This is a genomic window from Burkholderiales bacterium, assembly GCA_035543335.1.
In the GTDB taxonomy this organism is placed as follows: Bacteria; Pseudomonadota; Gammaproteobacteria; order Burkholderiales; family JAHFRG01; genus JAHFRG01.
Window position 1 is genome coordinate 1 of record DASZZH010000025.1, and the last position, 53,676, is coordinate 53,676.

Annotated in this window: 68 protein-coding genes (1 of these 68 only partly in view); 62 read left to right on the top strand and 6 right to left on the bottom strand. The window is 58.7% G+C overall.

Annotation, left to right across the window (positions count from 1 at the left end; all coding sequences use genetic code 11):
* The 32 genes from VHE58_05045 to VHE58_05200 all read left to right on the top strand — a co-directional run.
* The coding region (locus VHE58_05045; protein ID HVS26646.1) for an elongation factor Tu at positions 1-141 on the top strand (141 nt) is incomplete at its 5' end.
* Between the two features lie 5 nt (positions 142-146).
* Positions 147-455 carry a 30S ribosomal protein S10 gene (gene rpsJ, locus VHE58_05050; GenBank protein HVS26647.1) on the top strand — a complete coding sequence of 103 codons (309 nt, stop codon included), beginning with the start codon at positions 147-149 and terminating at the stop codon, positions 453-455.
* Between the two features lie 145 nt (positions 456-600).
* Positions 601-1,245 carry a 50S ribosomal protein L3 gene (gene rplC / locus VHE58_05055; protein HVS26648.1) on the top strand — a complete coding sequence of 215 codons (645 nt, stop codon included), beginning with the start codon at positions 601-603 and terminating at the stop codon, positions 1,243-1,245.
* Positions 1,245-1,862: a 50S ribosomal protein L4 gene (gene rplD / locus VHE58_05060; protein HVS26649.1), complete on the top strand. Its 618-nt coding sequence runs from the start codon at positions 1,245-1,247 to the stop codon at positions 1,860-1,862. Before rplC ends, rplD begins: the two co-directional genes overlap by 1 nt.
* Positions 1,859-2,185 (top strand): 50S ribosomal protein L23, encoded by a 327-nt coding sequence (rplW, locus tag VHE58_05065; GenBank protein ID HVS26650.1) that lies wholly within the window; start codon positions 1,859-1,861, stop codon positions 2,183-2,185. Before rplD ends, rplW begins: the two co-directional genes overlap by 4 nt.
* Position 2,186: 1 nt before the next feature.
* Positions 2,187-3,020: a 50S ribosomal protein L2 gene (gene rplB, locus VHE58_05070; GenBank protein HVS26651.1), complete on the top strand. Its 834-nt coding sequence runs from the start codon at positions 2,187-2,189 to the stop codon at positions 3,018-3,020.
* A 2-nt stretch (positions 3,021-3,022) separates the two neighbouring features.
* Complete coding sequence (rpsS, locus tag VHE58_05075; protein ID HVS26652.1) at positions 3,023-3,322, top strand: 30S ribosomal protein S19; 300 nt, start codon at positions 3,023-3,025, stop codon at positions 3,320-3,322.
* A 9-nt stretch (positions 3,323-3,331) separates the two neighbouring features.
* Positions 3,332-3,667, top strand: a complete 336-nt coding sequence (rplV, locus tag VHE58_05080; protein ID HVS26653.1) for a 50S ribosomal protein L22 — start codon at positions 3,332-3,334, stop codon at positions 3,665-3,667.
* Between the two features lie 9 nt (positions 3,668-3,676).
* The gene (gene rpsC / locus VHE58_05085; protein ID HVS26654.1) at positions 3,677-4,591 is read left to right on the top strand and encodes a 30S ribosomal protein S3; all 915 of its coding nucleotides are present in this window, start codon (positions 3,677-3,679) and stop codon (positions 4,589-4,591) included.
* Position 4,592: 1 nt separating this feature from the next.
* The gene (gene rplP, locus VHE58_05090; protein HVS26655.1) at positions 4,593-5,006 is read left to right on the top strand and encodes a 50S ribosomal protein L16; all 414 of its coding nucleotides are present in this window, start codon (positions 4,593-4,595) and stop codon (positions 5,004-5,006) included.
* A gap of 2 nt (positions 5,007-5,008) precedes the next feature.
* Positions 5,009-5,203, top strand: a complete 195-nt coding sequence (gene rpmC, locus VHE58_05095) for a 50S ribosomal protein L29 (protein HVS26656.1) — start codon at positions 5,009-5,011, stop codon at positions 5,201-5,203.
* The gene (gene rpsQ / locus VHE58_05100; GenBank protein ID HVS26657.1) at positions 5,200-5,463 is read left to right on the top strand and encodes a 30S ribosomal protein S17; all 264 of its coding nucleotides are present in this window, start codon (positions 5,200-5,202) and stop codon (positions 5,461-5,463) included. Before rpmC ends, rpsQ begins: the two co-directional genes overlap by 4 nt.
* Before the next feature lie 146 nt (positions 5,464-5,609).
* Positions 5,610-5,978, top strand: coding sequence for a 50S ribosomal protein L14 (rplN, locus tag VHE58_05105; GenBank protein ID HVS26658.1), 369 nt, complete (start codon positions 5,610-5,612; stop codon positions 5,976-5,978).
* Between the two features lie 9 nt (positions 5,979-5,987).
* Positions 5,988-6,311: a 50S ribosomal protein L24 gene (rplX, locus tag VHE58_05110; protein HVS26659.1), complete on the top strand. Its 324-nt coding sequence runs from the start codon at positions 5,988-5,990 to the stop codon at positions 6,309-6,311.
* A 9-nt stretch (positions 6,312-6,320) separates the two neighbouring features.
* A complete protein-coding gene (gene rplE, locus VHE58_05115) occupies positions 6,321-6,860 on the top strand; it encodes a 50S ribosomal protein L5 (GenBank protein ID HVS26660.1) in 540 nt (179 codons plus the stop codon).
* A gap of 7 nt (positions 6,861-6,867) precedes the next feature.
* Positions 6,868-7,173: a 30S ribosomal protein S14 gene (rpsN, locus tag VHE58_05120; GenBank protein HVS26661.1), complete on the top strand. Its 306-nt coding sequence runs from the start codon at positions 6,868-6,870 to the stop codon at positions 7,171-7,173.
* Between the two features lie 13 nt (positions 7,174-7,186).
* Entirely contained in the window at positions 7,187-7,582 is a 396-nt protein-coding gene (gene rpsH, locus VHE58_05125; GenBank protein HVS26662.1) for a 30S ribosomal protein S8, read from the top strand.
* 13 nt (positions 7,583-7,595) lie between these two features.
* Positions 7,596-8,129, top strand: a complete 534-nt coding sequence (gene rplF / locus VHE58_05130; GenBank protein HVS26663.1) for a 50S ribosomal protein L6 — start codon at positions 7,596-7,598, stop codon at positions 8,127-8,129.
* 12 nt (positions 8,130-8,141) lie between these two features.
* Positions 8,142-8,492, top strand: a complete 351-nt coding sequence (rplR, locus tag VHE58_05135) for a 50S ribosomal protein L18 (protein HVS26664.1) — start codon at positions 8,142-8,144, stop codon at positions 8,490-8,492.
* 11 nt (positions 8,493-8,503) lie between these two features.
* The gene (gene rpsE, locus VHE58_05140; GenBank protein HVS26665.1) at positions 8,504-9,016 is read left to right on the top strand and encodes a 30S ribosomal protein S5; all 513 of its coding nucleotides are present in this window, start codon (positions 8,504-8,506) and stop codon (positions 9,014-9,016) included.
* Between the two features lie 3 nt (positions 9,017-9,019).
* Complete coding sequence (gene rpmD, locus VHE58_05145; GenBank protein ID HVS26666.1) at positions 9,020-9,214, top strand: 50S ribosomal protein L30; 195 nt, start codon at positions 9,020-9,022, stop codon at positions 9,212-9,214.
* Positions 9,215-9,661: a 50S ribosomal protein L15 gene (gene rplO / locus VHE58_05150; GenBank protein ID HVS26667.1), complete on the top strand. Its 447-nt coding sequence runs from the start codon at positions 9,215-9,217 to the stop codon at positions 9,659-9,661.
* A 33-nt stretch (positions 9,662-9,694) separates the two neighbouring features.
* Positions 9,695-11,002, top strand: coding sequence for a preprotein translocase subunit SecY (gene secY, locus VHE58_05155; protein HVS26668.1), 1,308 nt, complete (start codon positions 9,695-9,697; stop codon positions 11,000-11,002).
* 163 nt (positions 11,003-11,165) lie between these two features.
* Positions 11,166-11,384, top strand: coding sequence for a translation initiation factor IF-1 (gene infA / locus VHE58_05160; GenBank protein HVS26669.1), 219 nt, complete (start codon positions 11,166-11,168; stop codon positions 11,382-11,384).
* A gap of 160 nt (positions 11,385-11,544) precedes the next feature.
* Positions 11,545-11,658 (top strand): 50S ribosomal protein L36, encoded by a 114-nt coding sequence (rpmJ, locus tag VHE58_05165; protein HVS26670.1) that lies wholly within the window; start codon positions 11,545-11,547, stop codon positions 11,656-11,658.
* 56 nt (positions 11,659-11,714) lie between these two features.
* On the top strand, positions 11,715-12,101 hold the full coding sequence (gene rpsM / locus VHE58_05170) for a 30S ribosomal protein S13 (protein HVS26671.1): 387 nt from the start codon (positions 11,715-11,717) through the stop codon (positions 12,099-12,101).
* Positions 12,102-12,113: 12 nt separating this feature from the next.
* Complete coding sequence (gene rpsK, locus VHE58_05175; protein ID HVS26672.1) at positions 12,114-12,506, top strand: 30S ribosomal protein S11; 393 nt, start codon at positions 12,114-12,116, stop codon at positions 12,504-12,506.
* Between the two features lie 13 nt (positions 12,507-12,519).
* On the top strand, positions 12,520-13,146 hold the full coding sequence (gene rpsD, locus VHE58_05180) for a 30S ribosomal protein S4 (protein HVS26673.1): 627 nt from the start codon (positions 12,520-12,522) through the stop codon (positions 13,144-13,146).
* 557 nt (positions 13,147-13,703) lie between these two features.
* The gene (gene rpoA, locus VHE58_05185) at positions 13,704-14,684 is read left to right on the top strand and encodes a DNA-directed RNA polymerase subunit alpha (GenBank protein ID HVS26674.1); all 981 of its coding nucleotides are present in this window, start codon (positions 13,704-13,706) and stop codon (positions 14,682-14,684) included.
* 3 nt (positions 14,685-14,687) lie between these two features.
* A complete protein-coding gene (rplQ, locus tag VHE58_05190; protein HVS26675.1) occupies positions 14,688-15,098 on the top strand; it encodes a 50S ribosomal protein L17 in 411 nt (136 codons plus the stop codon).
* A gap of 163 nt (positions 15,099-15,261) precedes the next feature.
* Positions 15,262-15,990: an SAM-dependent chlorinase/fluorinase gene (locus VHE58_05195; protein ID HVS26676.1), complete on the top strand. Its 729-nt coding sequence runs from the start codon at positions 15,262-15,264 to the stop codon at positions 15,988-15,990.
* Between the two features lie 406 nt (positions 15,991-16,396).
* Positions 16,397-16,954, top strand: coding sequence for a DUF488 domain-containing protein (locus VHE58_05200; GenBank protein ID HVS26677.1), 558 nt, complete (start codon positions 16,397-16,399; stop codon positions 16,952-16,954).
* A gap of 37 nt (positions 16,955-16,991) precedes the next feature.
* Here the strand turns inward: VHE58_05200 and VHE58_05205 are convergent, their stop codons facing one another.
* A complete protein-coding gene (locus tag VHE58_05205) occupies positions 16,992-18,272 on the bottom strand; it encodes a glycerate kinase (protein ID HVS26678.1) in 1,281 nt (426 codons plus the stop codon).
* Positions 18,273-18,274: 2 nt separating this feature from the next.
* Positions 18,275-19,135, bottom strand: a complete 861-nt coding sequence (locus VHE58_05210; protein HVS26679.1) for an NADP-dependent methylenetetrahydromethanopterin/methylenetetrahydrofolate dehydrogenase — start codon at positions 19,133-19,135, stop codon at positions 18,275-18,277.
* Positions 19,136-19,206: 71 nt separating this feature from the next.
* On the opposite strand from VHE58_05210, the gene VHE58_05215 reads away from it, so the two are divergent.
* The gene (locus VHE58_05215; GenBank protein ID HVS26680.1) at positions 19,207-19,833 is read left to right on the top strand and encodes a cyclodeaminase/cyclohydrolase family protein; all 627 of its coding nucleotides are present in this window, start codon (positions 19,207-19,209) and stop codon (positions 19,831-19,833) included.
* Between the two features lie 3 nt (positions 19,834-19,836).
* On the opposite strand, the gene uvrA is transcribed toward VHE58_05215, so the two are convergent.
* Positions 19,837-22,662, bottom strand: a complete 2,826-nt coding sequence (gene uvrA / locus VHE58_05220; GenBank protein HVS26681.1) for an excinuclease ABC subunit UvrA — start codon at positions 22,660-22,662, stop codon at positions 19,837-19,839.
* Positions 22,663-22,726: 64 nt separating this feature from the next.
* Between uvrA and VHE58_05225 the strand changes: the two genes are divergently transcribed.
* Both VHE58_05225 and ssb read left to right on the top strand, forming a co-directional pair.
* The gene (locus VHE58_05225) at positions 22,727-24,091 is read left to right on the top strand and encodes an MFS transporter (GenBank protein HVS26682.1); all 1,365 of its coding nucleotides are present in this window, start codon (positions 22,727-22,729) and stop codon (positions 24,089-24,091) included.
* A gap of 11 nt (positions 24,092-24,102) precedes the next feature.
* The gene (gene ssb, locus VHE58_05230; protein ID HVS26683.1) at positions 24,103-24,585 is read left to right on the top strand and encodes a single-stranded DNA-binding protein; all 483 of its coding nucleotides are present in this window, start codon (positions 24,103-24,105) and stop codon (positions 24,583-24,585) included.
* Between the two features lie 183 nt (positions 24,586-24,768).
* Here ssb and VHE58_05235 read toward each other — a convergent pair whose 3' ends face one another.
* Complete coding sequence (locus VHE58_05235; protein ID HVS26684.1) at positions 24,769-25,554, bottom strand: DNA-binding domain-containing protein; 786 nt, start codon at positions 25,552-25,554, stop codon at positions 24,769-24,771.
* Positions 25,555-25,733: 179 nt separating this feature from the next.
* Between VHE58_05235 and VHE58_05240 the strand changes: the two genes are divergently transcribed.
* From VHE58_05240 to VHE58_05255, 4 genes are all read left to right on the top strand, one after another.
* A complete protein-coding gene (locus VHE58_05240; GenBank protein HVS26685.1) occupies positions 25,734-26,489 on the top strand; it encodes an ABC transporter ATP-binding protein in 756 nt (251 codons plus the stop codon).
* Entirely contained in the window at positions 26,486-27,292 is an 807-nt protein-coding gene (locus VHE58_05245) for an ABC transporter permease (GenBank protein ID HVS26686.1), read from the top strand. The genes VHE58_05240 and VHE58_05245 overlap by 4 nt, the downstream gene beginning before the upstream one ends.
* A 181-nt stretch (positions 27,293-27,473) precedes the next feature.
* The gene (locus tag VHE58_05250) at positions 27,474-28,040 is read left to right on the top strand and encodes a redoxin domain-containing protein (protein HVS26687.1); all 567 of its coding nucleotides are present in this window, start codon (positions 27,474-27,476) and stop codon (positions 28,038-28,040) included.
* Between the two features lies 1 nt (position 28,041).
* Entirely contained in the window at positions 28,042-28,515 is a 474-nt protein-coding gene (locus tag VHE58_05255; protein HVS26688.1) for a protein-disulfide reductase DsbD domain-containing protein, read from the top strand.
* A gap of 240 nt (positions 28,516-28,755) precedes the next feature.
* Here the strand turns inward: VHE58_05255 and VHE58_05260 are convergent, their stop codons facing one another.
* On the bottom strand, positions 28,756-29,499 hold the full coding sequence (locus tag VHE58_05260) for a sulfite exporter TauE/SafE family protein (protein HVS26689.1): 744 nt from the start codon (positions 29,497-29,499) through the stop codon (positions 28,756-28,758).
* A gap of 237 nt (positions 29,500-29,736) precedes the next feature.
* On the bottom strand, positions 29,737-30,177 hold the full coding sequence (locus VHE58_05265) for a DUF1761 domain-containing protein (protein HVS26690.1): 441 nt from the start codon (positions 30,175-30,177) through the stop codon (positions 29,737-29,739).
* 379 nt (positions 30,178-30,556) lie between these two features.
* Here VHE58_05265 and VHE58_05270 point away from each other — a divergent pair, with 379 nt between their 5' ends.
* From VHE58_05270 to VHE58_05380, 23 genes are all read left to right on the top strand, one after another.
* Positions 30,557-30,841, top strand: coding sequence for a zinc ribbon domain-containing protein (locus VHE58_05270; protein HVS26691.1), 285 nt, complete (start codon positions 30,557-30,559; stop codon positions 30,839-30,841).
* Positions 30,838-31,443, top strand: coding sequence for a DUF502 domain-containing protein (locus tag VHE58_05275; GenBank protein ID HVS26692.1), 606 nt, complete (start codon positions 30,838-30,840; stop codon positions 31,441-31,443). Before VHE58_05270 ends, VHE58_05275 begins: the two co-directional genes overlap by 4 nt.
* Positions 31,444-31,496: 53 nt before the next feature.
* Positions 31,497-33,284, top strand: coding sequence for an aspartate--tRNA ligase (gene aspS, locus VHE58_05280; protein ID HVS26693.1), 1,788 nt, complete (start codon positions 31,497-31,499; stop codon positions 33,282-33,284).
* Positions 33,285-33,441: 157 nt separating this feature from the next.
* Positions 33,442-33,885: a dihydroneopterin triphosphate diphosphatase gene (gene nudB, locus VHE58_05285; protein HVS26694.1), complete on the top strand. Its 444-nt coding sequence runs from the start codon at positions 33,442-33,444 to the stop codon at positions 33,883-33,885.
* Positions 33,886-34,003: 118 nt separating this feature from the next.
* Entirely contained in the window at positions 34,004-35,101 is a 1,098-nt protein-coding gene (nadA, locus tag VHE58_05290) for a quinolinate synthase NadA (protein ID HVS26695.1), read from the top strand.
* Between the two features lie 116 nt (positions 35,102-35,217).
* Positions 35,218-35,631, top strand: coding sequence for a quinol oxidase (locus VHE58_05295; protein HVS26696.1), 414 nt, complete (start codon positions 35,218-35,220; stop codon positions 35,629-35,631).
* On the top strand, positions 35,628-36,689 hold the full coding sequence (locus tag VHE58_05300; protein HVS26697.1) for a stilbene synthase: 1,062 nt from the start codon (positions 35,628-35,630) through the stop codon (positions 36,687-36,689). Before VHE58_05295 ends, VHE58_05300 begins: the two co-directional genes overlap by 4 nt.
* A 12-nt stretch (positions 36,690-36,701) precedes the next feature.
* Entirely contained in the window at positions 36,702-37,421 is a 720-nt protein-coding gene (locus VHE58_05305; protein ID HVS26698.1) for a methyltransferase domain-containing protein, read from the top strand.
* On the top strand, positions 37,418-38,632 hold the full coding sequence (locus VHE58_05310) for an FAD-dependent monooxygenase (GenBank protein ID HVS26699.1): 1,215 nt from the start codon (positions 37,418-37,420) through the stop codon (positions 38,630-38,632). Before VHE58_05305 ends, VHE58_05310 begins: the two co-directional genes overlap by 4 nt.
* 57 nt (positions 38,633-38,689) lie before the next feature.
* Entirely contained in the window at positions 38,690-39,442 is a 753-nt protein-coding gene (locus tag VHE58_05315) for an endonuclease/exonuclease/phosphatase family protein (protein HVS26700.1), read from the top strand.
* A 47-nt stretch (positions 39,443-39,489) separates the two neighbouring features.
* Positions 39,490-40,662 carry a cardiolipin synthase ClsB gene (gene clsB / locus VHE58_05320; protein ID HVS26701.1) on the top strand — a complete coding sequence of 391 codons (1,173 nt, stop codon included), beginning with the start codon at positions 39,490-39,492 and terminating at the stop codon, positions 40,660-40,662.
* 123 nt (positions 40,663-40,785) lie between these two features.
* Positions 40,786-42,615, top strand: coding sequence for an ABC transporter ATP-binding protein/permease (locus VHE58_05325; protein ID HVS26702.1), 1,830 nt, complete (start codon positions 40,786-40,788; stop codon positions 42,613-42,615).
* Positions 42,616-42,959: 344 nt separating this feature from the next.
* Entirely contained in the window at positions 42,960-43,943 is a 984-nt protein-coding gene (gene pbpG, locus VHE58_05330; GenBank protein ID HVS26703.1) for a D-alanyl-D-alanine endopeptidase, read from the top strand.
* A 6-nt stretch (positions 43,944-43,949) separates the two neighbouring features.
* A complete protein-coding gene (gene egtD / locus VHE58_05335; protein ID HVS26704.1) occupies positions 43,950-44,930 on the top strand; it encodes an L-histidine N(alpha)-methyltransferase in 981 nt (326 codons plus the stop codon).
* 127 nt (positions 44,931-45,057) lie between these two features.
* On the top strand, positions 45,058-45,783 hold the full coding sequence (locus tag VHE58_05340; protein HVS26705.1) for a (Fe-S)-binding protein: 726 nt from the start codon (positions 45,058-45,060) through the stop codon (positions 45,781-45,783).
* A 93-nt stretch (positions 45,784-45,876) separates the two neighbouring features.
* Positions 45,877-47,286, top strand: coding sequence for a LutB/LldF family L-lactate oxidation iron-sulfur protein (locus VHE58_05345; protein HVS26706.1), 1,410 nt, complete (start codon positions 45,877-45,879; stop codon positions 47,284-47,286).
* 139 nt (positions 47,287-47,425) lie between these two features.
* A complete protein-coding gene (locus tag VHE58_05350; GenBank protein HVS26707.1) occupies positions 47,426-48,934 on the top strand; it encodes a CoA-acylating methylmalonate-semialdehyde dehydrogenase in 1,509 nt (502 codons plus the stop codon).
* 114 nt (positions 48,935-49,048) lie between these two features.
* Positions 49,049-49,690, top strand: coding sequence for a lactate utilization protein C (locus tag VHE58_05355; GenBank protein ID HVS26708.1), 642 nt, complete (start codon positions 49,049-49,051; stop codon positions 49,688-49,690).
* 175 nt (positions 49,691-49,865) lie between these two features.
* Positions 49,866-50,078, top strand: coding sequence for a hypothetical protein (locus VHE58_05360; protein HVS26709.1), 213 nt, complete (start codon positions 49,866-49,868; stop codon positions 50,076-50,078).
* Between the two features lie 65 nt (positions 50,079-50,143).
* On the top strand, positions 50,144-51,532 hold the full coding sequence (locus VHE58_05365; GenBank protein ID HVS26710.1) for a citrate transporter: 1,389 nt from the start codon (positions 50,144-50,146) through the stop codon (positions 51,530-51,532).
* 176 nt (positions 51,533-51,708) lie between these two features.
* Positions 51,709-52,869 carry a TRAP transporter substrate-binding protein gene (locus VHE58_05370; GenBank protein HVS26711.1) on the top strand — a complete coding sequence of 387 codons (1,161 nt, stop codon included), beginning with the start codon at positions 51,709-51,711 and terminating at the stop codon, positions 52,867-52,869.
* A gap of 63 nt (positions 52,870-52,932) precedes the next feature.
* Positions 52,933-53,586: a TRAP transporter small permease subunit gene (locus VHE58_05375; GenBank protein HVS26712.1), complete on the top strand. Its 654-nt coding sequence runs from the start codon at positions 52,933-52,935 to the stop codon at positions 53,584-53,586.
* 1 nt (position 53,587) lies between these two features.
* On the top strand, positions 53,588-53,676 hold the start of the coding sequence (locus tag VHE58_05380; GenBank protein HVS26713.1) for a TRAP transporter large permease subunit. The gene runs 1,579 nt beyond the window's last position; only the first 89 of its 1,668 coding nucleotides appear in the window; it begins with the start codon at positions 53,588-53,590; the stop codon falls past the right edge of the window.

Genomic DNA, 53,676 nt, shown 5'->3' on the forward strand with positions numbered 1-53,676 from the left:
GAGATGGTGATGCCGGGGGACAACGTCTCCGTCACGGTGCAGTTGATTGCCCCGATTGCGATGGAGGAGGGCTTGCGCTTTGCCATTCGCGAAGGCGGCCGCACCGTGGGCGCCGGCGTGGTGGCGAAAATTATTGAGTAATGGACATGCAAAGCCAAAAAATCCGCATCCGTTTGAAAGCGTTTGACTACCGGCTGATTGACCAATCGGCGCTAGAAATAGTCGAGACGGCGAAACGCACCGGCGCGGTGGTGCGCGGCCCCGTGCCGCTGCCCACGCGCATCGAGCGCTTTGACATATTGCGCAGCCCGCATGCCAACAAGACCTCGCGCGACCAATTTGAAATCCGCACGCACTTGCGCTTGATGGACATCATCGATCCCACCGACAAGACGGTGGATGCGTTGATGAAGCTGGATCTGCCCGCGGGCGTGGATGTGGAGATTAAATTGTAATTTTGAAGTGAACGAGTGAATAAGTGAACTAGTGAACAAGTGGTGCAGTCAGGGTTTTCCCCGTTCACTCGTTCACCCGTTCACTTATTCACTAGTAGTTAATCGCCGGTCAATTGCAACCGGCACCTTAAAAAAGGTGAAGAAAATGAGTTTAGGACTAGTTGGCCGTAAGGTTGGCATGACCCGGATTTTTACCGATGACGGCGATACCCTGCCGGTGACGGTGCTGGACGTGTCCAACAACCGCATTACCCAAATCAAGACCCCGGGCAGCGACGGTTATGCCGCGGTGCAGGTAACCAGCGGCAAGCGGCGCGCGAGCCGCGTCAACAAAGCCGCGGCCGGGCATTTCGCCAAAGCCGCCGTTGAAGCCGGTCATGTGCTGCGCGAATTCAAAGTCACGCAAGACGAGCTCGCTAATCTGAAGGTTGGCGCCAGCATCGGCGTTGACATTTTCAAAATCGGGCAGAAAGTGGATGTCACCGGCACCAGCCAGGGCAAGGGATTTGCCGGCGTGATCAAGCGCCATCACTTCCGCTCCAACCGGGCGAGCCATGGCAATTCGGTTTCCCACAACAAGCCCGGCTCCACCGGTCAGGCGCAGGACCCGGGCCGCGTGTTTCCCGGCAAGCGCATGGCGGGCCAGCTCGGTAATGTGAAGCGCACCGCGCAAAACCTGGAAGTGCTGCGCATTGATGCCGAGCGGCAACTGCTCCTGGTCAAGGGCGCGCTGCCGGGCGCCAAGGGGGCCGATGTGATTGTGCGTCCCGCAGTGAAAGCGAGGGCCTGATGGAACTCAAACTGATTAACGAAAAAGGCAAGGCGTCCACTATCAAGGCGTCGGACGATTTGTTCGGGCGCGAATACAACGAAGCGCTGGTGCACCAGGTCGTCACCGCCTATCTCGCCAACGCGCGGCAAGGCACGCGGGCGCAGAAAGGGCGCAGCGACGTCAACAAATCGCACAAGAAGCCGTGGCGCCAGAAGGGCACCGGCCGCGCCCGCGCCGGCATGGCTTCCAGCCCGTTGTGGCGCGGCGGCGGCAAGATTTTCCCCAATCTGCCCGACGAGAATTTCACCCAGAAGATTAACAGGAAGATGTACCGAGCCGGCATGTGTTCGATATTTTCGCAACTGGCGCGCGAAGGACGCATCTCGGTGGTGGAAAGTTTCAGCCTGGAAGCACCGAAGACCAAGCTTTTAGTGCAAAAGCTCAAGGGCCTGGGTCTGGAGGACGTGATGATCATCACCGACAATCTGGACGAGAACCTTTATCTCTCATCGCGCAACCTGCCCAACGTCCGCGTGGTCAAGCCCGGGCAGGCGGATCCGGTGAGTCTGATTCGCCACCGCAATGTGCTGTTGACCAAGGCCGCGGTGCAGAAAATCGAGGAGATGCTGGCATGAGCGCATTCAATACCGAACGCCTGACGCAGGTCATTCTCGCACCGCAGGTATCGGAAAAGAGCACCATGGTCGGCGAAAAGCACGAGCAGGTGGTGTTCCGCGTGGCAGCCGACGCCAGCAAACCGGAAATCAAGGCCGCGGTCGAGCAGATGTTCAGCACCAAGGACAAGAAAATCGAAGTGCTCTCGGTACAGGTGGTCAATGTCAAGGGCAAGGACAAGCGCTTCGGCCGGTTTACCGGTCGGCGCAAGAACTGGAAAAAGGCCTATGTCTGCCTCAAGCCGGGGCAGGAAATCAATTTCGCGGCAGCGGAGAATAAATAAAATGGCACTGATCAAGGTTAAACCCACTTCTCCCGGCCGGCGCGCCCTGCTCAAGGTGGTGAGCCCGGAGCTGCACAAAGGCGCGCCCTATGCGCCGCTGCTGGTCAAGCAGACCAGGAAAGCCGGCCGCAACAACCGCGGCCACATCACCACGCGCCATCAGGGCGGCGGGCACAAGCAGCATTACCGCAGCATCGATTTCCGCCGCGACAAGGATGGCATCCCGGCCAAAGTGGAGCACCTGGAATACGATCCGAATCGGAGCGCGCATTTGGCGCTTCTGTGTTACGCCGACGGCGAGCGCCGTTACATCGTTGCGCCCAAGGGTCTCACCGTCGGTGCGCAAGTGGTGAACGGACCGGAGGCGCCGATCAAGACCGGCAATGCGCTGCCACTCAGGAACATCCCGGTCGGCACTACGGTGCACTGCGTGGAAATGCTGCCCGGCAAGGGCGCGCAACTCGCGCGCGCCGCGGGCACTTCGGTGCAATTACTGGCGCGCGAAGGCAGCTACGCACAATTGCGGCTGCGCTCCGGTGAAATCCGCAAGGTGCACATCGAGTGCCGCGCAGCCATCGGCGAAGTCGGCAACGAGGAAAATAATTTGCGTCAGATCGGCAAGGCCGGCGCGCAGCGCTGGCGCGGCATACGTCCGACGGTGCGCGGCGTGGCGATGAACCCGATTGACCATCCGCACGGCGGCGGCGAGGGCCGCACCGCCGCGGCGCAGCCGCCGGTGAGTCCGTGGGGTGTGCAATGCAAGGGATTCAAGACCCGCCGCAACAAGCGCACCGCCGGCATGATCGTGCGCCGCCGCCATAAGGTGAAGGGGTAACCATGGCACGTTCGGTTAAAAAAGGCCCGTTTGTAGACCATCATCTGGTGAAGAGGGTGGAAGCGGCGCAAGCCACCAAGGACAAGCGCCCGATTAAAACCTGGTCGCGGCGCTCAACCATCCTTCCGGATTTCGTGGGGCTCACCTTCGCGGTGCATAACGGCAAGCAGCATATGCCGGTGTATGTGTCGGAAAACATGGTTGGGCACAAACTCGGCGAATTTTCGCATACCCGCATTTTCAAGGGGCACTCCGCCGTCGGCGACAGGAAAACCGCCGCGACGGAAGTAGTCAAGAAGTAGGAGAGCGGCATGAGAACATCTGCAACATTGCGAGGCGTAAGGCTTTCGGCGCAAAAAGGCCGGTTGGTGGCGGACCAGATCCGCGGCGTGTCGGTGGACAAGGCGCTCAACATCCTCAGCTTCAGCCCGAAAAAAGGCGCGGCGATCATCAAGAAAGTGCTCGAGTCCGCCATCGCCAACGCCGAGCATAACGACGGCGCGGACATCGACGAACTCAAAGTGACCACCATTTGTGTGGAACGCGGGGCCAGCTTGAAACGCTTCCAGGCGCGCGCCAAAGGCCGGGGCAATCGCATCATCAAGCCGACCTGCCACATCTATGTGACGGTGGGTGACAAAAAATAAGGACGCACCATGGGACAGAAAATACATCCGACCGGTTTCCGCCTTTCCGTGCAGCGCAACTGGAGTTCGCGCTGGTACGCGAACAGCAAGAATTTCCCGGCGATGCTCAATGAAGACATCAAGGTCCGCGAATTCCTGCGACAGAAGTTGAGCCATGCCGCCGTCGGCAAGGTGCTGATCGAGCGCCCGGCGAAGAACGCGCGCATCACCATCTACAGCGCCCGCCCCGGTGTCGTCATCGGCAAGAAGGGCGAGGATATCGAGTCGCTGAAAGCCCAGCTGCAAAAGCTCATGAACATCCCGGTGCATGTCAATATCGAGGAAATCCGCAAGCCCGAGCTCGACGCGCAACTGATAGCCGATAACATTGCGCAGCAGCTGCAAAAGCGCATCATGTTTCGCCGCGCCATGAAGCGCGCCATCACCAACGCCATGCGCCTGGGCGCGCAGGGCATCAAGATCATGAGCTCGGGGCGCTTGAACGGCATTGAGATCGCGCGCTCCGAATGGTACCGCGAAGGACGGGTGCCGCTGCACACGCTACGCGCCGACATCGATTACGGTTTTGCCGAAGCCAAGACCACTTATGGCGTGATCGGGATCAAAGTCTGGGTGTTTAAGGGCGAGATGCTGGGACACACTGATCAGCCGGTGGCCGCGCTGCCGGTGGAAACGGAAAAGAGAACCAGGCCGTCGAAGACGGAGGATGAAGGCCGACGCGATACACCACGCGAAGCCAAGCCCAAGGCGAAGCCCGCTGAAGAGATCAAGGCGGCTGAACCCGCCAAACTGAAGGCGAAGACGGCCAAGCGCGAAACCAAGCCGAAAACCGAAGTTGAAAGCAAGGTCAAGCCCAAAGCCAAGGCGGCGGCGAGCAAAACCAAGTTGAAGGCCAAGGCTAAAGTGAAGAAGCCAGGAGCATAAGATGCTGCAACCCGCAAGGACCAAATACCGCAAACAGCAGAAGGGCCGAAACAAGGGCATCGCCACGCGCGGCAACAAGGTGAGCTTTGGCGAATACGGCCTCAAGGCTGTGACCCGCGGCCGTCTGACCTCGCGCCAGATCGAGGCGGCGCGCCGCGCCATGACCCACCACATCAAGCGCGGCGGGCGTATTTGGATCCGCATTTTCCCGGACAAGCCGGTTTCGCAGAAACCGGCGGAAGTGCGCATGGGCGGCGGCAAGGGCAACCCGGAGTACTTCGTTTCCGAAATCCGGCCGGGGAAGGTGTTGTATGAAATGGACGGCGTGGACGAGACCACGGCGCGCGAAGCGTTCCGCCTCGCCGCGGCCAAGCTCCCGATTCTGACCACATTTGTGATTCGACAGGTAGGTTAAGGATGAAGTCGAGCGAACTGAGAGCCAAATCGGCGGCGGAGCTCAAGCAGGAGCTTAACCAACTCCTCAAAGCGCAATTCGGCCTGCGCATGCAGAGAGCCACGCAGCAGCTCACCAATTTCAGCCAGTTTCGTAAGGTGCGCCGGGATATTGCGCGGGTGCGCACCGTGCTAACCGAGAAAACGAGGCAGTCATGAGCGAAACAGCGAGCAAACGTACCTTGAGCGGCCGCGTCGTCAGCGACAAAATGAACAAGACCGTGACCGTGCTGGTCGAGCGCACAGTGCGCCACCCCCGGTACGGCAAAATCATCACGCGTTCCAAGAAATACCACGCCCACGACGAGAAGAACGAGTACCACGAGGGCGATGTGGTGATAATCGAGGAATGCAGGCCGATCGCCAAGACCAAGGCGTGGCAGGTGACCAGGCTGATTAGAAAATTGCGCAGCATTTAGCTTGCTTTCGCGCAAGGCGGTAATTATAATTGACAGTTTTCCGATTTTCTCTGCGGCTTACGCGGGGTAATCGGCTTCCTGACGGGATCCAAGACTGACCGTCATGCCGCGCAAGCGGCGGCGGTTTAAGTTGGAAAGATGAAAAAATGATTCAAATGCAGACAGTGCTGGACGTCGCGGACAATACCGGTGCGCGCTCGGTGATGTGCATCAAGGTGCTGGGCGGCTCGAAGCGCCGCTACGCGGGCATCGGCGACATCATCAAGGTGAGTGTCAAGGAAGCGGTGCCGCGCGGCCGGGTGAAAAAGGGCGAGATTTACCATGCGGTGGTGGTGCGCACCGCCAAGGGCGTGCGCCGGCTGGACGGCTCGCTGATTAAATTCGACGGCAACGCCGCGGTGTTGCTGGATCCCAAGCTCGAGCCCATCGGCACACGCATTTTCGGTCCGGTGACGCGGGAACTCCGGACCGAGCGCTTCATGAAGATCGTCTCGCTCGCGCCGGAAGTACTGTAAAGAAAGACCATGCAAAAAATTAAAAAAGGCGACGAAGTGGTGGTGATCACCGGCAAGGACAAGGGCAAGCGCGGCGTCGTGCTGCGCAAGGTGGATGCCGAGCACGTGGTGGTGGAAAGCGTGAACAAAGTGAAGAAGCACCAGCGCCCCAACCCGCTCAAGAACACCACCGGCGGCATTATCGACAAGGAAATGCCGATTCATATTTCCAACGTGATGCTGTTCAACCCCACCACCCGCAAGGGCGACCGGGTCGGCGTCAAGGTGCTGGACGACGGGCGCCGCGTGCGCTACTTCAAGTCCAACGGCGAAATGGTCGACGTCAAGGCTTAACAGGAATCCATGGCGCGTTTGCAAACTTATTACAAGGATACCGTGGTCAAGCAGCTGATGAAACAGTTTGGCTACAAATCGGCGATGCAGGTGCCGCGCATCACCAAAATCACGCTCAACATGGGCGTGGGCGAAGCGGTGGCGGACAAGAAAATCATGGACAACGCGGTGGGCGACATGCAGAAAATCGTGGGGCAAAAACCGGTGGTGACCAAATCGAAAAAGTCCATCGCCGGCTACAAGATCCGCAAGGGTTATCCCATCGGTTGCATGGTGACGCTGCGGAGCACGCGCATGTACGAATTTCTCGACCGCCTGGTTTCCATCACCATCCCGCGTATTCGCGACTTCCGCGGGCTGTCGGCCAAATCGTTTGACGGCCGAGGCAATTACAACATGGGCGTGAAGGAACAGATTATTTTCCCGGAGATCGAGTACGACAAGATCGACGCGCTGCGCGGTCTCAACATTACGATCACCACCACCGCCAAGTCCGACGACGAGGCGCGCGCGCTGCTGGCGGCATTCAAATTCCCGTTCAAGAACTGAGGCCGGTATGGCAAAAACCTCCGTAGTCAACCGTGAACTGAAACGCCGCGCCGTGGTGAAGAAATTCGCCGTCAAGCGCGCGGAACTTCTGGCTCTCATCAGCAACATGCGCTTGAGCGAGGAGGAGCGGCATCAAGCGCGGCTGAAGTTGCAGCAGTTGCCGCGAAACAGCAGCCCGGTAAGATTGCGCAACCGCTGCGCACTCACCGGCCGCCCGCGCGGTTACTACCGCAAGTTTGGCCTGGGGCGCAACAAGCTGCGCGAAATCGCCATGCGCGGCGAGATTCCTGGCATCATCAAGGCCAGTTGGTAGCAGGGAGAGACCGATGAGCATGACCGATCCCATTTCCGACATGCTGACGCGCATCCGCAATGCGCAGCTTTCGGAAAAAGCCACTGTAATCCTCCCCTCGTCCCGGCTGAAGGCGGCCATCGCCCAGGTGCTCAAGGATGAGGGCTACATTGAGGGCTTCGCGGTGCGCGAAGTGGAAGGCAAAGCCACGCTGGAAATCGCGCTGAAGTATTACGCCGGCCGTCCGGTGATTGAGAAAATCGAGCGCGTCAGCCGCCCGGGCCTGCGCATTTACCGAGGCAGCCGTGATATCCCGAATGTGATGAACGGTTTGGGGATTGCTATCATTTCCACCCCTAAGGGGGTGATGACCGACCGCAAGGCACGAGCCAACGGTGTGGGTGGCGAAGTGCTGTGCATCGTCGCGTAACGGAGAGGAAGCCATGTCGCGAATTGCCAAGAATCCAGTCGTCGTGCCGGCCGGCGTCGAAATAACGCTTAGTCCGAGCGAAGTCGCGGTGAAAGGGCCGCTGGGCCAGCTCAAACAGCGCCTCAAGGGCGATGTGCTGATAGAACGCGAGGGCGACCGGCTCAAGTTCAAGGTGGGGAACCAGTCCAAGCACGCCAATGCCATGTCGGGCACGTTGCGTGCGCATCTCGCCAACATGATTCACGGCGTCACCAAAGGTTTCGAGAAAAAGCTCAGTCTGGTCGGCGTGGGTTACCGCGCCCAGGCGCAGGGCGACAAGCTCAATCTGTCGCTTGGCTTTTCCCATCCGGTGGTACATCGGATGCCGAAGGGCATCAAGGTCGAAACACCCTCGCTAACCGATATCGTCATCAAGGGCATCGACAGGCAGCTGGTCGGCCAGGTGACGGCGGAAGTGCGCGGCTACCGCAAGCCGGAGCCGTACAAGGGCAAGGGCGTGCGCTATGCCGACGAAGTGGTGGTGCTCAAGGAAACCAAGAAGAAATAGACGAGATCAAGCATGGACGACAAAAAACAGTCGCGGCTGCGGCGCTCGCGCAAAACCCGGGCCAAGATTCACGAACTGAGGGTGGTGCGCCTCACGGTGCACCGTACCAACAACCATATTTATGCTCAGGTCGTCAACCAAGGCAAAGTGGTGGCGACTGCGTCCACGCTGGAGCCCGAGGTGCGCAAGAAAGTGAAATACGGCGGCAACGTCAAGGCGGCATCGGTGATTGGCAAGCGCATCGCGGAAAAAGCCGGGAAGCAAGGCATTGAGTCGGTGGCCTTCGACCGTTCCGGGTTCAAGTATCACGGCCGGGTGAAAGCTCTGGCCGATGCGGCGCGCGAGAATGGCCTGAAATTCTGACGGAGCAGACCATGGCGAAAATGCAACATCAATCGGTACAGCGGAGCGACGGCCTCAGGGAAAAAATGGTCGCGGTGAACCGCGTGACCAAGGTGGTCAAAGGCGGCCGCATCCTCGGTTTTGCCGCGCTGACGGTAGTCGGCGACGGTGACGGCGGCGTCGGCATGGGCAAGGGCAAGGCGCGCGAAGTGCCGGTCGCGGTGCAAAAAGCGATGGACGAGGCGCGGCGCAAAATGATCAAAATCACCTTGAAGAACGGCACGCTGCAGCATGCGGTGATCGGCAAGCATGGCTCGGCGAAGGTGTACATGCAGCCCGCCATCGAAGGCACGGGGATTATCGCCGGCGGTCCGATGCGCGCGATTTTCGAGGTGATGGGGGTGACCAATGTGCTCGCCAAGTGCCTGGGCTCGACCAATCCCTATAACGTGGTGCGCGCCACCCTCCAGGGTTTGCGGGCGATGAGCACGCCTTCGGAAATCGCCGCCAAGCGCGGCAAGACAGTGGAACAGATTCTGGAGTAAGGCATGGTCAAGAAAAAAGTGGCAGGCAAAATCAAGGTAACCCTGGTGAAAAGCCCCCAAAGCGCCAGGGAATCGCACCAGGCCACGGTGCGCGGGTTGGGTTTGCGCCGCCTGCGCCATACCGTCGAGCTCGAAGACACCCCGGCGGTGCGCGGGATGATTAACAAGGTCGGATACCTCCTCAAGTGCGAGGCATAAATGGAACTTAACGGCATCAAACCCGCGGCAGGCAGCAGGCGCGAACGGCGCCGCGTCGGGCGTGGACCAGGCTCGGGCATGGGCAAAACCGCGGGCCGCGGCCACAAAGGCCAGAGCGCGCGCTCCGGCGGGTTTCACAAGGTGGGCTTTGAAGGCGGGCAGATGCCGCTGCAGCGGCGGCTGCCCAAGCGCGGCTTTGTGTCGCCTTCCCGCAACGACACCGCCGAAGTGCGGCTTTCCGATTTGAACAAATTGAAGACTAAAGATATCGACATCCTGGCGCTCAAAGAAGCGGGAATCGTGCCGATTGCCGCGCTTTCCGCGAAAGTCATGCTCTCCGGCAAGATTACCCATGCGGTGAAATTGAAAGGCGTGTTGGCGAGCAAGGGCGCAAAAGCCGCCATTGAGAAAGCGGGCGGCAGAGTCGAAGCGGTGGAAACGAAATAACGGAACAGAGGACACTTGGCTACTAACGATTCGATGCTCGGCATGTACAGCAAGATGGGGGACTTGAAAAAGCGCCTCCTGTTTCTGCTGGGCGCCCTCGTGGTGTATCGTATCGGCACGCACATTCCGGTGCCCGGCATTGACCCGGTGCATCTGGCCGACTTGTTCCGCTCGCAGCAAGGCGGCATCCTCGGCATGTTTAACGTATTTTCGGGCGGGGCGCTGTCGCGTTTCACCATTCTCGCGCTGGGGATACTGCCGTACATTTCTTCCTCCATCATCATGCAGTTGATGACAGTGGTGTCGCCTACGCTCGAGGCGCTGAAAAAAGAGGGTGAATCGGGGCGGCGCAAAATTACGCAATACACCCGCTACGGCACGGTGCTGCTGGCGCTGTTCCAGGGCATGGGCATTTCGATTGCGCTGGAGCATCAACCGGGCCTGGTGCTGGAGCCGGGATTGATGTTCAGGCTCATCACCATGGTGACGCTGGTGACCGGCACGATGTTCCTAATGTGGCTGGGCGAGCAGATCACCGAGCGCGGCATCGGCAACGGCATTTCGCTGATTATTTTCGCCGGCATCGCGGCGGGCCTGCCGCACGCGGTGGGCGGCACGCTGGAACTCACGCGCACCGGCGCGTTTGCGATTCCATTCGTGCTGGTGTTGTTCGCGGCCGTGATTGCGGTGACGGGGCTGGTGGTGTTTGTGGAACGCGGCCAGCGCAAGATTCTGGTGAATTACGCCAAGCGCCAGGTGGGGCGCAAGATTTACGGCGGGCAAAGCTCGCATTTGCCGCTGAAGCTCAACATGTCGGGGGTGATTCCGCCGATTTTCGCCTCCAGCATTATTTTGTTTCCGGCGACACTGGCGGGCTGGTTTGGCTCCAGCGAGAACATGACGTGGTTGCGCGATATCGGTGCGACCCTGCACCCGGGGCAGCCGGTTTACGTGCTGCTGTATGCGGCGGCGATTATCTTCTTCTGCTTTTTTTATACCGCGCTGGTGTTTAATCCGAAGGAGACCGCCGACAACCTGAAGAAAAGCGGGGCGTTTGTGCCGGGCATCCGGCCGGGCGAGCAGACCTCGCGCTTTATCGAACACATCATGGTGCGCCTGACTTTGGCGGGCGCGACTTACGTGACTTTGGTGTGCCTGCTGCCGGAGTTTCTGATCGTGAAGTGGAACGTGCCGTTTTATTTCGGCGGCACGTCGCTCTTAATTATAGTGGTGGTGACCATGGATTTCATGGCGCAGGTGCAGGCCTACATCATGTCCCATCAGTATGAGAGCCTGCTGAAGAAGGCCAATTTCAAGGGTGGCGGTTTTCCGGCGCGCTGACCTCGGATAAGGAAGGATGATTAAACTCGGGTCACGGATAAACGAGTATTTTGCGGCAAGACAAGGCGCGAGTTTTTTTGCGAGCGACGCATACTCGAAGTATGTAAGCGACGCAAAAAAACGGAGCAACGCGGTATTGGCGCATAAAGACGAAGTTTAGCCCATGGCGAAGGAAGAAACGATACAGATGCAGGGGGAGATCATGGAGAACCTCCCCAACGCCACGTTCCGGGTGAAACTTGAAAACGGCCATGTCGTGCTGGGGCATATTTCCGGCAAGATGCGCATGCATTACATCCGCATCCTGCCGGGCGATAAAGTGACGGTGGAATTGACGCCCTACGATTTGACTAAGGCACGGATTGTATTCCGCGCCAAGTAAGGAGGCTGCTAAACATTGCCTGCCGATACTGCGTTGCTCGGTTTTTTTACGTCGCTTACATACTTCCAATGTATGCGGCGCTAGTAAAAAACCTCGCGCCTTGTCTCGACGCAAAATGCTGGTTTATCAGACCCCTTACTAGACTGTTAAGGAGTGAAAGATGAAAGTACAAGCTTCGGTGAAAAAGATGTGCCGCAAGTGCAAGATCGTCCGGCGCAAGCGCGTGGTGCGCGTGATTTGCTCGGATCCGCGGCATAAGCAGCGTCAGGGGTAGTTGAACAATATGACGATTAACCTTATAATTTCACGCTTTTATTTTTTGAGGACGCCATGGCCCGTATTGGAGGCGTAAACATACCGAATCACCAGCATGCGGAAGTCGCGCTGACCGCGATTTACGGCATCGGCCGTTCGCGGGCGCAGAAAATCTGCGCCGCCGCGGGTATTACTCTTTCCGCCAAGATCAAGGACCTGTCCGATGCCGAGATGGACAAGCTGCGCGAGCAGGTGGGCAAGCACACGGTCGAGGGCGACCTGCGCCGCGAAGTGTCGATGAACATCAAGCGGCTGATTGACCTTGGCTGCTACCGCGGCGTGCGTCACAAGCGGGGGCTCCCGGTGCGCGGCCAGCGCACGCGCACCAACGCGCGCACCCGCAAGGGCCCGCGCAAAGCCGTGCGGCTCGCCAAAGCCCCAACCGAAACCGGCAAAAACTGAGGAAAACGCTAAATGGTAACTAAGACCAACGTCAGGGTGCGCAAGAAGGTGAAGAAAAACGTGGCGGAAGGCATTGCCTACATCCACGCCTCGTTCAACAATACCATCGTCACCATCACCGACCGCCAGGGCAACGCCTTGGCATGGGCGACTTCGGGCGCCGCCGGCTTCAAGGGCTCGCGCAAGAGCACGCCGTTCGCCGCGCAGGTGGCGGCCGAGCAGGCCGGACGCGCCGCACTGGAATGCGGCGTGAAGAACCTCGAAGTGCGCATCAAGGGCCCCGGCCCGGGACGCGAATCCGCCGTACGGGCGCTCAACGCCGTAGGCTTCAAGATCACCAGCATCTCCGACGTGACCCCGGTGCCGCACAACGGCTGCCGGCCGCCGAAGAAGCGCCGCATCTAAATCAGGAAAAATTATGGCCCGAAATCTCGATCCAAAATGCCGCCAGTGCCGCCGCGAAGGCGAGAAGCTGTTTTTGAAGGGCGAAAAATGCTTCACCGACAAGTGCTCGATTGAGCGCAGGAGCTACGCCCCCGGCCAGCACGGCCAGAGAAACATGCGGCTTTCCGGTTACGCCGTGCAATTGCGCGAGAAGCAGAAGCTGCGCCGCATTTACGGTTTGCTCGAACGCCAGTTCCGCAACACCTATCAGGAAGCCGAGCGCCGCAAGGGCGTCACCGGCGAGACGCTGTTGCAGCTTTTGGAGTCGCGGCTGGACACCGCCTCATATCGAATGGGTTTTGGCGCTTCGCGCAGCGAGGCGCGCCAGATCGTGCGCCACAACGGCGTTCGGGTGAACGGCAAGCGCGTCAATATTCCGTCCTTCCAGCTGCGTCCCGGCGATGTGGTCGAGGTGGCCGAGAAAGCGAAGGGGCAGCTGCGCATCAAGGGTTCGCTGGAAGCCGCCGAAGCGCGCGGTTTTCCCCAGTGGCTGGAAGTGGATGTAAAGAGCTTTAAGGGCGTATTCAAGGCCAAGCCGCAGCGTACCGAGCTGCCGTCGACCATCAACGAAAGCTTGGTCGTCGAATTGTATTCGAAGTAGGGAACCTCTAATTAAACCCCGCGTGGCCACGACGACGGCTCGGCGGGATGCCATGCTAAGGAGCGAGGAAGAAATTGTGGTTACTCCCACTATGACGACGAGCGACGCCACAGGGCGCCTGCGAGCGCCCCGGACTCGGACTCGCGCAGCGTGGAGCGGGAAGGGGCGCAAGCTGCCGCAAGAGACCGCGTTAAATGGGGCGCTCATGCTGCCGCTCCCGCACTCCAAGCTTCGCTCACCGTGTCGCGGCAGCCCCGTCCCATCCGGGTTGCGGCCTGATTCGGCGGCGCGCCGGAACGCGGAGCAGGTCCCGCGCGCGAAACGCGTGGATGCGACCGTGCAGGTGCGCAGAAGCGACCGCTTGATCCGGCGCGCACATCCCGCTGCGCTGCGCACGTACCGAGGCGCCACGCTTCGCGATCGCGCTTTGGCGCGCGGCTCGGTCGTAGGCCATACTATACTGGCCCTTCGTCGCGCTTCGCGCCATCATCCGAATCGGGCCAGCAACGCGGCTCACGAGGGATTTAATTAGAGGTTCCAATCAAGAGGGTTTAGCCATGCAAAGCAGCGCTTTTCTCAAGCCGCGTATCATCGACGTGCAAACCGTTTCACCCTTGCATGCCAAAGTGACCATGGAACCGTTCGAGCGCGGTTATGGCCATACCTTGGGCAATGCCCTGCGCCGCATCCTGCTGTCTTCGATGCCGGGTTTTGCGCCGACCGAAGTGACCATCAATAGCGTGCTGCACGAGTACTCCACCCTCGACGGCGTTCAGGAAGACGTGGTGGACCTCCTGCTCAATCTCAAGGGCATCGTGCTGAAACTGCACAACCGCAGTGAAGCCATGCTGACGCTGAAAAAACACGGCGAAGGCTTGGTGACCGCCGGTGACATCGAAGGCGGGCACGATGTGGAAATCGTCAATCCGAACCACGTGATTGCGCATCTCTCGCCGGGCGGCAAGGTCGACATGCAAATCAAGGTGGAAATGGGGCGCGGCTACGTGCCGGGAACCGTGCGGCAATTACCGGAGGAAAAGCGCAAGATCGGCAACATCGTGCTCGATGCCTCGTTCAGCCCGGTGCGCCGCGTGAGCTATTCGGTGGAAAGCGCGCGCGTCGAGCAGCGTACCGACCTCGACAAGCTGATCATCGACATCGAAACCAACGGCGCCATCGATCCCGAAGAGGCGATTCGCTACGCCGCGCGCATTCTGGTAGACCAGCTTTCGGTGTTCGCCGATCTCAAGGGCACCACCTTTGAAATCGAGCAGCCGAAAGCGCCGCAGGTGGATCCGATTCTGCTGCGCCCGGTGGACGATCTGGAGCTTACCGTGCGTTCCGCGAATTGCTTGAAGGCGGAAAACATTTATTACATCGGCGACCTGATTCAGCGCAGCGAAACCGAGTTGCTGAAGACCCCCAATCTCGGTCGCAAGTCGCTCAACGAAATCAAGGAAGTCCTGGCTTCGCGCGGACTCACGCTCGGCATGAAGCTGGAGAACTGGCCGCCGGCGGGGCTGGAAAACAAGGGATAAATCATGCGCCACCGTCAAGGACTGAGAAAGCTCAACCGCACCTCCAGCCACCGGCTGGCGATGCTGCGCAACATGACCAATTCGCTGTTGCGCTTCGAGACCATCAAAACCACTCTGCCCAAGGCCAAGGAACTGCGCCGCGTGGCCGAGCCGCTGATTACGCTGGGCAAGAAGCCGACGCTCGCCAACCGGCGCCTGGCCTACAATCGCCTGCGCGACCGCGAAATCGTGGCCAAGCTTTTCGACGAACTCGGCCCGCGCTACGCCAAACGCAACGGCGGCTATCTACGCATCCTCAAGTACGGCTTTCGCGTGGGCGACAGCGCCCCGATGGCCCTGGTGCAGCTCATGGACCAGCCGGAGCCCGTGGCCGGATCCAAGACCGAGCCCAAGGCCGGGAAAGCCAAATCCTAAGCGCCCTGTGCGGTCTCCATTTGAAAAGCCCGGCCCACCGGGCTTTATTATTTACTTTACCGCGGAGGCGCGGAGACGCAGAGAGAATTCTCGAAGATTCTAAAATTCATTAAAACCTCTGTGCCTCTGCGTCTCTGTGGTGAAGAGGTTTAAAATTATTTTCATGATCATCCTGTTTTCCGATTTCGGCGCGCGCGACCTCTACGTAGGGCAGGTGAAAGGCGTGCTGCATCAGTACGCACCCAATGTGCCGCAGATTGATTTGCTGCACGATGCGCCGGCGTTCAACGTCAAGGCCGGCGCGCACCTGCTGGCGGCCTTGTCGCAGCCCTTTCCGCCGGGAAGCGTGTTTCTCGCCGTGGTCGATCCCGGCGTGGGGACCCCACGCGACGCGGTGGCGATGGAGGCCGACGGCAGATGGTTTGTCGGGCCCGACAACGGCCTGCTTTCCGTGCTGGCGGCGAGAGCGGAAAAACCCCGCTTCTGGCACATCTCCTGGCGGCCGGCCAATCTCTCCAGTGCCTTTCACGGGCGTGACCTCTTTGCGCCGATCGCGGCGCTGGTTGCCGTAGGCAATTTTCCAAACGACAAGGCCGAGGAAATCCGCTCGCTGCAAGTGCGGCTCGGCGCACAGGATCTTCCCGAAATCATTTACATCGATCATTACGGCAACGCCATGAGCGGCCTGCGCGCGAAATCTCTCACGCTTGATGCTCAACTGCTGGTGAACGGGGGCCGTTTGAAGCGCGCCAAGGTGTTTGCAGAGGTTCCGAGCGGGACGCCGCTCTGGTATGAGAACTGTCTTGGACTTGCGGAGATTGCCGTGAACACCGGCAGCGCGGCAGAGCGACTCGATTTGGAAATCGGTGACAAAATTGAATTGGTGGCGTGAGCGTGATTAAACAATAACCCCCTCTCCCTCAGGGAGAGGGCCAGGGTGAGGGTAGGGGTGAGCGGAAAAGCCTAAATTCGCCGGTGGCAGACCGGCGGCTGGTTACTTTTTAAAAAGTAACCAAAAAGAAGGCGCCCCGGACTCGGACTCGCGTAGCGTGGAGCGGGAAGGGGCGCAAGCTGCCGCAAGTAGCACTGTTAAACGGGGCGCTCATGCTGCCGCTCCCGCACCCCAAGCTTCGCTGACCGTGTCGCGGCAGCAAATGCCTCGGGAGGGAGATGTTTTTTTAACGGCTTTTGTCCCATCTCCGCACAAGACTGTGCTTACTGTGATTCGAGGCATCCCGCGCTGCTCGGTGGCTCACAGGGGATAATAAAAGCGAGCATGTTGGGACAATTACGGCAAAATGAGCAAGGAATCGCTTACCACCTGGACCATTGGCCACGGCACCCGCAGCGGCGATGAATTGGTGCAGATGTTGCAGGAAGCGGACGTGCAATGCCTGGTGGACGTTAGAAGCTATCCCGGCTCGCGCCGCAATCCGCAATTTTCCCGCGAACAACTTGCCTCTTTGCTCGCCAATCACGGCATCAAATATAAATGGGAAGGCGAAGGGCTGGGCGGTTTTCGCAAAGCCCGTCCAGATTCAAAACATGTTGCATTGAGAAGCGAAGGCTTTCGCGGTTACGCCGACTACATGGAATCGGCGGAATTCAAGCAAGCCATCGAGTTTTTAATCGAGCAAGCGCAACAAACCAAAATTGCTTACATGTGCGCGGAGCGGTTGCCCTGGCAATGCCATCGCAATCTGATTTCGGATTACCTGGTGATGCGCGGCGTTAAAGTCATTCATCTTGTTGCTCAAGGCAAAACGCAGGAGCACATGCTCAACCCAATCACCCGCATTCAAAATGATATCTTGATCTACGACGGTAAGACGCAGTTGAATCTTGAACCTTTTTAGCGGCGATTGCGCCGAGCATACCGCTCATGCCGGTATTCTACAAAACCAGAATTACGCGGATGTCGTTGACATTGGTGCGGGTGGGGCCGGTCACGACTAAATCTTCCAGGGCTTCGAAAAAGCTGTAACTGTCGTTATTGGCGAGGAGCTTCGCGGCTTTCACACCGCGATCGGCGGCGCGTTTCAGGGTGTCGGGGGTAATCAACGCGCCGGCATTATTTTCCGTCCCGTCCGAGCCGTCGGTGCCGCAGGAGAGCGCGTAAACATTTTCCATGCCGTTTAAATCCATGGTGAGCGAGAGCAGGAATTCGCTATTGCGCCCACCGCGCCCGCTGCCTTTCACCGTCACCGTGGTTTCTCCGCCTGAAATCAGCGCCACCGGCGGTTTCCACGGATGACCGTGCTTAAGGATTTGACGCGCCAGTCCGCCGAAAACTTTCGCGACTTCGCGCGCTTCACCGGTGATGGTATCTCCCAAAACCACCGCCTTTACACCTTGCTTGCGGAAGTATTTGGCCGCCGCGACCAGGGAATTGTGCGCCGTTGTAATCACTCGATTTTCCACTTTGCGGAAAATCGAATTTCCCGGTTTGGGGGTTTCTTCGAGCTTGCCCGCTTTGCCCTTTTGCAGAATGTCCATCACCGCCTTCGGCGCTTTGACCTGGTAGCGGGAAATTATCGCGAGCGCATCGTCGTAAGTCGTGGGATCGGGCGCGCAGGGGCCGGAAGCGATGTGGGTCGGATCATCGCCGGTGACATCGGAAATGACGAGCGCGAGTACCGGCGCTTTGCAGGCCGCGGCCATTCTGCCGCCTTGAATGGCGGACAAATGCTTGCGCACGGTGTTGATTTCCTGAATTGTCGCGCCGCAGAGCAGTAATTCCTTGGTGACTGCTTTAAGGTCGGCCATCTCCAAGCCTGCAACTGGCAGGGACAGCAGGCTGGAGCCGCCGCCGCTGACTAAAGCCAGCAGCAAGTCGTTGGGCGTGAGCTTTTTGACTTCCTCGAAGATTTCCTTGGCCGCCGCTTCGCCGCTGGCGTCGGGAATCGGATGCCCCGCCTCAACGACATTGATGCGTTTAGTTGGCAGACCATGGCCATAACGAGTAATCACCAAGCCGGAAAGAGGTTTGTTTTTCGGCCAGTGCTTTTCCACGGCGGAGGCCATGGAGGCCGCTGCTTTGCCCGCGCCCACCACCAGGGTGCGCCCCTTCGGCGGTTTGGGCAGATGGTGGGGAACAATTTGCAAGGGATCGGCAGCGGCCAGTGCCGCCTTGAAGCTGCCCAGCAAAAGCTTGCGCAGCGGGATTGAGGGCATGGCTATTGCGCCATGGTCTTGGCGATCGCGTAGATTTCCTCGGCGTCGAAAATCTGGTTGTCGCTATCGAACAGTTTGCCGATGCAGGCGCGGTGCACTTGCAGCTTCAGGCCGCCGAAGCCGATCGCGCCGAAGGTTGTTTTGCCATAACGGCTTGCCGCCTTGTCCATCATGTCCACGCCGGCAATCCCCAGCGGCGGCTGGGCGTTGGCGTCCGCCATCAATTCGATGCTGGGATGGTTTTGCCAGTGGCTTTCTTCCAACAATTGTGCGCCTGCCGCGCCGGCGGCAAACACGACGTGAGCGCCCTGCAGCGCCGCGCCGCGTGCTGCATTATCGGCGGCTTCGATCGGGCTGACGCTGACGCCGAAACGCTCCTTGATCTGATGGCAGGCATTTTCCGCCCGTTCGCGTTTTCTTGAAGTGAGACTGACCGACAAGCCTTCCTTGGCCAGCAGCGCCGCCGCGCGCAGTCCCACCGGGCCGGTGCCTGCCAGCACTACCGCGCGTTTTCCCGCTACCGATCCTGAACGGGTCAGCATGGCCACGCCGGCAGCGGCAGTGGTGTTTGAGCCGTTGCTGTCGAGCATCACCGAGACGCGGAAATTGGCGAAGAATTTTTTCTTGACCGCCTGCAGCAGTTCCTGCCCCGCCGCCATGTTGCTGCCGCCGATGAAAATTGCGGTATATTTCTTTTCCTTGGGCGCGCGGGTAAAGATCGTGCCGTCCACCAGCGTGCCGACATTCTGCGGCGTAACGTTGCCGTATCCGGTAACCTGATCGGCGCCGCCGTCGTAGGCGACCACGGTATCGAATGCGCTGGGGTAGGGGTCGGTATCAAGCTGGAACAGGAGTTTTTTCATTGTTGCCCTCTCAGATTGAAGCGGATAGTCTACCATTTCTTTTTTACCGATTATAATGGAAAGGAACAACTGTGATTAAGGACGATTCCATCCATAAATTTCTCGATGAACTTGCGAGCTCGAGCTCGACGCCGGGGGGCGGCGCCGCCGCGGCGGTGATGGGGGCGATGGGCGCGGCGCTGGTGAGCATGGTGTGCAATCTCACCATCGGCAAGAAGAACTACGCCGAAGTCGAAGCGGAAATGAAGACGCTGCTGCGGCAATCGGAAGAGTTGCGGCACAAGCTCATCGGCATGATCAACGATGATGTCGAGGCATTTAACCAGGTCATGGCGGCCTATGGCCTGCCGAAAAACAGCGAAGAGGAAAAGGCGAGACGTGCCGCGGCCATCCAGCGGGCGCTCATGCAGGCAACGCAAGTCCCATTGAATTGCGCCCGGGCCTGCTCCGCAGTGATGCAACTCGCCAGGCGGGCGGCGGAGAAGGGCAATGTCAATGTGGTGAGCGATGCCGGCGTGGCGGTGCTTGCCGCTTACGCCGGATTGAAAAGCGCGGCCTTGAATGTCTATGTCAACACCGCGGCGATCAAAGATGAAGCGTTTAACGCGCAGAAACTGGCGGAGCTCGATAAGGTCCTCGCGGATGCCAGCCGCTTTACCGACGGCGTCTACGAGTTGGTGAAAGGCAAACTCAAATGATTTTCACGCTGCCGCTTGCAGCACGTTTTTCAGATACATGCCGGTGTAACTCTGCCGGTTTTTGGCAATGTCTTCAGGTGCGCCCTCGGCGATGATGCGCCCGCCGCCGTCGCCGCCCTCGGGACCCAGATCGATAATCCAATCCACGGTTTTGATCACGTCGAGGTTGTGCTCGATCACCACCACCGTGTTGCCGTGGTCGCGCAAGCGGTGCAGCACCTTGAGCAGGAGGTCAATATCGTGGAAATGCAAACCAGTGGTCGGCTCATCCAGGATATACAGCGTCCTGCCGGTGTCGCGCTTGGAAAGCTCGAGCGAAAGTTTCACCCGCTGCGCTTCGCCGCCGGAAAGCGTGGTCGCCGACTGACCGAGCTTGATGTAGCCTAATCCCACGTCCAGCAGCGTTTGCAATTTTTTCGCCACCACCGGCACCGGCTCAAAAAATACATAGGCCTGCCCCACTGTCATTTGCAGAATCTCGTGGATATTTTTTCCCTTGTATTGAATCTCCAGCGTTTCGCGGTTGTAGCGCTTGCTGTGGCACACGTCGCACGGTACGTAGATATCCGGCAAAAAATGCATTTCCACTTTCAGCATGCCGTCGCCCTGGCAGGCTTCGCAGCGCCCTCCCTTGACGTTGAATGAAAACCGTCCCGGTCCATAGCCGCGCTCGCGCGCCTGCGGCACGTCGGCGAAAAGCTCGCGGATCGGCGTGAACAGCCCGGTATAGGTCGCGGGATTGGAACGCGGTGTACGGCCGATCGGGCTTTGATCCACGCTGATCGCCTTGTCGAAAAATTCCACGCCTTCGATTGCCGTGTGCGGCGCGGGTTCGGTGGGGCTGCCGTAAAGATGCCGCGCCACCGCGTTGTAAAGCGTGTCGTTGATCAGCGTGGACTTGCCCGAGCCGGACACTCCGGTCACGCACACCATCAAGCCTACCGGCAAATTGAGGTTCACCTGTTTCAGGTTGTTGCCGCTGGCGCCGGTGATGCGCAGTCTGCGTTTCGGATCCGGCTTGTGGCGCAGGCCCGGCAATTTGATGCTGCGTTTGCCGGAAAGATACTGGCCGGTAAGCGATTCGGCATTATTCCGAATCTTGAGCGGCGCGCCTTCAGCGACGACTTTCCCGCCGTGCTCGCCCGCGCCCAGCCCCATGTCCACGATGTGATCGGCGCTCATGATGGCTTCGTGGTCGTGCTCGACCACGATCACGCTGTTGCCGAGGTCGCGCAGGCGCTTCAGCGTGTCGAGCAGGCGCCCGTTGTCGCGCTGGTGCAGGCCGATGGAAGGCTCGTCCAGCACGTACATCACGCCGGTCAGCCCCGAGCCGATTTGGCTCGCCAGCCGGATGCGCTGCGCTTCGCCGCAGGAAAGCGTGTCGGCGGAACGGTCGAGAGCCAGATAATCGAGGCCGACGTTGTTGAGAAATTGTAGGCGGCTCACGATTTCCTTGACGATTTTTTCCGCAATCGTCTGCTTGGCGCCGTTCAGGTTTATTTTTTCGAAGAACTGCACCGTTTGCTTGAGCGGCAGGCTGCTCACTTCGTAAATCGTCTTGCCGGCGACGCGCACGTGCCGCGCTTCACGCCGCAGCCGCGTGCCCTGGCACAGCGGGCAGGGCTGGCTATTGAGATATTTCGATAGTTCCTCGCGCACCACCAACGAATCGGTCTCGCGGTAGCGGCGCTCCAAATTGGGAATGATGCCTTCAAAAGCGTGTTCGCGCTGATAATGGCTGCCGCGCTCGCCGGGATAATTGAAGCGGATTTTTTCCCTACCGCTGCCGTTCAGAACCATCTCCTGGACGGGCAGCAGCAACTGTTCAAACGGCGCGTCAAGATCGAATTTGTAATGCGAGGCGAGGCTAGCCAGCATCTGAAAATAAAACTGGTTGCGCCGATCCCAGCTCTTGATGGCGCCGGACGCGAGACTCAAGTGCGGGAAAGCGACCACGCGCTTGGGATCGAAAAAGCTGATTTGTCCCAGCCCGTCGCAGCGCGGGCAGGCGCCCATGGGATTGTTGAAGGAGAAAAGCCGCGGCTCAAGCTCGGGGAGGGAATAGCTGCACACCGGGCAGGAGAATTTGGCCGAGAACAAATGCTCTTTTCCGTTTTCCATTTCCACCGCCAGCGCGCGCCCGTCGGCATGGCGCAGCGCGGTCTCGAACGATTCGGCGAGCCGTTGCTTGATGTCGGGACGGACTTTCACCCGGTCAACGACGACTTCGATCGTATGCTTTTTGTTTTTATTGAGCTTCGGCAGGCTGTCGATTTCATGCACCTTGCCGTTGATTCTGAGCCGGACGAAGCCTTGTGCGCGCAGCTCGTCGAAAAGCTCCATCTGCTCGCCCTTGCGCCCGACGATCAAGGGCGAAAGTATCATCAGCCTGGTGTCGAGCGGCAGTTGCAGCACATGATCCACCATTTGCGAGACGCTTTGCGCCTGCAGCAGGATGTTGTGGTCGGGGCAGTAAGGATCGCCCACGCGGGCATACAAAAGCCGCAGGTAATCGTGGATTTCAGTCACCGTGCCGACGGTGGAGCGTGGGTTGTGCGAGGCTGCTTTCTGCTCGATAGAAATCGCGGGCGAGAGGCCCTCGATCAAATCCACGTCCGGCTTTTCCATAAGCTGCAGGAATTGACGGGCGTAAGCCGAGAGCGATTCCACATAGCGCCGCTGCCCCTCGGCGTAGAGCGTGTCGAACGCCAGCGAGGACTTGCCGGAGCCGGACAATCCGGTAATCACGATGAGCCGGTTGCGCGGCAGATCGAGGTTGATGTTCTTGAGATTATGCGTGCGTGCGCCGCGGATTTTGATGAAGTCCATGAGCTATTCCAGCATTGGCTAACCTGTTAATATACCCAAGTTTGCAGTTTTTTCCCAACCCCCTATGACTTTCTCCGACAGGATGAGCCCGCTGGAGCTGCGCGCCAGCATGGGCCTGGCCTCCATATTTGGCTTGCGCATGCTAGGTATGTTCGTGATTCTGCCGGTGTTTGCGCTCTATGCCGAACATCTTCCCGAAGGGGACAACCGCACACTGGTCGGTATTGCGCTCGGCGCATATGGGCTGACCCAGGCGATTCTGCAAATCCCGCTCGGCTGGCTTTCCGACCGCGTGGGGCGGAAAGCGGTGATTTACGGCGGATTGATTATGTTCGCCATCGGCAGTTTTGTCGCGGCTGCCGCCCACGACATTTACATGATTATTTTCGGGCGCGTGCTGCAAGGGGCGGGCGCGATTTCCGCCGCGGTGATTGCGATGGCCGCGGATTTGACGCGCGAGCAACACCGCACCAAGGCGATGGCGCTGATCGGCTCCACCATCGGCCTCACTTTTGCCTTGTCGCTGGTGGTCTCGCCTCTGCTCAACCGATGGATAGGCGTACCAGGTATTTTTGCGATGACCGGCGTGCTGGCGCTGCTTGCCATCCTCGTGGTTTTGGTGATGCCCAGTCCGCAACTTGTCTCGAGTGCCGAGCGCGACCGCGGCAAATTCATGACGGTGTTGCGCGATGGGCAGTTGCTGCGCCTGAATTACGGGATTTTCGCGCTGCACGCGGCGCTGATGGCCTTGTTCCTCATCGTGCCGTTTTCGCTGCGGAAAGCCGGACTGGATGTGGACCACCACTGGAAAATCTATCTACCGGTGATGCTCGCTTCTTTTGTGGTGCTGGTGCCGGCGATTGTATTTGCGGAAAAGAAAAGCAAATTAAAGCAGGTTTTTTGCGCGGCGGTGGCACTGATGCTGGCAACCCAGCTCCTGCTGCCGTGGCTGCTGGGCAGTCTGTGGGAAATTTTTGTGGCGCTGTTGGCGTTTTTTGCCGCGTTCAACATCCTCGAAGCGATGCTGCCCTCGCTGATTTCCAAGCTGGCGCCGGTAGGAGCCAAGGGCACGGCCATCGGCGTCTACAGCAGCGTGCAGTTCTTCGGCGCCTTTGTGGGGGCGGCGGTGAGCGGTTATCTTGCACAGCATTACGGCAACCATGCTGTGTTTGGCTTTTGCGTACTGCTGTTTGCGGTCTGGTTCATCGTGGCGCTCGGCATGAAGGTCCCGGGCGCGGTGGAAACCAAGATGTATCCGATACCGGCGATGGATACCCGCCGCGCCAGCGGCTTGTCGCGACAGCTCGCCTCGGTGCCGGGGGTGAAAGAAGTGCTGGTGCTCGCCGCAGAAGGGGTCGCTTATTTACAAGTGGACAGCGGCGGTTTTGACGAACAAAATGTAATCCGATTAATCGCGGGGGAAATTTAGGGGGGATTTAAATGGCTTCAGTGAACAAAGTCATCCTGATTGGAAATCTCGGGCGCGACCCGGAGGTGCGCTACAATCCCGACGGCGGGGCGATGGCCAACATCAGCATCGCCACCACCGATACCTGGAAGGACAAGCAGAGCGGCGAAAAACAGGAGCGCACCGAATGGCACCGCGTGGTCTTCTTCGGCAAGCTCGCCGAAATCGCCGGTGAATATCTCAAGAAAGGCAGCCCGGTCTATGTGGAAGGCCGGTTGCAGACAAGAAAATGGCAAGACAAGGCAGGCCAGGAGCGTTACACCACCGAAATCGTCGCCGACCGCATGCAGATGCTGGGTTCGCGCGGCGGCGGCTCGGAGCCGATGAGCCGCGAATCGCCGCCCAAGGAAACCGCTTCAGGCGGCAAGTCGGAGAAGGATGGCGGGTCAGGGAAGGATGGCGGGTCAGGGAAGGGCAGTGGGTTTGACGATCTGGAGGACGACATTCCGTTCTAGCAGGTTGGTGCAAAACTGCTGCGGAGCCGGTCTACTTTGTTGCTCGTCGCTCGAAAGCTCGCCGTACTCCCTCTGTACTGTCTCGCCTTCTCGCTCCTCGCGTCGCGCATCCCGGCTTCCTCGTGACGTTTTGCATCAACCTGCAAGATCGCGTGAAAATGTGGCCGTTTCCTTCGCGGGTGCCTAGCCCGTGAAGGAAATTTTGGTAATCATCCCTTCGGCGATCCAGGTTTTGAGCAACCCCGCAGCATGCTGCGCGATGTTGAGTTCATCCATCCATTCGCACAGGCCGCCGCAGATTTCGGCGAAGTTGCGGCCTTCGCGCATCGCGTCGATCGCCCACGCTTCATCGACGCTGAGTGAGCGGTAATAGCTTTGCAGGTTGTTGCGCCACAGCACCCAGCCTATGGGGTATTCGTTTTTTTGCGGCTGCGGCGGGTTTTCTTTTTTCTCCACCGCTTTCCAGAACGCCGGCACGTTCCATTCCAGATTCAGCCGCTGCACCGAGGCATGCGGCTTGAACACCAAACCCGGCCAGGCGTCTCCCGGCACTCCGCCCATGTCTTCCACCGTGACCACCGGCTCGTTCGGCGCATCAAAGGCGAGAGCCTGCGCCCATTCGAAAGCCGCCATTTCGCCTAACACCGGATGCCGGCTGTAATGAGGTGTGGTCTTCAGAAATTCCGCCACCTTGCCGCCATACCAGCGCAGGTTGAAGTAGGGGGACGGATGACTGTCGATGTAGGCATAGCCCAGCTTTTCAAACTTTTCATCACCCGCCAGCGCGCGCAGGCCCGGATAATCGGTGTCCAGCGCTTCCAGCAGCCGCAGGCGGTAGGCGCTGGAATAAATGCCCAAACGCGTTTTGGCGCTGGCGCGCTTCGTACCCACGACTTCGCGCTCCATGCGCTTGTCGCGTTGAAAGACATAATTCTGGAATTCCTTCTGCAGGTCGCTCAGCGCTTTCATGCGGTTTGTGTCCGGGAACGAGGGCGGGACATGGAGTCAAGAATAACAGACTCGATGTGATAAAACACCCTGCCGGCCTAGGCGGCAAGCGCCATGCTTGTGAGTTTCTTGACGGCAACCGGCATCAATACTCCATAATGATTTGAGTTAAAATCGAGTGTTTTCAACCCGCCTTACCCATGAGCGAATCCGTCATCGTCGTCGAAGCGCTCACCAAGCGCTTCGGCAAGGTACTGGCCTTGGACTCAGTGAGCTTCTGCGTCGGCCGCGGCACGACCTGTGCGTTGCTGGGCGGCAACGGCGCGGGCAAGACCACCACGCTTTCCATTCTGCTCGGCCTTTTGCTCCCTACCGCCGGCAGAATCGCCGTTCTCGGCGAGGACATTTTGCGCCACCGCTATCGCGTGCTGCCGCGCATGAACTTCACTTCGCCCTATGTTGATTTGCCCAAGCGCTTGACCGTCGCGGAAAACCTCGATGTGTACGCCCGGCTCTACGGCCTGGTTCAGGTGCGCGCGCGCATCCAGCGGCTCGCCGGGGAGCTCGAGCTCGGCGAATTTCTGCACCGGCCTTATGGCACGCTCTCAGCGGGACAGAGGACGCGCGTTGCGCTCGCCAAGTCGCTGCTCAATGAGCCCGAGCTGCTCCTGCTCGATGAGCCCACGGCCTCGCTCGACCCGGACATGGGCGACCGCATGCGCGGCTATCTGATGAGCTATCAACAGCGTGCCGGCGCCACGCTGCTGCTCGCCTCGCACAACATGCCGGAGGTGGAGCGCATGTGCGACGATGTGCTGATCATGCGCGAAGGGAAAATCGTTGATGGGGGCACGCCGCCGGCGCTGCTGGCGCGTTACGGCCGGGCCAATCTGGAAGAAGTGTTTCTGGACGTGGTGCGCCACCGTCGCGCCGAAGAGTTGGGGCAGACGGCATGAGCGCGGTGGCTTTCTCCTCCCGGCGCATCGGCGCCATGGTGCGGCGCCACGTCTATCTCATGCGCAAATCCTGGCCGCGCATCCTCGAGCTCATGTATTACCCGTCGGTGCAAATGATACTGTGGGGTTTCATCGCCAAGTTTCTCACCACCAATAGCTCGTGGGTGGCGCAGGCGCCGGGCTTGCTGATTGCCTCGGTTTTGCTGTGGGACATTTTGTTCAGAAGCCAGCTCGGCGTTTCGCTCTCCTTTTTCGAGGAAATGTATTCGCGCAACCTCGGCCATCTTTTCGTGAGTCCCCTGCGGCCTTACGAGCTGGTGTGTTCGAAGCTCGTCATCAGCCTGCTGCGCACGCTGATTGGCGTGGGCGGCGCGGCGCTTTTGGCGATACCGCTTTACCATTATTCAATTTTCAGCATGGGCCTGCCGCTGATTGCGTTTTTCGCCAACCTCATGGTGATGGGCTGGGCGATCGGCCTTATGGTTTCGGCGCTGGTGCTGCGCTGGGGCCTGGGTGCGGAAAATCTAGCGTGGGCGCTGATTTTCGCCGCCGCGCCGGTGAGCGGGGTGTATTACCCGGTGAGCGTGCTGCCCGGCTGGCTGCAGCCGTTTGCGCTGGCACTGCCCTCAAGCCACGTGTTCGAAGGCATGCGCGCGGTGATGATCGAACACCACTTTCGCACCGATCTCCTGCTCAACTCGCTGCTGCTCAACTTGATCTATCTTGTCGCGGGAGTGGCGATTTTCCTGGCTGCATTCCGCGCGGCGCGCAAGCGTGGGCTGTTGCTGCATATCGGCGAATAAATCGTGTCTGACCCTATTTATCCGCGCTGTTTTCCGCACAGCACTCGACAAGATTCCCGAAGGGTGTAGGCTATTGCTGCTACTCAGCGATGAGAGACAAGGGATGAAAGAAAGGGGGCCAGCCGGGTCTGCCGCGTGACTTCCGTGGGCGATGGCGACCCACTGGACTAGGAGGAGCATCATGAAGACATATCTTCGCGCTCTGCAACTTGGGCTATTGATGATACTGGCTGGCCTGGTTACGCTTTCCCAGGCGGAGCGGTGGAACTATCGAATCGGCGAGGTGGCGCCTGCGTTCAACCTCACCAGCCTGGACGGCAAACCGGTAAGCCTGGCGGATTACAAGGGCAAAATCGTTGTCATGAGTTTCATGACCTCGTGGTGTACGTTTTGCAACGCAGCGGCCCCGTATTTCGAACAGATCCGCAGGCAGTATCAGGACAAAGGGGTACAGACTCTGATCGTCGATGTGCACGAGGAGAAGGGCCCCATCGCCGAGTTCGTGAAAAAGCACAACCTGACGTGCCCGGTGGCCTTGGACCTGGATGGCAAGATTACCGAACGGTATGCACCGCCGCCCACGATTGCCCCGGACCTGAAGCGCGAAGAAACCATGATCGCCTCGTTCATGATCGTCGATAGACAAGGCAAGATTCGGTTCCTCTCGCTCAATGAGGATACGGCGAAATTTGACGCGAAGCTGACCAAGCTGCGGAAGCGCCTGGACGCGCTGCTAGCGGAAAAATAAGATGCATTCGGTTTCCGCCGGGCTTGCGTCGCTGGTTGTGCTGCTCGGCGCAGCCAGCGCTACGGCGGCGGACGTATTGAGTGTCAGGCCGCCTGCAGCGATATTGGCAACGGCCGGCCAGGATGCGGTCGCGGTAATTCAGGTAGCGGTGAAGCATGGCTATCATGTCCAGGCCAACCCGGTTAGAAACCCGAGCCTGATTCCTATTGTGCTCGATGTGAAACCTGATAGGACGGTCGTTCCCGGATCGCCAATCTATCCTTTGGCCAAAACCATGCGGCTCGATGGTTCTGACGAGGATCTAGTGGTGTATGACGGCACGTTTGTGATCCGGCTACCACTCAAGATCGCGCCAGATGCGCAACGGGGCCGGGTGACGCTGAGTGGAACACTGCGCTACCAGGCATGCGACGACAGGCACTGCCTGTTCCCGATTACTCTTCCCGTCAATCTTGTCGTCCAGGTGGGAGGTTAGCAAAAGAATGGGGTCAGTCTGACTCCCTTTTTTCGCAACCTGGCCTACATCGTTGCCGGTACCGCGATTTTTCTCGCGGCTTTCCGCGCGGCGCGCAAGCGCGAGCTTTTGCTGCATATCGGCGAATAAATCGTGTCTAATCCTATTTACCATTCGTTGTCCGTAGCCTAACGCTCCGGTTGAGCGGCCGGTTTGCCCGGCGTCTTGCGCCGGGTAAACCGGTCCGCCTCGAACCGGTTGTTAGGCCGTAAATATCATTTTCAAACCCGCGATTGCCAACACAACTGCCAACAGACGTTGGATCGTTGGATTTCCCAAACGACGACTCCCAAACTCTGAGCCGATATAGCCGCCAACGGCTGCTGCAAGTGCCCACCATGGCAAAGCGGTGGGAAGTTCTGGAGTTCGTGAAAGGAACCCCAGCAAGCCCGCAACGGAGTTGACCAGAATAAACGCCGCAGCAACTGCCGACACCCTTCGGGGCTCCGCCCAGCCTCTTAGTAAGAGAAGCGGACTCAAGAATATGCCGCCCCCGACGCCCGTTAACCCCGACAACAGCCCAATACCGGCACCCGCGACCATTGTAACCGGCAGAGGTTGGGGGTTGATTTCACGGGCAGTGAGTCGCTTCGCTTCGCGAAGCGACCGCCAAGCGGTACCGAGGAGCACCAGCCCGACAAGCGGTTTATAGATAGCGCCCGGGAGTGACAGAAACCCACCCAGAACAGCAAACGGAATCGAGGCGAGCGCAAACGGCCAAAAGAGCGACCACGAAAAGTGCCCAGCGCGATAAAACTTGATGGTTACGATGACTGAAACCAGGATGTTTAAGCTAAGTGCCGTCGGTTTCATTATTCCGGGCGCGAGGCCAAACAACGCCATAGCTGCAAGATACCCCGACGCGCCGGCGTGACCGACGGAGGAATACAGAAGCGCCGCAACAAAGATGAGGGTGGCTAGGGCGACAACACTTCCAACGTCCAAGGAGGCCCCCTTCTTATTTTCGGCCTAACTAGAAATAGATACCAGAAATGGTGTAATTAATTACCCATTTAATGGGGTATGTTTTCATCGTATAACAGGATCAATGCGCTATAAAGACGCAAAAAATATTGTCACCCGCGTCGTGTTCCGCGCGGCGCGGCCGATCAAGGCGACCAACAGGGTGCTCGAAGGGGCGAAGGGCTCCCGGCTGCTATGCCGATGATCCCGCGGTAGCGATCAGCGCCAATGGGCAAGAATCATCGCGATGACTTGAAGGTTCACAAAGTGGTATGCGGCATTCAGCCCAAACAGACTCCAACTCCTGTTCTCCCAGGCGACCGATCCCAACAGCATCGGGACAAAGAAGCCAATCCAGGTGAAAAAACCGCTGAAAAATCCGTAGACGTAGGACGGCGCATCTGCTCCCACACCCCACACCGACGGGCGCCAGACTTCGGCCGAATGCGCCAGGACATAGGCCGTCAGGAACGTCCCGAGCAGCGTCAGCCCCATCCCGCGCATCATGACTTTGGGATCGGGCTTGCAGTCCGTCGGCATCTTCATGAGACTCGCCCATTTTTTCCCGAACAGAGGCCCATGCCAGAGCCATCCGAAAAGGAAACTTGCGACGACGGCGGTGACCACCGCCAAGTAGTTGAGGTGAATGTCTGGATGCATAACTCCTCCTCGGTCATGAACCAATGACCACGATATCACAACCGCCGCGGTTGATGCCAAAGTTCCAGCAGGTCAGCCTGGGAAATGAGGTCTGACTGAGCTGACTGAACTGTCCCGGATTTCATGGACGGTTTAATCAAGATACACCGTTCATGGTCTCGAATTCCATGGGACTCAAGTAACTCAGACTCGCATGCAAGTGCTGCCGGCACCGCGATTTTTCTCGCCGCGTTCCGCGCGGCGCAAGCGCGGGCTTTTGCTGCATATCGGCAAGTGAGTGCCGCCGCTTGAATCGACTCCAGGCCGCCCCCATTTTTAGTCATCGCCTTGTTCCGGGGGCTTGAGCTATAATAGGCATCCTTTTGAATTTGGGGAATTTATGCCGATTTACGAGTATCGCTGCGCCGCTTGCGGGTTCCAGAAGGACTACCTGCAGAAGTTGAGCGACGCCCCCCTGACGCGCTGCCCCGCGTGCGGTGAGAAAAAACTGAGCAAACTCGTCTCCGCTGCCGGATTCCAGCTCAAGGGCAAGGGCTGGTACGCCACCGATTTCAAAGAGGGGTCCAAGCCCAAGCCCAAGCCGGATGACGCGAAAAAACCCGCTGCAGAATCCAAAGGGACTAAACCAGCGGCGCCGGCGGCTGCCCCGCCTGCCAGCAAATGAAAAAATACTTCATCACCGGGCTCCTGATTTGGGTGCCCATCGTCATCACTTTATGGGTGCTGAACTTGCTGGTCAGCACCATGGATCAAAGCCTGCTGCTGCTCCCCGAGCGCTACCAGCCGCGGAACCTGCTCGGCTTTCAGATTCCCGGTTTCGGCGTCATTCTCACCGTGCTGGTGGTGTTCCTTACCGGACTTTTCACCGCCAACATCATCGGGCAGCGCCTGGTGCGGATTTGGGAAGGCCTGCTTTCGCGCATCCCGGTGGTCAAGACGATTTACAGGAGCGTCAAGCAGGTGAGCGATACGCTGTTTTCCAGCCAGGGAGAGGCGTTTCGCAAGGCGCTGCTGGTGCAGTATCCGCGCCAAGGCTCGTGGATCATCGCCTTTCAAACCGGGCAGCCGGGTGGCGATGTCACCAATCATCTTAAAGGCGAATACATAAGTGTTTACGTGCCGACTACGCCCAACCCCACGTCGGGTTTTTTTCTGATGATGCCGAAGAGCGAGGTTATCGAACTCGACATGAGCGTGGATGAGGCGCTTAAATACATCATCTCCATGGGAGTCGCGGCGCCGGATACTCAGAAAGAAACCAACTAAAAACACGGCTTTCAGCCCGACTTCAATTCCGGAATTTCCGACCTTTAATCATGATGCGTACTGAGTATTGCGGCCTCGTCAGCCGGAAACATTTGCAGCAAAGCGTGACCGTGTGCGGCTGGGTGCACCGGCGACGCGACCACGGTGGGGTAATCTTCATCGACCTGCGCGACCGCGAAGGACTGGTGCAGGTAGTGTGCGATCCAGACCGCAAGGAGACTTTTCAGATTGCCGAAAAAATCCGCAACGAATACGTGCTGAAAGTCACCGGGAAGGTGCGCGAGCGTCCGGCGGGCACGACCAATCCCGACCTCATCAGCGGCGAAGTGGAAGTGCTGGCGCACCAGATTGAAATCCTCAACTCCTCGCTCACGCCGCCGTTCCAGCTCGACGACGAAAATCTTTCCGAAACCACGCGGCTCACTTACCGCGTGATTGACCTGCGCCGGCCGCAGATGCAGGCGAATCTGCGGCTGCGCTACAAGGTAGCGATGGCAGTGCGCAAATTCCTCGACGCGCACGGCTTCATCGACATCGAGACGCCGATGCTCACCAAATCCACGCCCGAAGGCGCGCGCGATTATCTGGTGCCGTCGCGCATCTATCCTGGCCAGTTCTTCGCGCTGCCGCAGTCGCCGCAGTTGTTCAAGCAACTGCTGATGATTGCCGGTTTCGACCGCTACTACCAAATCACCAAATGCTTCCGCGACGAGGATCTACGCGCCGACCGCCAGCCGGAATTCACCCAGATCGATATCGAGACTTCGTTTCTGGACGAAGGCGAAATCACCGCGCTCATAGAGGAGATGATTCGCGGCCTGTTCAGGGAAGTGATGCAGGTGGAGCTGCCCAAGCCGTTCCCGCGATTGACCTATCAGGAAGCGACGGCCAAATACGGCACGGACAAGCCGGATTTGCGCGTGAAGTCGGAGTTGACCGAACTTACCGATTTAATGAAAGCGGTGGAATTTAAAGTGTTCCGCTCGGCGGCGGAATTGCCCGATGGGCGGATTGCCGCGTTGCGCGTGCCGAAGGGCAGCGAGCTGACTAGAAAAGAGATTGACGACTACACCGCGTTTGTCGCGATTTACGGCGCGAAAGGGCTCGCCTATATTAAGGTCAACGACGCCGCGAAGCTGAACGAGGAGGGCTTGCAGTCGCCGATAGTCAAATTCCTGCCGCAGCCGGTGTTACGTGCCATCGTCGAGCGCACCGGGGCGCAAAATGGCGACCTGATTTTCTTCGGCGCGGACCAGGCGAAAATCGTCAACGACGCTTTAGGCGCGCTGCGCGTCAAAATCGGGCACGAAAGGGGCCATGCCCAGCAAGGCTGGAAGCCGCTGTGGGTCACGGATTTCCCGATGTTCGAGTGGAACGAAGAAGAAAAGCGCTGGGACGCGCTGCACCATCCCTTTACCTCGCCCAAGAACGGCCATGAGGCATTTCTCGACCAGGAACCGCAGAAAGCCATGGCCAAGGCCTACGATATGGTGCTGAACGGCTGGGAAATCGGCGGTGGCTCGGTGCGGATACACCGCGAAGACGTGCAATCCAAGGTGTTTCGCGCGCTCAACATCGGTGAAGACGAAGCGCGGCAGAAATTCGGATTTCTGCTCGATGCGCTGCAATACGGCGCCCCGCCGCACGGCGGCATCGCGTTTGGTTTGGATCGCATCGTCACCCTGATGGCGGGCGCGGAATCCATTCGCGACGTGATTGCTTTCCCCAAAACCCAGCGCGCGCAATGCTTGCTTACCCAGGCGCCGAGCCCGGTGGACGAGAAGCAGTTGCGGGAATTACATATCCGGCTGCGCGATATCGTCAAGCCGGCAGCGGATTAAAAAATAGGCGACGCAAAGTATTTTCGGGGCATCTCGTGAACATTCTGATGGATTCCCATTTAGGCAACGGATATTCAAGCGCTGCTCAGAGAATTCGCGTGATAAGCGAGGACTGGGCATGTCGCAACATCTTGAGCGTAACGCAAGAGTAGGTTTTATGGCCTACAAGATCCCGGTCTCGGTTCTCGTCGTCGTTTACACTCCAGATCTGCAAGTGCTGCTGCTGGAGCGTGCCGACCATCCCGGCTACTGGCAGTCGGTAACCGGCAGCCTGGGCAAAGACGAGACGCCGGAACAGGCCGCGATACGCGAAGTGAAGGAAGAGACCGGATTGGACGCGATGCGTTATCCCCTTGCCAATTGGGGGATTGAGAACGAATTTGAAATCTTTGCCGAGTGGCGACACCGCTACCCGCCGGGGGTAAAGAAAAACACCGAGCATGTGTTTGGCTTGCTGCTGCCGAAATCGCTGCCAGTGACGGTCGCGCCGCGCGAGCATCTGAGTTTTGCTTGGGTGCCGTATCAGGAAGCGGCGCAAAAGTGCTTTTCCTGGAGCAACCGCGCCGCGATTCTGGAGTTGCCAAGATTTATCTTGCATTAATATAAAGTCCAAGTACTTAATTGTGATGCAACGCCGGGCTGGAATTTTTGTCTTATTGTGATAACGTTAGCAGTATAATTAGCGGAGCGTTGGTACCCGAACTTTATGAGATTTTCCCATGCCAGTCAGCGCGATAGCTTTTGACCGGTTCGGCCGGATGCAGGACGAGGCCTGCGAGGAGCGCATCCTTGCGGCGAAGGCTGCTTTGGGCAAGCGCGCGGTGATTCTGGGCCACCACTACCAGCGCGCCGATGTGTACAGGCATGCCGATTTGACCGGCGATTCGCTGAAGCTCTCGCGTCTGGCGGCGGAAACTTCCGCCGAATACATCGTGTTCTGCGGCGTGCATTTCATGGCGGAAGTGGCGGACATCGTCACCCATCAAGAGCGCACCGTGGTTCTGCCGGACATGAACGCCGGTTGCTCGATGGCGGACATGGCGAACCTCGCCAAGGTCGAGCGGGTCTGGCGCGAGCTTGCCGAAGTTTTCAATCCCGAGCAAACGGTGACGCCGGTAACCTACATCAACTCCGCCGCCGATTTGAAAGCGTTCTGCGGCGAGCATGGCGGAATCGTCTGCACCTCCAGCAACGCCGGAAAAATTCTCGAATGGGGATTCAAGCAGCGTGAAAAAGCGTTGTTCTTTCCCGACCAGCATCTGGGGCGCTGGAGCGGGTACAAAATGGGCATTCCGCTAGAGGAAATGCCGGTCTGGGACCCCGACGAGCCGATAGGCGGCTTGAGCGCCGAACAAATCAGGAAAGCGAAAATCCTGTTGTGGAAAGGCCATTGCTCGGTGCACCAGATGTTCCAGCCGCAGCATGTGCTGAAATTCCGCAACCAGTATCCGGACGGCATCGTGATTTCGCATCCCGAATGCAATTTCGAGGTGTGCAAGCTTTCTGATTACGTGGGCTCGACGGAAACCATTCTCAAAACCGTGAAAGCGGGCAAGCCCAATACGCGCTGGCTGGTGGGCACCGAGCTCAATCTGGTGAGCCGCCTCGCGGAGGAAGTGAAGCCGGAAGGCAAAATCGTGCAGTTCATGGCGCCGACGGTGTGCATGTGCTCGACCATGGCGCGCATCGATCCCCAGCACTTGGCCTGGTCGCTGGAAAACCTGGCCGATGGCAAGGTGGTGAATCAAATCCGCGTGCCGCAGCACGACGCCGACCTGGCGCGGCTTGCCCTTGACCGAATGCTCGAAGTTTCATAGGCGCTTTTCTGTTCTCGCGTCCCCTCCTTTCCTAAAATTTGTTTTGAGGTGAATCTCCGGCCATGCCGTGGTGTCAAACCCAGCCTGCGGTTAGACTATTATCAGGGGGAAATGCCATGCAACGGTTTTTGTCCGGTTTCATCTGCTGTTTTGCCGTCGTTTCCAGCGGGCTGGTTTTTGCCGATACTCAGGAACAAGCCGAGACCGCCACGGTGGACAAGGACGGCGTGCAGCATGTGCGCATACTCGGCGGAAGCTATTTTTTCAAACCCAACCGCATCGTGGTTAAAAAGAACGTGCCGGTGGAGCTCTCGGTCAGCCTCGAGCCCGGCATTGTGCCCCACAGCATAGTGACCAAGTCGCCGAAGGCGGGCATCGCCTTCGATGAATCCCTGAGCAGCTCTCCCAAAATCATCACTTTCACTGCGACCGCCGCGGGGGAATACGCTTTTTATTGCAAAAATAAGCTGCCGTTTCTGCCCAGCCATCGCGAAAAAGGTATGCACGGCGTGATCGAAGTGGTCGAATGATGTTTATCGTCGGCCTGGGCACCGCAACCCCGCCGCAGCGCTACACGCAGTCGCAGTGCTGGGACGCGTTACAGACGAGCGAGCAATTCAAGCAACTTGACCGGCGCGCGCGCGCCATTCTGAAAAAGGTTTTGCTGGGTGATAACGGCATCCGCACCCGGTTTCTCGTACTCAACCCGTTGACTGAGGTTTTCGATTCTACTCCCGATAAACTCCATCAGCGCTTCACCCAGCACGCGCCGATTCTTGCCGCTCAGGCGGCCGAACGCGCCCTGCAACAAGCCGGTAATCAACCGGGGCAAATGGATGCCGTCATCATCAGCACCTGCACCGGTTATTTATGTCCGGGGCTCACCAGCTATGTGGCGGAACGCCTCCGCTTAAGGCCGGACGTGGTGGCGCTGGATTTGGTAGGACAGGGTTGCGGTGCGGCTTTGCCCAACATGCGTACCGCGGAAGCTTTGTTGGCCGCCAAACGCTGTCGGCGGGTGCTGTCAATTTGCGTGGAAATATGCAGTGCGGCTTTTTACCTGGATAACGATCCCGGCGTGCTCATCAGCGCTTGCCTGTTCGGCGATGGCGCCGCCGCCGCGGTGCTCTCCGACGAACCGAATTCCCACGGCCGCCGCATCGAATGGAAAGCCTCCACTACCTTGTGCAATCCGCTGGAGCGCGATGCGTTGCGCTTCGAGCAGAAAAACGGCATGTTGCGCAACATTCTCACGCCGCTGGTGCCGCGTCTCGCCGCAAGGCACGCCGAGGAGGTGCTTGACGAAGTGCTCAACAAATCGAGTATCTCACGCGGCCAGATCAGCGCCTGGATCTGGCACGCCGGCGGCCGCGATGTGCTTGCTGCACTCAGCGAACGGCTCGGTCTCACCGCAACCGATTTGCGCTGGAGCAGCAAGGTGTTAAGCGAGTTTGGCAACCTGAGCAGTCCGTTTGTTTATTTTGTGTTGCAGGCGGCGCTCATGGAAAACGCGCCGAACGGATGGTGGTGGTTGTCCTCCTTTGGCGCCGGCTTCAGTTGCCATGGCGCCTTGCTGGAAGTGGCTTAGAAGGAAGATTCCATGAGCCTGCTGCGTTGCGTGGAGCCCGAGTGGCTGGATGAATTGCCAGCGGATGATCCGCGCGCCATCCGCTCGCGACGTGACCTGCAGCGGGTCAACGTCTGGATGCTGCAGGTGGGCATCATGGAGCGCGCGCTGGCCAAGCACTGTGCGTACGATAAGCCGCACGTGCTGCTCGAGCTTGGCGCCGGCGACGGCAGCTTCATGTTGCGACTCGCGCGGCGGCTTGCGCCACGGTGGGAAAACGTCAAAGTGATTTTGCTCGATCGGCAGAACATCGTCAGCCGTGAAACCCGGGAAGGTTTCAGCACACTGCGATGGGAAGTCGAAACGGTCACAGCGGACGTGTTTGATTTTCTGGCGCAGGCAGGGCATCAAAGTGTGGATGTCATTACGGCAAACCTGTTTCTGCACCACTTTCCGAATCAAAAACTGATTCAATTACTGGCTCAAGCCGCACCAACCACGGGTTTGTTTGTGGCTTGCGAACCGCGGCGCACCATGCCGGCGTTTGTTGGCAGCCGACTGTTGTGGGCGATCGGTTGCAATGAGGTAAGTCGCCATGACGCGGTGGTGAGCGTGCGTGCCGGTTTTAGCGGTCAGGAACTCTCCGCATTGTGGCCGAAGAATGGCGAATGGCGAACGCACGAACACACGGCAAAGCTTTTCACGCATTGTTTTGTGGCGCGGCGTTGTGTCGCGCAAGGAACAACAGCGTGAAACATGATGCGCTCATCATTGGCGCAGGCCCTGCCGGAGGGGCCGCGGCGCTGATGCTTGCCCAAGCCGGCTGGTCGGTGGCTCTGGTGGAAAAATCCAGTTTTCCCAGGCGCAAAGTCTGCGGCGAATTCATTTCGGCTACCAGTCTGCCGTTGCTTCACGAGCTCGGCGTTGCCGGTTCTTTTCTCGAACTTGCCGGGCCGGAAGTGCGGCGGGTCGGTTTGTTCGCCGGAGAAACGGTTCTTACTTCGGCCATGCCGCAACCGCGGGGCTCCCTCGAAAGATGGGGCAGAGCCCTGGGGCGGGAGCATCTCGATATGTTTTTACTCACCGCTGCGACGCAAGCCGGGGCGAGAGTGTGGCAACCGTGGACGGCCACTGAATTGCAGCGTAACAAGAACGGGTATATCTGCAAAATAGCGGCAAAAGGAATCAGTAAAGAACTTCATGCGCGAATTGTAATTGCCGCACATGGTTCATGGGAACGCGGCACATTGTCTGCGCAAAGTCTTGACCGGGCACACAAGCCTTCCGACTTGCTCGCGTTCAAGGCGCACTTTAGGGAATGTGATCTGCCCTCTGATCTGATGCCGCTGCTGATTTTCCCCGGCGGCTATGGCGGGATGGTGCACAGCGACGGCGGGCGCGTGAGCCTTTCCTGTTGCATCCGCCGCGATGAGTTAGGGCGATGCCGGCATCGGTGGAAGAAACACAAAGCGGCAGAAGCGGTTTTGCAGCACATTCAGGCCTCTTGCCTTGGGGTGCGCCAGGCCCTGCGCTGCGCCAGTCTGGATGGCGCGTGGTTGTCTGCCGGACCCATCCGGCCGGGTATTCGCAAGCGCTACTCGAATGGCATTTTTCTGATTGGGAATGCCGCCGGAGAAGCGCATCCCATCGTTGCCGAGGGAATCAGCATGGCGATGCAATCAGCGTGGCTGTTGTGCCAACGCCTTATTGCGAGCCAGGATGACATTGTGGCGGGACGGGCTGTCGCTGAAGTCGGAAGAGACTATGCCACGGCCTGGAGCACAGGCTTTGCCGCGCGCATCCGCGCCGCTGCGGTGTTTGCCCATCTCGCGATGCGGCCAAACGCAGCACTCCTGCTGTTGCCGATGCTGAAGCGGTTTCCCGGGATTTTGACTTTCGGCGCGCAATTAAGCGGCAAGGCCAGGCCGATTATTTCTGTGCTTCACTCGCGAACGGCTCTATAATATTTTAATCACGACCCCTTTACTTCATCTGACCAGGAAAGCGCATAAATACGCGTTATGAGCAAGACGCTGCACGTTGCGACCTACAACATCCACAAGGGGTTTTCGCACTTCAACCGGCGCATGATGGTGCATGAGCTGCGCGAGCGCTTGCGCGCGATGCGCGCCGACGTGGTGTTCCTGCAGGAAGTGCAGGGCAACCACGACTATCATGCCGTGCGCTACGCAAACTGGCCGCGCACGCCGCAATACGAATTTCTCGCCGATTCGGTGTGGAGCGATTTCAGCTACGGCCGGAATGCGATTTACGACGCGGGGCACCACGGCAACGCCATTCTGAGCCGCTTTCCCATTGTGCGCTGGGACAACCAGGACATTTCCGCGCATCCGCTCGAGCGCCGCGGACTCCTGCACTGCGAATTGAAAATCGCCGGCTGGAATGAATATCTGCACTGCATCAACGTGCATCTGGGTTTGTTTGCGCGCTGGCGCAAAAAACAGTTGCAAGCACTGGGCGGACGAATTGAAGAGCTGGTGCCGCCGCATGCGCCGCTGATTATCGCCGGCGATTTCAACGACTGGCGCGGCCGAGCCGGGCGGGTTTTCGCCGAGGCGCTGGATCTGCATGAGGTGTTCGAGCAGATCCGGGGCCGGCCGGCGCGGAGTTTTCCCTCGGTGATTCCCTTGTTCCGGCTGGACCGCATATACGTGCGGGGTTTTCGCGTCGAGCGCGCGCACGTGCATCACGGCCGACCGTGGTCGAAAATTTCCGACCACGCCGCTTTGTCGGCGACCATGAGGCGCGTGTGACGCTTCCGGCGGTTGCGCGCCAAGGCGAATCCGTTTCCTGATTTCACATGCATTCCGTCGCGGGCAACAAGCTGACGCTGCTTCACAACGGCGCCAAATATTTTCCCGAGCTGGAAGCGGCGATTGACAGCGCGGCTTCGGAAATCTTTCTCGAAACCTATATTTTCGAGAATGATGTGACCGGCAGGCGCATCGCGGCGGCCCTCGAACGCGCCGCAAGGCGCGGCGTCATCGTGCATCTGGTGGTTGACGGCTTCGGCTCCCGCACGCTGCCGCAGGAGATGATCGACGCCATGAGTGAAGCGGGAGTGCAGGTGCTGGTGTTCCGACCGGAAGTAATGAGCTTCAGGTTCAGGCGTAACCGGCTGCGGCGCATGCACCGGAAGATTGTGGTGATTGACAGCGAAATCGCTTTCGTCGGCGGCATCAACATCATTGACGACATGCACACGCCCAGACAGATCCCTCCACGCTTCGATTTCGCGGTGAAAATTGAAGGGCCGCTGTTACGGGCCATTCACACCGTGGCGAAGGATTTGTGGGCGGGCGCAGCGCGCACGCATTTCAAGCGCGCCTGGCGCAACACCTTGGGACGGCCGGCGGTGATTCGGCCCCGCGGTGAGCAGCGTGCGGCGCTGGTTACGCGCGACAACGTACGCCACCGGCGCGACATCGAGCAGGCCTATCTCAGGGCCATCAACTCCGCGAAAGAGGAAATCCTCATCGCCAGCCCCTATTTCCTGCCCGGCCGCAATTTGCGCCGCGCGCTGGTGAACGCGGCGCAACAAGGCGTGCGCGTGATTTTGCTGTTGCAGGGGCGGGTCGAATATGTGCTGCTGCATTACGCTTCACTCGCTCTCTACGGCAATTTTCTCGACGCGGGCGTGGAAATTTACGAATACCACAAGAGTTTTATGCACGCCAAAGTGGCGGTGGTGGATGGCGGTTGGGCGACGGTAGGATCCTCCAACATCGATCCCTTCAGCCTGTTGCTCGCGCGCGAAGCCAACGTGGTGGTGCAGGACCGGAAATTTGCCGGGGAATTGAGAAAGAATCTGATGCAGGCGGTGGCCGATGGCGCGACGCAAGTGGTGCATGAGCGCTGGGAACACCAGCCGCTATGGCGGCGTATCCTGATCTGGATCAGCTACGGGGTGGTGCGCTTCATCGCCGGTGTGTTTGGCTATGGCAGGGAGCAGGAGCTGAAGCCGCGCCATTAAGCGGCTTTTGCCGGCAGCGGAAACCATTCGTGCTGCGCCGGATCGGTGACGGTTTCCAGGTCTTTGAATCCGCTCGCCAATCACGGCACAGGGTGATACGCTAAAGCTTTTGAGAAACCAGCTATGCGTATTGCTCATTTCGGCAAGCCATCGCAAAACCGCAACGACTGGAAGACCATCGGGACGCTGCTTCCCTATCTTTTGGAGTTTAAGGGGAGAGTCGTGCTGGCGCTATCACTTCTGATTTGCGCCAAGCTCGCCAACGTTACCGTGCCACTGGTGCTCAAAGGCATCGTCGATTCCTTGAGCGTCAAGGACGCGCTGATTGCGCTGCCGATTGCGCTGCTCGCCGGTTACGGCATTTTGCGCTTTTCGGCGACGCTGTTCGGCGAATTGCGCGACGCGGTATTCGCCAAGGTTACGCAACGGGCGATCCGCCGCGCGGCGCTGAAAGTGTTCAGCCATCTGCATTTGCTCAACTTGCGCTTTCATCTGGAGCGGCAGACCGGCGGCGTGTCGCGCGACATCGAGCGCGGCAGCCGCGGCATTTCCTTCGTTTTGCAGTTCATGCTGTTTAACATCCTGCCGACCTTCGTGGAAATCGGGCTGGTCGCGGTCATTCTGCTCATCCAATACGACGTCTGGTTTGCGGTGGTGACCTTTGTCACGCTCGCGATTTACATCGTGTTCACGCTGGTGGTCACCGAGTGGCGCATGGTGTTCCGCCGCACCATGAACGATTCCGACTCCAAGGCCAACACCCGCGCCATCGACAGCCTGCTGAATTACGAGACGGTGAAATATTTCGGCAACGAGGAGTGGGAGGCGCGGCGCTATGATGAAGGCATGCAGGTGTGGGAAAACGCGGCGGTGAGGAACCAGACCTCGCTCGCCGGGCTCAACGCCGGGCAGTCGGCGATCATCGCCGTCGGCATGACGCTGCTCATGGTGCTTGCCGCGAACGGCGTGGTGAAAGGCGCGATGACGCTGGGCGACCTGGTGCTGGTGAACGCATTCATGCTGCAGCTCTATCTGCCGCTCAACTTCCTGGGCTTCGTCTACCGCGAAATCCGCCATTCGCTGGCGGACATGGAAAGAATGTTCGGCCTTTTGGAAGTTAATCTGGAAATCCAGGATAAGCCGGACGCCGTGCCGCTGATGGTGGGTGACGCCGCCGTGCATTTTGAGTGCGTGAATTTCAGCTACGAAGCGAAGCGGCAGATTTTGTTCGACGTGGATTTCGGAATTGCGCCGGGGAAAACGGTGGCGGTGGTCGGGCACAGTGGTTCCGGCAAGTCCACGCTGGCGCGGCTGCTGTTCCGTTTCTACGATGTGAACGGTGGGCACATCAGCGTAAACGGCCAGGACATCCGCGAGGTCACACAAAAATCCCTGCGTGCGGCCATCGGCATCGTGCCGCAGGACACGGTGCTGTTTAACGACACGATTTTTTACAACATCAATTACGGCCGCCCCGAGGCGGACCGCGAAGAAGTGATCGAGGCGGCGAAATCGGCGCACATTCATGATTTCATCTCGACGCTGCCGGACGGTTACGACAGCATGGTGGGCGAGCGGGGACTCAAGCTTTCCGGCGGCGAGAAGCAGCGCGTGGCGATTGCGCGCGCGATACTCAAGAACCCGCGCATCCTGATTTTCGACGAGGCGACTTCGGCGCTCGATTCCAAATCGGAAAAAGCGATTCAGGCGGAACTCAAGCGCATCGCCGCCAATCGAACCACGCTTACCATCGCCCACCGGCTTTCCACCGTCGTTGATGCCGACCAGATTCTGGTGATGGACCACGGCCGCATCATCGAGCGCGGCACCCATCGCGAGCTTTTGGAAAAGCAGGGTGCCTACGCGCACATGTGGGCGCTGCAGCAGCAGGAGGAAGCCAAGCGCGACAAGGAAGAACAAAGCTCACGCCGGGCGGAAGCGGTGCGCGCCTGAACTAAGCCAGCAAGTACCCCCGTACTGTCAGGTTCAAATTCATAGAAAACATGCTCGACTATGCCCTGCGGGCGCTGCCGATTGCCGACGGCTTCGCCTCCGCGACGGGTTGCCACCGCTGTTTCGCACTTTACCGAAGAAGGGAAACCGCTAGGGATGCAGTCCGAGCCTTACTTTTTAGGCCTTAAATCATGAATTCAATGAGGTCGGTGTCAACCTTAAAATCGGGGTTAAAAATGTGAACTTAGGCCTTGATTTTTGTTGTTTTAGCTGCGATCATGAGCCTAGGCTTTCAGGGAAGCAGGAAGAGCCGTTTCATTTCAATAACTTGAGACATAAAACCAATGCAGAAAAATTTTTCCATTCTTGGCTTGCTGTTGTTGACAACGGGGGCGTTTGCCGCCCAGGACGAGTCTCTACCGCAAGCGGAGCAACCGGCGGTTGAGGCGCTGGTTGAGGCGCAGCTGGCCTTGCCGCCGCTTGACACGGCGAAGCTGGGCGTGATCGAGGCGCCGGTTGAGGCGCAGCCGCCCTTGCCGCCACTCGATACGACAAAGCTGGGCAAGGTGCGTTCGGCGGTCGCCTTGGTGGTCGACCAGGAGCAGGAGCGGCCGCTCTATGCCAAGAACGTCGATACACAAATGCCGATTGCTTCCATTACCAAGCTGATGACGGCGATGGTGGTGCTTGATGCGCAATTGCCGCTGGATGAGCCGGTCACCATAGGCAAAGAGGACGTGGACACCAAGCGCGGAACCCGTTCCAAGCTCAAGGTCGGCGTTACGTTGTCACGCGGGGAATTGCTGCAGCTCGCGCTGATGGCTTCGGAAAACCGCGCTGCAGCCGCGCTGGCGCACAGTTACCCCGGCGGGATGCCGGCGTTTGTGGCGGCCATGAACCAGAAAGCCGCGGCGCTCGACATGGCGCAAACGCATTTCGTCGATCCCACCGGCCTCGACAGCCGCAATGTTTCCACTGCGCAGGATCTGGTCAAGATGGTCAAGGCAAGCTACGGCTACGACCTGATCCGCGAATACACCACCGCAACCTCGCAGGCCGTCGCCGGCGCGCAGCGCAAATCGCGCCCCCTTTCCTTTCACAACTCCAACCGATTGGTCAAAAGCAAAAGCTGGGAGATCGGGCTGTCGAAAACCGGCTACATCCGCGATTCCGGACGCTGCCTGGTGCTGCAGACACGCATCGCCGACCAGTCGCTCATCATCGTGCTGCTCGATTCGTGGGGCAAGTACACCCGGATTGCCGACGCCAACCGCATCAAGCGCTGGATAGAAACCAGCCTCCTGGCCCGCAAACCCCGTTCGAGTTAGGCAGCAATGAGGGGCCCGGTTGCGGGTAAGACCGTCCGGTTTTACCCTCTCCTCCCGGAGCAAAAGAGCTTTCTCGACGAAATTCTCGAAGGGCTTTCCAGGGAGCGAAAGCAGATTCCCCCCAAGTTTTTTTATGATGCGCACGGCTGCGGGCTGTTCGATGCCATCTGCGAGCTTCCCGAATATTATTTGACGCGCGTCGAGACCGCGATGATGCGCGAGTATGCCGCGGAAATGGCGCAATGCCTGGGCCCTGATTGCCTGCTCATCGAATACGGCAGCGGCGCCAGCCGCAAGACGCGCCTGCTGCTCGACCAGCTGCGCCCTCTCGCCTACATGCCGATCGATATTGCCGGTGAGCAGTTGCGCGCTTCGGCACAGACGCTCGCGGGTGCTTATCCGGGCATGCAAGTGCTGGCCGTGTGCGCCGATTATTCACAGGCTATCAAGTTGCCCGTGCGCGATGCGACGGGAATCAAGCGCAAAGCGATTTATTTTCCCGGCTCCACCATCGGTAATTTCACAGAGGAGGAAACCGTGGCGTTTCTGCAACAGGCGCGGGAAGTGGCGGGCCGGGGCGGCGCAATGCTGGTGGGCGTGGATTTGAAAAAATCGAAAGAAGTTTTGCACGCCGCCTACAACGATGCACAAGGCGTGACGGCGAAATTTAACCTCAATATGCTCACGCGCATCAACCGCGAGCTCGGCGCCGATTTCAACTTGAGCAATTTCCGGCATCGTGCGTTTTACAACGAACAGGCAGGGCGCATCGAAATGCATCTTGAGAGTCTGGTTGCCCAGCAAGTAAAGATAGGGAGCCGGCGCTTCGCCTTTCGCGCGGGCGAAACCATTCACACCGAAAATTCCTACAAGTACTCGGTGGCGGAATTTCAAGGTCTGGCTAGGGAGGCGGGATTTGCGCCGCAACGGTTGTGGACCGATGCGCAGCAGCTTTTTGCCGTGCATTACCTGCATGCGGGCGGCTGATACCCGGGTGCCGATGCGCCCATCACGCGCTCGATGATTTTTGCGCGACTTTTGTCAGTAGAAGGCAAGAACGCCGTGCTATGATTAGGCGCATACTTTTCTGAAAATTCCTAATTAAGGGAAAGCGATGCGTGTCGGGCTTTTCGTGACCTGCCTTGTTGATCTGATGCGCCCGCGCATCGGTTTTGCCGCGCTTAGGCTGCTGGAAGCCGCGGGCTGCGAAGTGATAGTCCCTTCAAGCCAAACCTGCTGTGGCCAGCCGGGCTACAATTCCGGCGACCGCGCTTCCGCCAAAGCGCTGGCGCTGAAATTCATCCGAGAATTCGCCGCTTGCGATTATGTGGTCGCGCCCTCCGGTTCCTGCGCAGGAATGGTGCGCGTGCATTATTCCGATCTGTTCGAAGGCGAACCTAAACTGCTCGAGCAGGCGCAAAAACTGGCGCGGCGTACCTTTGAATTGACCGATTTCCTGGTGAATGTGGCGAAGCTGGAAAAACTGCCCGGCGCTTTCAGCGGCAGCGTGACTTATCACGATTGCTGCTCCGGTCTGCGCGAGCTGGGCGTGAAACAACAGCCGCGCACGCTGTTGTCGAGGATGCCGGATGTCAAGCTCAAGGAAATGCAAAACTGCGAAACCTGCTGCGGCTTTGGCGGCACTTTTGCGGTCAAGTTCGGTGAGATTTCCACGCGGCTGGCCGACAACAAGTGCCATGACATCGAGATCAGCGGCGCGGATGCGGTGGTGCTCGGCGATTTGGGCTGCATCCTTAACATCGAAGGCCGGCTGTGCCGCCGCGGCAATCGAAAAACCCGTGTCCTGCACGTGGCCGAGGTATTAGCAGGTGAGGAGTAAGGGGTGAGGGGTGAGGAGCAAAAAATGTTTGGACTAAACCACGCCTTACTCCTTACGCCTCGCTCCTCATTCAAAATTTCAAGGAAATTTTGAATGCAAGTTGCGTCCATGCACTTCAAGGCGCGCGCCGCGGAAAAGCTGCACGACAAGCAGTTGCAGCAGGCGCTGCTGAAAGCGCAGGGCAAATTCGTTCATGCGCGCGCGGCGGCGGTACGCGAGCTGGATAATTTCGAAGCGTTCCGCGACGCAGCAGCGGCAATACGTGACCGTGTGCTCCTTGATCTCGATGTTTATCTCGAGCAATTCGAGCAAACGGCCGCCGCGCGCGGCGCGGAAGTGCACTGGGCCGAGACCACCGAAGAAGCGAACCGCATCGTGTGCGAAATCGCCGCGCGCCATGGGGTGAAAACAGCGGTCAAATCAAAATCCATGGTGAGCGAAGAGTGCGCTCTCAACGAGGCGTTGGAAGCGGCGGGGATCGAAGTGGTGGAAACCGATCTCGGTGAATACATCCTGCAACTGGCGCACGAGCCGCCTTCGCACATCGTGGCGCCGGTAGTGCACAAGACAAAGGACGAGATCTCCGATCTCTTTGAGCAAAAGCACAAGAAATCGCGCAAGACCGGGATTCCGGAATTGTGCCGCGAAGCGCGCGAAGTGCTGCGACCGCATTTTCTTTCCGCCGATATGGGAATTTCCGGCGCCAATTTCCTGATTGCCGAAACCGGTTCCACCTTGATTGTTACCAACGAAGGCAACGGCCGCATGGCGACCACCCTGCCGCGCGTGCACGTGGCGATTACCGGCATCGAGAAAATCGTGCCAACGCTGGAAGATATCGCTACGCTCCTGCGTCTCCTACCGCGCTCGGCGACCGGCCAGGCGATCACCAATTATGTTTCCATCAACACCGGCGTGAGAAGCAAAGATGCGAGCGATGGACCGGAGCATTTCCATATTGTGCTGGTGGACGCGGGGCGCACCAAGCTCCTGGGCGGAGCGCTGCAGGCCATGCTGCGCTGCATACGCTGCGGTGCGTGCATGAATCACTGCCCGGTGTATCAGAACGTCGGCGGCCACGCTTACGGCTGGGTTTATCCCGGCCCGATGGGTTCGGTGCTTACCCCGATTTACGCCGGGCTGGAAAACGCGCTCGACCTGCCCAACGCGTCGACGTTCTGCGGCGAGTGCGCGGTGGTCTGCCCGGTGAAGATTCCGCTGCCCGACCTGATGCGCAAGCTCAGGGAAAAGCAGGTGGAGCGGGGGTTGCGTCCCTGGCCGGAACGGCTCGCGCTGAAAGTCTGGGCATGGGTCGCGCAGCGGCCTGGAATTTACACCGCCATGACCGGCATCGCGGCACGCGTATTGAAATGGATGAGCGGCGAAGAAAAAGTTCTGCATTACCTGCCGGCGGGGAGCGGCTGGACCAATGGGCGTGATTTTCCCGCGCCGGAAGGCAAAACATTCCGCGAGCTTTATCAGGCGGGCAAACGCGGAGAATGACGCATGGTTTTCCCGGGCAAGGCGTATAACGAAACCTGAGCCGGTGACACTCTGACCACAGCGCAAACCGCTGTTCCAATTGGAGTATAATTCCTACATCAAACATCTCCGCTCGCCGTCTTTCTTCCTGGAGTCGGGCATGACCAATCTAAATGTGAATGTGACTGAAGTGAAGCTGTGGATCAACGGCGCTTATCATTCCAGCGGCAGCGAGCGGTGGGGCGAAGTGACCAATCCCGCCACCGGGGACGTCATCCGCAAGGCGCCGCTTTGCAGTGCTGCCGATATTGATGCCGCGGTGCGCGCTGCAAAACAGGCGTTTCCCGCCTGGCGCGAAACCCCGCCGCTCAAGCGCGCGCGCATCATGATGCGTTATTTGCAGCTTTTGGAAAAAAACCGCGAAGAACTGGCGCGGCTGGCAAGCGAAGAGCACGGCAAGACGTTGTCGGACGCCGCCGGCTCGGTGCAGCGCGGCATTGAAGTCGTGGAATTCGCCTGTGGCATTCCGCATTTGCTCAAGGGCGAGCATTCAGAAAATGTAGGCACCGGCGTGGATTGCTATACGCTCAAACAGCCGCTCGGCGTGTGCGCGGGAATCACGCCGTTCAATTTCCCGGTGATGGTGCCACTGTGGATGTTCCCGGTGGCGATTGCCTGCGGCAACACTTTTGTGCTTAAACCTTCTGAAAAAGTGCCTTCGGCGAGCCTGCGCATGGCGGAACTGTTCAAGGAAGCGGGGCTTCCCGACGGCGTGTTCAACGTGGTGCACGGCGACAAGGAAGCGGTGGATGCGATTTTGCATCATCCGGAAATCAAGGCGGTTTCCTTTGTGGGTTCGACGCCGGTCGCCAAATACATTTATGAAACTTGCGCGAAGAACGGCAAGCGGGTGCAGGCGCTGGGCGGTGCGAAAAACCACGCGGTGGTGCTGCCGGACGCCGATCTGGAATTTACCGCGGACGCCTTGATCGGCGCGGCTTACGGTTCGGCGGGCGAGCGCTGCATGGCGATTTCCGCCGTGGTGGCGGTGGGCGAAGCCGCTGATCCGTTAATTGCGAAATTGCGCGACAAGGCCGCGAAACTCAAGGTCGGGCCGGGAAATATCAAGGAGGTGGAAATGGGCCCGCTGGTGACGCGCGCCCACCGCGACAAGGTGAAAGCTTATGTCGACGCCGGCGAAAAAGAAGGCGCGAAGCTGGTGCTGGACGGGCGCGGGCTCAAGGTTTCCGGCCATGAAAACGGTTTTTATCTGGGGCCCACGCTGTTTGATCATGTCACGCCGCGGATGACGATTTACCGCGATGAAATTTTCGGCCCGGTGCTGATCGTGCTGCGCGCTCGGGATTATGATGAGGCGGTTCAACTGGTCAACCGCAACCCGTATGCCAATGGCACCGCGGTGTTCACGCGCTCGGGCGCACTGGCGCGGCGCTTCCAGCATGAAATCGAAGTGGGCATGGTCGGCATCAACGTGCCGATCCCGGTGCCGATGGCGTTCTTTTCCTTCGGCGGCTGGAAAAATTCGCTGTTCGGCGATTTGCATGTGCATGGGCCCGAAGGCGTCAAGTTTTACACCCGCACCAAAGCGGTTACAGGGCGCTGGCCGGAGCAGGCCGAAAAACCCAAGCTCGATATGCCTACCCACTGATGAGCGCGCGTGACAATGAGCGTAACGAAATTGCGGCGGAGACTAACGTTTCGCGCGGAGCGCGACGTTACGTCGGAGCCAAAACATCCTGGTCGAAGAATCGGTAAGTGAGCAATGGCCGCACGTGAAAACGTATTGAGTCGTATCCGCACCGCGCTCGGCAAGAACGAAAGAAAAGCCGCGCGCGAAGCAATGCGAGCCTATATTGCGCGGCACGCGCCGGGCCCCAGACCGCAAGCGGAGTGGAATCTCATCGCACGCTTTCGCGAGCGGGCGTTGAGCCTCGCCAGCAGCGTGGATGAAATTGCTGCGTTCGAGCAATTGCCCGCGGCGGCTGCACGTTATTTGCGCGAACACAATTTGCCCTTGCAAGCCGTGTGCTGGCCGGAATTTGCGCAGCTCGATTGGACTGCGCAGGGCATGAATGTAACCGCGCGGCCTGCGAACGGAAATGATCTGGTAGGCATCACCGGCGCGTTCTGCGCGATTGCGGAGACCGGAACACTGGTCACGCTTTCGGGAAAAGGCTCGCCCTCTGTGACCAGCCTTTTGCCGGAAACCCACATCGCGGTGGTGGACACCGCGCGCATCGTGAAGGGGATGGAGGAAGCCTGGGCTTTGCTGCGCAGCGAACTTTCAACGATGCCGCGCGCAGTCAATTTCATTTCGGGGCCTTCAAGGACCGCCGATATTGAACAGACGGTAACTCTCGGCGCGCATGGTCCTTATCGAGTGCACATTATCCTCGTCAATTGATTTTTTTGCGTGGCACAGCCGGCGAAATTTCGGTTGCCCTGAAAAACCGCCGATGGTTATAATCATTCCCGTCTTCGAGCAGCAGTCCCGGACTCCGCGACGGCGCAGAGACGCAGCGCGGGCAGCCATCCTCCATGCTTTTACCGCGCCCGCTTTCAATTGAATCTCAACACCCATGTCCGAACTCAGCTTTCTTCCGAACCTGCCCAGCCATTTCACGCCGCCCATCCTGTTCGGCGTGCTGCTGCTGGTCGGCTTTTTCGGTGGCGAAGTGGCGCGCCGCAACGATTCATTCTGGTTGCGCGAACAACTCAAAAAATCCGGTTCACTCAACGATGTGGCGCGCCTGCAAAGCAACCTGTGGATGGGGAAACCGGAACGGGCATGAAGCCCGACGTGCGTTTTCGCCGCCCCCGCAATCAATGCTAGAATCGCGCGTCCATGGGAGGGGGCATGTTATTTTCTGAAAAAGCAAAAACGCGCCCGGCGCAACGCCAATATTCGCCGCTGTTTGCGGCATCTCTTATCCTGGTGAGCAATCTCGCTTGCGCGACGGAAGCCAGCGGCATGGTGACGAAAGACGGGCCGGCTTTGTTCGGTATTCCGGTGGATTTCATTCTCTTCGGCCTGACGCTGTTGGGCGTGGCTCTATTCCATCGCCACACGCTTTACGTGGCGCTCACCGGTCTCGCAGTTATCCTCGGTTATAAGTTCCTGCTCGTCGGGTTCAAGTCCGGGCCCGGCTTTGCCGGTTTCGTCTCTCACATGGGGCATGAGTGGGTGATTCTTACCAATCTGTTCCTGCTGCTGGTCGGATTCGCGCTGCTTTCGAGGCATTTCGAAGAGAGTCAGGTGCCGGCAGTGCTGCCCAAATTCCTACCGGACGACTGGAAGGGTGGGTTCATGTTGCTGGTGATGATCTTCGTGTTGTCGAGTTTTCTTGACAACATCGCGGCAGCAATCATCGGCGGCACGATTGCGGCGACCGTCTTCAAGCACAAGGTTCATATCGGCTACCTTGCGGCGATTGTCGCCGCTTCGAACGCCGGCGGATCGGGCAGCGTGGTCGGCGACACCACCACCACGATGATGTGGATCGACGGAGTAAACCCACTCGATGTGCTTGAAGCTTATGTAGGGGCATCCGTGGCGATGGTGATATTCGGCATTCCGGCAGCGCTGCAGCAGCAGCGCTATTCGCCGATCAGAAAAGACCCGCCGCGCGGAGTGCGGATTGATTGGGGGCGGGTTGCCATCGTTGCGCTGATCCTGATTGCCGCGATCGTCGCTAATGTTGCGGTCAACCTCGAGTTTACCGCTGTCTCCGACCGTTTTCCTTTTATCGGCACAGCAGTGTGGCTGGCGATCTTGATGGCGGTTCCGCTTCGCAAACCCGACTGGAAGGTGGTGCCAAATGCGGTCAAGGGCAGCATTTTTCTGCTGTCGCTTATTTTGTGTGCGTCGCTCATGCCCGTGGAAAAACTTCCTGCCGCTTCCTGGCGTTCGGCGCTGGGCCTGGGTTTTGTTTCTGCGGTGTTTGACAACATTCCGCTCACTGCCCTGGCGCTAAAACAGGGGGGGTACGACTGGGGTTATCTTGCTTACGCGGTGGGTTTCGGCGGTTCGATGATTTGGTTCGGTTCCTCGGCAGGCGTGGCGCTGTCAAACATGTACCCGGAAGCCAAGTCGGTCGGGTCGTGGCTCAGGCATGGTTGGCATGTGGCGCTGGCATATATGCTGGGTTTCGCGGCCTTGCTGCTGGTTCTCGGCTGGCATCCGGATGCCAAGCGCGTAAAGTCGGTCGGCTTTGCACCGGTTATTGCGGTACTGGCCAGGGTTTAAACTCGGTCCAGAGTCTCCGCTTTATCCGTGTTGATTTTGCTCAGATACGGGTATACGATGGCGAAGCTGGGTCATGATGCTGAAGGGAAATTTACATTAACCTCCTGCGCATCAACGCAAATCAAAAAACGGGCGTTCTGCCCAAAATCTTATGAGTATCTAATAAGGAGGAGTTTATGATCAAGAAGCAGAGAGCGGTTTCCGCCGCCAAGTCTGAAACAGTCGTATCACGCCGCAAATTCCTAAAAGGCGCAGCAGCTGTTGGCACCGGTGCCGCAGCCATCGGCTTCCCGATGATTGCCAAGGCGCAAGCGCCGATTACCCTGCGCTTCCAGAGTACCTGGCCGACCAAAGACATCTTCCATGAATATGCCTTGGACTACGCCAAGAAAGTGAACGAAATGACCGGCGGCCGACTGAAGATCGAAGTGCTGCCGGCAGGAGCGGTGGTCAAGGCGTTCGACATGATTGAAGCCGTGCACAAGGGGATTCTGGACGGCGGGCATGGGGTTGCCGCCTACTGGTACGGCAGGCATCCTGCATATTCCCTGTTCGGCACAAGTCCAGGGTTCGGCATGGACGCCAATATGCTGCTCGCTTGGGTCTACTACGGTGGCGGGCTTGAGCTCTACAACGAGCTGCAGCACAAGATCATGAACTTCGACCTGGTGGGCTTCCTCTATGGTCCGATGCCTACCCAGCCTTTCGGCTGGTTCAAAAAAGAGATTAAATCCGTGGACGACATGAAGACTATCAAATTCCGCACCGTGGGACTGGCGGTGGACAACTACAAGGAGTTTACCGCCTCGGTGGTGGCGCTGCCAGGAGGGGAAATCGTGTCGGCCTTGGACCGGGGGCTGATTGACGCCGCCGAATTCAACAACGCCTCCTCAGACAGGGCGCTGGGTTTTCAGGATGTCGCCAAACACTGCTACCTGCAAAGCTACCATCAGCCACTCGAGTGCTTCGAAATACTGTTCAACAAGAAAAAGTACGACGCGCTGCCCACCGATATCAAGTCTATCATCAAGTATGCTGTCGAGGCTGCGCACGCCGACATGTCGTGGAAAGCGCTTGACCGCTATTCTCAGGACTACATCGAGTTGCAGACTAAGGACAAAGTGAACTTCCACATCACTCCCAAAGATATCTTGGAAGCGCAGCTCAAAGCTTGGGATGTGGTGATCAAAAGAAAATCGGACGAAAATCCGTTCTTTGCAAAAGTCATCGAGTCCCAGAAAGCGTGGGCCAAGCGGGTAGCGGGTTGGGGTTTAGATACCATCGTTTCCCCCACACCCGCCTACACCCACTTTTTTGGCAAGAGAGCATTAAGTTAAAGCGGCATGGCATGACATCCGGCGCGGCAAAGCGCCGGATGTTTTTATGTCGAGGAGCCGGAAATGCAGCGTTATCTTCTTTTCGTAGACAATATTAGCACCTGGGTCGGCAAAGCATTTGCCTGGTTGATTGTGGTGCTCACAGCCATAATCTGCTACGACGTCATCTGGCGCTATGCTTTCAATTCCGCGACCGACTGGGCGTTTGATATGAGCTATATGCTCTACGGTGCGCTTTTCATGATGTGCGGGGCGTACACCCTCGCACAGGACGGCCACGTGCGCGGCGATTTTCTTTACGACTCCTTCCAGCCGCGACTGCAGGCGGCACTGGATCTCGCGCTTTATCTCCTTTTCTTTATCCCCGGCATCGCTGCCCTTGCATATTCTGGGATTGACTTTGCCAAGACCTCCTGGGTGCTCCACGAGCATTCCAGCCTGAGCTCAGGGGGGCCTCCCTTATATCACTTCAAGACCCTGATTCCTATCGCCGGAGCGCTGGTGTTGCTGCAGGGTCTGGTGGAAATTACGCGCTGTGTCATCTGCCTGAAAACGGGGGAATGGCCGCAGCGCCTCAAGGATGTGGAGGAAATCGACGTGGTCGAAATGCAACTCAAGGAAAGCACATTGGTCAGCGAAGAAGATAAAAAGTACGCGATCGAAAAAGCTCACGAACTGGAAAAAGCTGAGGCAGGCCAGCACAAGGGGGGCGTATAAAGTGAGTGATCCCGCGCTCGGGCTCACCATGCTCACGCTCATCGTGATTGTAATCATGATGGGTTTCCCCACCGCTTTTACACTGATGGG

Excerpts from the sequence above, each read along its gene's own strand:
- rpsJ (HVS26647.1), top strand. The coding sequence starts at position 147 with ATGCAAAGCCAAAAAATCCGCATCCGTTTGAAAGCGTTTGACTACCGG.
- rplC (HVS26648.1), top strand. The coding sequence starts at position 601 with ATGAGTTTAGGACTAGTTGGCCGTAAGGTTGGCATGACCCGGATTTTT.
- rplD (HVS26649.1), top strand. The coding sequence starts at position 1,245 with ATGGAACTCAAACTGATTAACGAAAAAGGCAAGGCGTCCACTATCAAG.
- rplW (HVS26650.1), top strand. The coding sequence starts at position 1,859 with ATGAGCGCATTCAATACCGAACGCCTGACGCAGGTCATTCTCGCACCG.
- rplB (HVS26651.1), top strand. The coding sequence starts at position 2,187 with ATGGCACTGATCAAGGTTAAACCCACTTCTCCCGGCCGGCGCGCCCTG.
- rpsS (HVS26652.1), top strand. The coding sequence starts at position 3,023 with ATGGCACGTTCGGTTAAAAAAGGCCCGTTTGTAGACCATCATCTGGTG.
- rplV (HVS26653.1), top strand. The coding sequence starts at position 3,332 with ATGAGAACATCTGCAACATTGCGAGGCGTAAGGCTTTCGGCGCAAAAA.
- rpsC (HVS26654.1), top strand. The coding sequence starts at position 3,677 with ATGGGACAGAAAATACATCCGACCGGTTTCCGCCTTTCCGTGCAGCGC.
- rplP (HVS26655.1), top strand. The coding sequence starts at position 4,593 with ATGCTGCAACCCGCAAGGACCAAATACCGCAAACAGCAGAAGGGCCGA.
- rpmC (HVS26656.1), top strand. The coding sequence starts at position 5,009 with ATGAAGTCGAGCGAACTGAGAGCCAAATCGGCGGCGGAGCTCAAGCAG.
- rpsQ (HVS26657.1), top strand. The coding sequence starts at position 5,200 with ATGAGCGAAACAGCGAGCAAACGTACCTTGAGCGGCCGCGTCGTCAGC.
- rplN (HVS26658.1), top strand. The coding sequence starts at position 5,610 with ATGATTCAAATGCAGACAGTGCTGGACGTCGCGGACAATACCGGTGCG.
- rplX (HVS26659.1), top strand. The coding sequence starts at position 5,988 with ATGCAAAAAATTAAAAAAGGCGACGAAGTGGTGGTGATCACCGGCAAG.
- rplE (HVS26660.1), top strand. The coding sequence starts at position 6,321 with ATGGCGCGTTTGCAAACTTATTACAAGGATACCGTGGTCAAGCAGCTG.
- rpsN (HVS26661.1), top strand. The coding sequence starts at position 6,868 with ATGGCAAAAACCTCCGTAGTCAACCGTGAACTGAAACGCCGCGCCGTG.
- rpsH (HVS26662.1), top strand. The coding sequence starts at position 7,187 with ATGAGCATGACCGATCCCATTTCCGACATGCTGACGCGCATCCGCAAT.
- rplF (HVS26663.1), top strand. The coding sequence starts at position 7,596 with ATGTCGCGAATTGCCAAGAATCCAGTCGTCGTGCCGGCCGGCGTCGAA.
- rplR (HVS26664.1), top strand. The coding sequence starts at position 8,142 with ATGGACGACAAAAAACAGTCGCGGCTGCGGCGCTCGCGCAAAACCCGG.
- rpsE (HVS26665.1), top strand. The coding sequence starts at position 8,504 with ATGGCGAAAATGCAACATCAATCGGTACAGCGGAGCGACGGCCTCAGG.
- rpmD (HVS26666.1), top strand. The coding sequence starts at position 9,020 with ATGGTCAAGAAAAAAGTGGCAGGCAAAATCAAGGTAACCCTGGTGAAA.
- rplO (HVS26667.1), top strand. The coding sequence starts at position 9,215 with ATGGAACTTAACGGCATCAAACCCGCGGCAGGCAGCAGGCGCGAACGG.
- secY (HVS26668.1), top strand. The coding sequence starts at position 9,695 with ATGCTCGGCATGTACAGCAAGATGGGGGACTTGAAAAAGCGCCTCCTG.
- infA (HVS26669.1), top strand. The coding sequence starts at position 11,166 with ATGGCGAAGGAAGAAACGATACAGATGCAGGGGGAGATCATGGAGAAC.
- rpmJ (HVS26670.1), top strand. The coding sequence starts at position 11,545 with ATGAAAGTACAAGCTTCGGTGAAAAAGATGTGCCGCAAGTGCAAGATC.
- rpsM (HVS26671.1), top strand. The coding sequence starts at position 11,715 with ATGGCCCGTATTGGAGGCGTAAACATACCGAATCACCAGCATGCGGAA.
- rpsK (HVS26672.1), top strand. The coding sequence starts at position 12,114 with ATGGTAACTAAGACCAACGTCAGGGTGCGCAAGAAGGTGAAGAAAAAC.
- rpsD (HVS26673.1), top strand. The coding sequence starts at position 12,520 with ATGGCCCGAAATCTCGATCCAAAATGCCGCCAGTGCCGCCGCGAAGGC.
- rpoA (HVS26674.1), top strand. The coding sequence starts at position 13,704 with ATGCAAAGCAGCGCTTTTCTCAAGCCGCGTATCATCGACGTGCAAACC.
- rplQ (HVS26675.1), top strand. The coding sequence starts at position 14,688 with ATGCGCCACCGTCAAGGACTGAGAAAGCTCAACCGCACCTCCAGCCAC.
- VHE58_05195 (HVS26676.1), top strand. The coding sequence starts at position 15,262 with ATGATCATCCTGTTTTCCGATTTCGGCGCGCGCGACCTCTACGTAGGG.
- VHE58_05200 (HVS26677.1), top strand. The coding sequence starts at position 16,397 with ATGAGCAAGGAATCGCTTACCACCTGGACCATTGGCCACGGCACCCGC.
- VHE58_05205 (HVS26678.1), bottom strand. The coding sequence starts at position 18,272 with ATGCCCTCAATCCCGCTGCGCAAGCTTTTGCTGGGCAGCTTCAAGGCG.
- VHE58_05210 (HVS26679.1), bottom strand. The coding sequence starts at position 19,135 with ATGAAAAAACTCCTGTTCCAGCTTGATACCGACCCCTACCCCAGCGCA.
- uvrA (HVS26681.1), bottom strand. The coding sequence starts at position 22,662 with ATGGACTTCATCAAAATCCGCGGCGCACGCACGCATAATCTCAAGAAC.
- VHE58_05225 (HVS26682.1), top strand. The coding sequence starts at position 22,727 with ATGACTTTCTCCGACAGGATGAGCCCGCTGGAGCTGCGCGCCAGCATG.
- ssb (HVS26683.1), top strand. The coding sequence starts at position 24,103 with ATGGCTTCAGTGAACAAAGTCATCCTGATTGGAAATCTCGGGCGCGAC.
- VHE58_05235 (HVS26684.1), bottom strand. The coding sequence starts at position 25,554 with ATGAAAGCGCTGAGCGACCTGCAGAAGGAATTCCAGAATTATGTCTTT.
- VHE58_05240 (HVS26685.1), top strand. The coding sequence starts at position 25,734 with ATGAGCGAATCCGTCATCGTCGTCGAAGCGCTCACCAAGCGCTTCGGC.
- VHE58_05245 (HVS26686.1), top strand. The coding sequence starts at position 26,486 with ATGAGCGCGGTGGCTTTCTCCTCCCGGCGCATCGGCGCCATGGTGCGG.
- VHE58_05250 (HVS26687.1), top strand. The coding sequence starts at position 27,474 with ATGAAGACATATCTTCGCGCTCTGCAACTTGGGCTATTGATGATACTG.
- VHE58_05255 (HVS26688.1), top strand. The coding sequence starts at position 28,042 with ATGCATTCGGTTTCCGCCGGGCTTGCGTCGCTGGTTGTGCTGCTCGGC.
- VHE58_05265 (HVS26690.1), bottom strand. The coding sequence starts at position 30,177 with ATGCATCCAGACATTCACCTCAACTACTTGGCGGTGGTCACCGCCGTC.
- VHE58_05270 (HVS26691.1), top strand. The coding sequence starts at position 30,557 with ATGCCGATTTACGAGTATCGCTGCGCCGCTTGCGGGTTCCAGAAGGAC.
- VHE58_05275 (HVS26692.1), top strand. The coding sequence starts at position 30,838 with ATGAAAAAATACTTCATCACCGGGCTCCTGATTTGGGTGCCCATCGTC.
- aspS (HVS26693.1), top strand. The coding sequence starts at position 31,497 with ATGCGTACTGAGTATTGCGGCCTCGTCAGCCGGAAACATTTGCAGCAA.
- nudB (HVS26694.1), top strand. The coding sequence starts at position 33,442 with ATGGCCTACAAGATCCCGGTCTCGGTTCTCGTCGTCGTTTACACTCCA.
- nadA (HVS26695.1), top strand. The coding sequence starts at position 34,004 with ATGCCAGTCAGCGCGATAGCTTTTGACCGGTTCGGCCGGATGCAGGAC.
- VHE58_05295 (HVS26696.1), top strand. The coding sequence starts at position 35,218 with ATGCAACGGTTTTTGTCCGGTTTCATCTGCTGTTTTGCCGTCGTTTCC.
- VHE58_05300 (HVS26697.1), top strand. The coding sequence starts at position 35,628 with ATGATGTTTATCGTCGGCCTGGGCACCGCAACCCCGCCGCAGCGCTAC.
- VHE58_05305 (HVS26698.1), top strand. The coding sequence starts at position 36,702 with ATGAGCCTGCTGCGTTGCGTGGAGCCCGAGTGGCTGGATGAATTGCCA.
- VHE58_05315 (HVS26700.1), top strand. The coding sequence starts at position 38,690 with ATGAGCAAGACGCTGCACGTTGCGACCTACAACATCCACAAGGGGTTT.
- clsB (HVS26701.1), top strand. The coding sequence starts at position 39,490 with ATGCATTCCGTCGCGGGCAACAAGCTGACGCTGCTTCACAACGGCGCC.
- VHE58_05325 (HVS26702.1), top strand. The coding sequence starts at position 40,786 with ATGCGTATTGCTCATTTCGGCAAGCCATCGCAAAACCGCAACGACTGG.
- pbpG (HVS26703.1), top strand. The coding sequence starts at position 42,960 with ATGCAGAAAAATTTTTCCATTCTTGGCTTGCTGTTGTTGACAACGGGG.
- egtD (HVS26704.1), top strand. The coding sequence starts at position 43,950 with ATGAGGGGCCCGGTTGCGGGTAAGACCGTCCGGTTTTACCCTCTCCTC.
- VHE58_05340 (HVS26705.1), top strand. The coding sequence starts at position 45,058 with ATGCGTGTCGGGCTTTTCGTGACCTGCCTTGTTGATCTGATGCGCCCG.
- VHE58_05345 (HVS26706.1), top strand. The coding sequence starts at position 45,877 with ATGCAAGTTGCGTCCATGCACTTCAAGGCGCGCGCCGCGGAAAAGCTG.
- VHE58_05350 (HVS26707.1), top strand. The coding sequence starts at position 47,426 with ATGACCAATCTAAATGTGAATGTGACTGAAGTGAAGCTGTGGATCAAC.
- VHE58_05355 (HVS26708.1), top strand. The coding sequence starts at position 49,049 with ATGGCCGCACGTGAAAACGTATTGAGTCGTATCCGCACCGCGCTCGGC.
- VHE58_05360 (HVS26709.1), top strand. The coding sequence starts at position 49,866 with ATGTCCGAACTCAGCTTTCTTCCGAACCTGCCCAGCCATTTCACGCCG.
- VHE58_05365 (HVS26710.1), top strand. The coding sequence starts at position 50,144 with ATGTTATTTTCTGAAAAAGCAAAAACGCGCCCGGCGCAACGCCAATAT.
- VHE58_05370 (HVS26711.1), top strand. The coding sequence starts at position 51,709 with ATGATCAAGAAGCAGAGAGCGGTTTCCGCCGCCAAGTCTGAAACAGTC.
- VHE58_05375 (HVS26712.1), top strand. The coding sequence starts at position 52,933 with ATGCAGCGTTATCTTCTTTTCGTAGACAATATTAGCACCTGGGTCGGC.